Source organism: Pseudoxanthomonas sp. GW835-FHT14C01, assembly GCF_058793715.1.
Map to the genome: position 1 here is coordinate 108239 of NZ_JBXAGB010000003.1, position 57671 is coordinate 165909.

The window sequence follows — 57671 nt, forward strand, 5'->3', positions numbered from 1 at the left end:
GGGGCCGGTTGGCGTACGCGTCCAAGGCACGCAGGCCCCCGTGGGTGAACGAGTGGTACGCATTCCACTCGGCCTGATCCAGCCCGCCGAAAAATCCAATGCCGTCGAAGGGGGGCGCCGCGTCGACGGCTCGACCCACCTCCGCTACCTGGCGGATGGGAAACTGGTCGTTGGCAATGAACGCCGCCACCTGTTCGTCGGAGGCGCAGGTGGCAAACCACCAGCCCCGCTGCAGGGTTTCCAGCATGGGGCGGGCCAGGGCGTAGGCGCTGGCGGCGAAGTCCGGCCCATGGCGCTCCAGGTGGGACGCAATCGAGCAGGCATGGTGAAACGACAAGCCCATCTCCTGGTAGCCCAGCAGGTGCTTGTCGGCCGCCGTTTCGGGCGGGGGCGGGACCTGCATGGCCAGCTGCCCCAGCTGGGCTTGAAGCAGGAGGACTTCGCGGGCGCGTTCTGTAATGGCCATGGCAGGCGTTATAGCACCGCCCCCACACATGTCGTGGAACGACTCCGTGGAACCTGTCGCGTTCCACGCCCTCACAACAGGCTTGATATAGGCTCTTCCCATGAATGCTGACATCGATCAAACCGTCGAACGCCTGCAAGCCCTGGTGGAATTTGTCGACCGGTATCCGCTGCCACCCGAGGTGCGCGAGCGCATGACGTACCGGGAGTTCCATGCGTTGGTATCGGCCAAGCGCGAAGAGTTGGGGCTGGACTTCGAGGCGTGGGATGACGACTTCCGGGACCAGGAAGACATCCGCTACTGGATGGAGCAGTTCGGCATGTCCATGGACGAGCGCGAGCTGGTCACCGAAGAACATCACATGGACTTGCCGCTCAACTTCTACTGGATGGACGAGTACGACGCGATGTTGAAGGCCGAAGACGCGTTCTGGGAAAAGCAGAACGTCGGGCCTGTGGACTCAGCGCCACTGTTTGCCATCGTGCGCGAGTTCGCGCCCAAGCCCACGCATTGAGGACGAATGCATGTGCTATTCCGCTGAAGCCTGGGAACTTTTCAACGGCTATACCCGCGAGTTCGGCGCCGACATCGACATCGAAGAGTTCTGGAAGTTGTACCTGGGCCGCGACGAGAAGTACCGGATCCGGAAAAAGTTGTCGGACGGCACGAAGATCCCCAAGGGCATGGATCTGAATTTCCTGCGACCTCGATCCGAGTTGGAACGTGAAATCCAGAACCTCATTGCCGAGTGGAACGGGCGCAAGCTCGCAGAAAGCGAAGACGAGCTGGAAAAGCAGCGCACCCGCCTGGCGGTTGCCGAAGAAAAGCTGGCCAAGAAGGAAACCAAGACCGCGCTCAATGAGCAGCGGATCGCCACCAACAAGATCAAGCAAATGGAGCGCTGGATTGCCGACGCCAAGCGCACCAGCCATCAGCCCGAGAAGGACGACCGGATCTTCCCGTTCTGGTATGCCCCCGTCCTGCTGATCGAGGACGGCAAACCGATCGTGCGCCCCATGCGCTACCTGTGCAGACCGCAAGGCATGGACCCGTCGACCGACTACCGTAAGGACGGTAAGGCGTCAGGGAAGTACAACGCCCGCCGAGACAACCTCACCCAGTTCTGGCGTCCGCAGTTTGGTTCAACGCATTGCCTCATGCTCGCCGAGACGTTCTACGAGCAGGTGGACGATGGGAAGGGTGGGAGCAAGGAGATCCACTTCCAGCCCCGCACGGGCGAGACCATGTACATCGCGTGCCTGTATTCGCACTGGACCGACCCCAAGGGCATAGAACCAGACCTGTGGTCGTTTGCCGCCATCACCGATGAGCCCGAGCCGGAAGTTGCCGCGCAAGGCCATGATCGCACCATCATTAATATCAAGCCCGAGCATGCGCAGGCCTGGCTGACGCCTCAGGATAGAACCGACGAAGAGTTGTTCGCGATCTTCGACGACAAGCGTCACCCGTACTACGAGTTGGTCAAGGAAGCTGCCTAACGGGGCAGTCCACAAGGAACCCGCAGGGGGCGGGCATGATCCGAACGATAACGATCCATCGTCACAAGAGTTTCCACCCGACCACCCCGTATCCCATTCGGCTGGATCCTACGAAGACCGCGACCTACGTCTATGGTCTCAATGGCGCGGGTAAATCTGCCATTGGCGAAGTGGTCGATGGCTTGGCGCGAAATGCTGCCGAGTTTGCCCATTGTTCGATCGAAACCACCGACAACGCGCGATACCGGTACGTGGTCTACAACCACCACTACGTGGAGCGCCTGATTGGTCAGCCCATCCAAGGCATTTTCACCGTGGGTGAAATGGATACCGTCCGTCAGCAGCGGATCCAGGACATCGAGGCCAGAACGGGGGATTTGGAAGGTCTCATCACGACAGCGGGAACAAGCGTCAGTACCGCAGAAGGCAGCATCACCAAAGAGTTCGCCCGCGCCAAGGACGATATCTGGAAGGCGCACGACTGGGGCAGGAAAACCACGCTTGGCCCGCTACTGGAGGGCTATGGCAAGAACAAGGAAAAATTTTTCCAGGACTTGCGCACCCACGTGCTGCCCGACGATGGGCAACTGGACACCGTCGAACGGCTGGAGAAACGCTGGGCAGACGTATCAGGCACCGAGAGCGAACGTGCGACCGTATCGTTGGATATCAGCTCACTGGAGCGCATAGAGCGCGACCCTATATGGGCAGAAGTCGTGGAGGTCTCCACCACCAGCCGTTTGGCACCACTGGTGGCCGAGCTGGGCAATGCGGACTGGGTGGCACGTGGCCAAGGCTATATGCACACCGACCAATGTCCATTCTGCCAACAAGGCTTGCCGCATGACTTCCGCGACGAGCTAGCGCGGCTTCTGGAAGGCGAGCGCAAGGCCAAGGTCGACAAGATAACTTCACTGGTCCAGGCCTACGCCGCCCAGCTTGAAGCGCTGGAGTTGCGCGCCCAAGCCATCCTGGCCGACCCGGACGCCAAGGAAGCCGGGCTGGACCTGGCGTGGTCCGAATCGCGAACGGCACTTCATGACACGTTGACCACGTTGCGCCAGAAAGAGGCCCAACCCAGTGCGGTAGTCGCCGTCCAGGCGGTCAATGTGGAAGCATTGAACGGTGCGCTGGCCAGGCTCAATGCGTTAATTGCGGATTTCAACAACCGGATCCGTGACCGCAAAGGAGAGCGTGACAGGATCAAGGCGATGTTCTTCCAGGTCATGCATGCTGACCGCATGGAGGCCTACGCGCACCACGACGCGTTGCTGGGACCTATGCGCGAGACCGAAACGGCAGCGAAAGCGGACCTGAGGACGAAGCGGGACGAGCGGGAAACGCTCAATACGGAGTTGCGGGAGTTGCGCCGGCTGCAGAAGGGCGTGGACGCGTCGATTGACGCGATCAACGATCGGCTGCGCAGTATCGGGATCACCGCTTTCAGTATCGAACGCAAAACGGGCGAGGATCGTGTGTACTGCCTCAGCCGGCCGGGGGTGGCGGACTGCGAGCCCAGGTCATTGAGCGAGGGTGAGAAGACGCTGATCGCGTTCCTGTACTTCATGGAGTCGCTGAAAGGCTCACATAACGAAGACGAGAATGTAGATCCCCGCAGGACCATCGCCGTCATCGACGACCCCATCTCCAGCTTGTCGCAGAACTACGTCTACGACATTGCCACCATGATCCATCGCGAACTGGCAAAACCCGAGACCCGTCCGCAGCTGGTCAAGCAGGTGATTGTGCTGACCCACAACCTGTTCTTCTTCCACGAACTTATCCGCCAGCACACCAAGAACCTTGCAGCCGCGCACAATAGGTGTGGTCTGTTGCGCGTGGTCAAGAACGTCTATTCGGAAGTCGAAGTCCTGGATCCGTCCAAGCTCTTGAATGATTACGACGTGTGGTGGCACATCCTAAAAGACGCCAGAGACGGGAACGTTCCCACCCAGGTGGTGCCCAACGCCATGCGTAATATTCTGGAACAGTTCTTCACCTTTACGACGGGGTCCTCCGATTTCCCGGAGGCGGTCCAGCAGCTGGCTGACACCGACACGTCAAGCAAGTACGCGGCGCTGGATCGCTTCGTTGACAGAGGGTCGCACCGAGACGCTATCAATGGCCCGCCCATCGACTGGACCGAATACGACGTGCCCTATCTGCTGGGCAAGTTCCGTGCAATGTTCCATGCGATCGGCCAGGAACAGCATTACCTCATGAAGATGGGCGAAGAGATCCCGGAGGCCGCAAATGCCTGACCACCACCTCATCCAATTTTCCACCTGCGAGGTGACAGCAGCAGGGCAATACCGCGCCGTCATGAATATCGAGACGCCGCATGCTCAAGCTGGCGTGGAGGGGGCGATGTGAGTGACGACGATGGAATTTATGTTGCCAACAAGGTGCCCGGCCGAATTTACGGCTCGTCCGCTTTCCCGGTAAAGCGTCTAGTCAAAGACGGCGAGAACTTCACGGAAGTCATCCGCAAGCTTCGGTATCTCGATCGAGTTTTCCCCGACATCGAGGGAGACGCGCTGGGCCTGGTCAAGCACGAGGTAGTGCTTCGGACAACGCCAACAGGCAAAAGGCAGATCAAGCTGTTGTTAGTGGAGGACCCGAGGCGGATCCAGTCGATCCACATCCAGTCGTTCGATATGAGCGATGGAAAGGATAGTCCGAGTCGAAATTCACACTTCGTTTTGACCGGGAAGGAAATCGACGACCTGGTTGAACTTGCCATGCTCGCGGTCAACGCCGAGTTCCGTGCGGAGGATAAGTTCAGGATCGGGATCGACCAACTCAATCGCTTCACGCTATCCAAGGACGCAGCCAAGCAGCTGATCGGCAAGAATGCTAAACGCCAACCAGTTGGGCAGTGATCGCCAAACAAACTGGGCACTCCCGCCAAACAAACTGGGCAGCGGCGCCAAATGAACTGGGCACCCCCACCAGCCTGTTGGGCACCTTAAAGCTACTTGGCAGAAGCTGCCTTGCGCTTACGCATCGAGTCGCCTTTAAGCTCCAGCTTGTGACTGCTGTGGATCAAGCGATCAAGGATGGCATCGGCTAGCGCCGGATCGTTGATGAAGGCGTGCCAGTCCTTGACAGGCATCTGGCCCAGCATGATCGTGGAGCCGGTGCCGACGCGGTCATCCAGGATTTCAAGCAGATCGCTGCGGCCTCGGGCGTTAAGACCTGTCAGGCCAAAATCGTCCAGGATCAACAGTTTCATCTTGACCAATTGCCCTCGTAGCTTGGCCAGCGAGCCATCCTTGTGGGCGACGTCCATTTCTTCCAGCAGGCGACCGGTGCGCTTGTAGAGCACGCTGTGCCCCTGACGGGCGGCCTGCGTACCCAAGGCGCACGCTAGCCACGTCTTGCCGGTGCCGGTAGGACCTGTAATCAGCGAGTTCTGCTGACGTTCGATCCAGCCACAAGTGAGCAGGTCTGCGACCAGACCGCGATCAAGACCACGGGAGTGGCGATAGTCGATCGCTTCCGGACTGGCGCTGTATTTGAGCTTGGCGCTCTTGAGCAAGCGCTGAAGCCGCTGCGTATCGCGATGACTTTGTTCTGCGTCGACAAGATGGGCCAAGCGCTGCTCAAAGCCCAGGCTGCTGTAGGAAGCCTGCGATTGCTGATGCGAGAGGGCTTCGAGCATGCCGTGAAGGCGAAGCTCGCGCATGCGTTCCTGGGTGGATTGAAGGGTCATGCTATTTCTCCTTAGGTGTTCTGGTAGTAGTCCGCACCACGCACGTTCTCGTGGGCGATGGGGTCATCGTTTGCCGCGTCACCACCCTGGATCGGGGTGGCTTCGATACCGCGCTGGAGCATGGATTTCACGGAACTGATGCTGCGGGCATGCATGGCCAGAGCGCGGGCACAGGCCGCCTGCAGGCGTTCCGTGCCGTAGTCTCTGGCCAGCGTGCGAAGTCCACGTCCGGCCTGCAGGGACTGGGCGGCATTGGCGTGGTGCTTGAGGTGCTGCTCGAAGAAGGCGGCGATCGCGCCACCTTGCTGCTGCGTCCAGGTCTTCACCGTGTCGTAGCTGTCCAGGCCGTGCGCGCGGTGGGCCGGGGGCATGTGCTCAGGCAGCGTGCTGAGCCCGCCTGGCGCGTCGTTGCGCGGATGGATCGCAACGCGCTTGCCGTGCAGAAAGACCGACACATGATCTGCCGAGGCTCGCAGGTTGACCTTCTTGCCTACGATCCCGTGGTGGACCGAGTAGTAGTGCTCGTTCCACACCACGTGGTAGTCCTGCCCAACGGTGATGCCTACCTTCCACTCAGCAAACTCGTATGGCGTCTCCGGCAACGGTTTCAGGGCCGGTGCATCCAGTTCCGCGAAGAGGGTGTTGCGGCTCTTGTTGCCGACACCCCGCATCGGCTTGTCATTAAGCCGCTCCAGCAACGGCGCCATGGCTTGGTTCAGCTCTTCGATGCTGTAGAACACCCGATTGCGCAGCCTGGCCAGAATCCAGCGCTGGGCGAGCTTGACCCCGATCTCCACAGCCGCTTTGTGCTTGGGCTTGCGTGGCCCGGCCGGCATGATGTCGGTGTCGTAGTGCGCCGCGAACTCGGCATAGGTGGCATTGATCAGTGCCCCGTCTTCGCGCGTGCGCCGGATGACGGCGGCCTTGAGATTGTCGGGTACCTGGTAGCGGGTGACGCCACCGAAGAAGGCCATGGCCCGGATGTTGCACTCGATCCAGTCCGGGATCTTCTGGCTCTCTACCGCATAAGCGAAGGTCTTGCGGCTGGCACCCAGGACGGCCACGAAAAGCTCCACCTGCCGTCTGGCCCCGTTCTTGGGATCCGTGATCCAGGGACGCATGCCCGAGAAGTCCAGGAACAGCTCCTGCCCGGGATGGTGGATTTGGCGCATGACCAGCCCGCGTGTGCGGGCGTAGCGCTGATAACGTCGGCGGAACTCCGTCTCCGACATACCGGCCTCACCGACCTCCAGCGCATACTCCTCGTGGAGCAGGGTCAGCGTGACGCCGGGGCGCTCGTACTCGGCATGCACGTGCGACCAGTCGGGTTCGGCAAAAGGCTTTTTGGCGGCGTGCCGGCCCGGGTTGAGCCGACGATCCAGTTCCAACTCATCCAGTGGCTCGACAGCATCCCAGTGCAGCCCCTGTTCGGCGGCAATCTTTCGATAGCGGCTAACGGTGCTGTACGAGATGCCCAGCGACCGGCCTATGGCGCGGTCTGATTTGTCTGTTCGCAGGATCCAGCGACAGATGTCTTTCAGTCTCTGCATGAAGGCACTCGCGGTCCTGCCCGATCCCCTCAGAGGGACTCGGGCAAACGCCACCCGTTCGGCCGGGCTCAAGGCCGGCCGGGAGGCTTGACGATGGGGAGGCGGTTACGCAGAATGCAGCGCAAGAGCTTGCTTCTCTGCATTCCAAGCCCTCGAACGTTGGCGCGTTCGGGGGCTTTTGCATTTCCGCACCACGGTAGTGGGTGGGGAAGGGCCTAGCTCATGGCAAGCCCTCCTCCGAAGCAGTCTCGTCGTAGCGGGCTGGCCATAGGGATTGAGGGGTGCAGCCAAGCTTGCGGGCGATGGCCTGTTCGATCCGGCGCGAGCGGCGCTTGCCCTGCGAGGTCGCCGTGACGGTCGTAGGCTGGATGCCCAGCTCGCGGGCGATACACGCCAACGACGAACCTGCCAATCGCAGGCGCATCTTGATGAACTCGTGTTGTTCCCTTGTGCCCGTCATCACGGTAGTCTTGGCGCATTATTGCGCCAATATAGTGCACGAATGGGATCATCTACCAGCCCCCTCGACAAGGACATGATCGCTCGCCGATTGGCGGCGGTGCGTGCCGAACTGGGCCTGAGCCAAGCCGCGCTGGCCGAACAGGTTGGCCTGTCCAAGCGGGCCTACATCCACTACGAGCGTGGCGAACGGGAGATGCCTACCGGGCTGGTCAAGGCGCTGTACGACCTTTATGGCATCGATCCGGTGTGGCTGATGTCCGGAACCGACGAAGCACCGCAGAAGGCTCGCCAGGCGGGCATCGACTTCCAGTTGGTGGACAAGGTCGTGGCGGCCCTGGATCGTGAACTGGCCAAGGTCGGACGCAAAATGCGTCCCGAGCACCGCGCTCGCGTCATGAAGGCGCTCTATCAATTGGGCGTGGAACAGGGCCGGATCAGCCCCGATATCGTGGCCGACGTGGTGGCCGTGGCGGTGGCCCGTGGACGATAGGTCGTCACGTTCGTCCGGCGCAAAGGTTGTCGCGTTTCCCGCTGGCGCGAGAGCCGATCGCGCCGAGGTGCATTCGGACCATATCGATGCCATGCAGGAAGTGCTGGTCGCGATTGACACCGCCATCAAGGAGGCGGAGTGGTCGCCCGATCATCAGGACCAACTGGCGATATGCGATGAGCAGGCGTTTCGCAGGCGCTTTGGTTTCGCGGTCAATCGACTGCAGCGCGAGCAGATCATCACGCTCAAGCACGACGCCGACCTGACGGATAAGGAGATCAAAGTCCTCAGGAGCAGCGGTAGCTTGGTCTTCCAGAATGGCAAGCTCCGTGTCATGGCGCCCACCTTGATTGCAGTCTGGGGCTACGTTCAGATCGTGATGCTTCTGCTGATGATGGGGCTTAGTGTCCAGGCGGCTGTGTTAGCCCAGAAAATGAGTTGGACGGGCGTAGCAGGCATCGTGGCGCTAAACGTAGTCCTGCTGTTCGGCATTAACGTAAGCAATGACGTCTTCATTTGGCCGCAGCGTATTCGCAAGCGGGTGCAGAGAGATCAGAACTCCGGGCTGACCTAGCCTGGAGTGACATGCGCGTCACTTGAAGCGCACCTTTACCTGGCCATAAGGACCGTAAGGCACGGGAATCGTCTCGTAGCCCGTATGTACATCCAAACTACCTTCGAGGCTGTCTGGATGCACGTAGACGATAACGCTTCGCGCCGCTGACAAATCCGTCGTCAAAACAGTGACGCCCCGCAAGCCAAATCCACCGAGATTGTCGAAAGCCGACAGCTGAGGCTCCGCCACGTTCTTGATCAAAGACTGCTTCTCATCGAGAAACTGAAGCGAGGGATGCACGACGATCATTTCGTGGAACGTCATTCCCCCTTTTCCGAGTGCCTGAAGCTCCAACGCTCGCGCCCCGGCGGGTATCTGGATGCAGAACGAAGCGGCCGTCTGCCCGCTGGGCAGCTTCGTCACTGGCGTTGTCGGGGCAAACTGAAGCGTTGTCCATGTGGTGCCGATGGTGGCAGCAGTGCATTGCGGGGCAGCAGCCAGCGAGGCTTCCGGTCCAACCGCGCTGCGGTACTGCTGCACGAGCTCTGCATGCTTAAGGTCACGGTCCACCTGCAGACTGGCGCACCCGGCCAGCGGCAACACGAGCAGGCACACGGCCAGCCGCCACATGATCTTCATTCAATGTCCCCTGTTCAGTCGTGGCGAGTTCGATCGCCGAGCAGAACGTACCTGCTCGTCCCAAGCGTAGCTTGGCCGCACCGCGACAACAATGCATCGGCACGCTTCATGTAAACGCGTTTACAACGCCTGACCCATTGCAGGAGAAACTGTCGACTCGGATACTGCCGCCGTGTGAGGTCAGGGGTGTGATCGACTTCGCAGTCTGCAATCCCGGTGGGGGCCGGTCGCAGTAGGGCTTCAACGGGGATTGTCGTTGCCACCGTGACGTACCGCGCGGGCACTGACCGCTGCGGAAACGGAGTTCCGCCATGCCCGATCAAGCTTCCTCGCGCATTTCCGTTGGCGCTGCCGCGCTGCTGCTGTTGGTCTCCAGCCTCATCCTGACGCCCTTGGGCTTCTTTGTGTTCGAGGTGGTTGCGCGGGTGACCGGCGGCAACCTGCCGCCTCAGGTCCTGGTAAGCCCGGATCCGCTGTCTGACAGCGTGTCGGCCACTGCGGGCGAGTTCCGGGTAGACGAGTCCGGCGCAGCGACTTACAGCGTGCCGATCTACGCCGTGCCAGGCACGACGGGGGTGGCGCCCCAGCTTGCTCTCACCTATTCCAGCCAAGGCGCCTACGGCGCATTGGGCAAAGGCTGGGCCCTGTCAGGGCTGTCCTCGATCACAAGGTGCCGCGCGACCCGGGAGGCGGGCGACTTCCTGGGTGGCACCACACCGGATGGCAACCCCCGGCCGATTAGCTTTGGCGAGGCTGATCGCTTCTGCTTGGACGGACAGCGGCTCATTGCCTCCAGTGCTTCGTGCCCCTCGGCCGGCGGCATGAGTGGCGCAGCGCTGGCTACTGAGCTTGAGAGCTTCACGCGCGTGTGCGCCTACACGCCTGCTGGCGGTACGACGGGCCCGGCTTTCTTCACCGTCGAGCGCAAGGATGGCTCGATCAGCTGGTACGGCGACCGGGACAGCAACAGCGGTGGAGCCACCCGTCCGGATGGATACGTGGAGACCACGTCTCCGCTCAACCCCGGCGCTGCTATCAGCTGGGCGCAGACCCGCTTCCAGGATTCGACGGGCAACTACATCGACTATCTCTACAACGAGAACCCCTCCGGCGCCGGCACGGGGGAGCACCATATCCGGGAGATCCGCTACACCGGCAAGGTAGCCCTGGCCGGACAGTCGGTCTCCAGTGCGCCCTACGCCAAGGTGCAGTTCAACTACAGCACGCTGCCCAGCGCGCAGTGGAGTCGCGGCTACTTCGCCGGCGGGATGGTCACGGCCACGCAACGGCTGGAGAGCATCACCAGCTGTGCCAGTGCCGGTACCGGCTGTCCCACCGACCAGCAGGCACGGCATTACGTGCTCACCTATGCCCCTTCGCCCTCGGGCAGTGGCCAGGACACGCTCGTCGGACTGCAGGAATGCCGGGACAACACGGCCGCTGTCTGCTCGGCGGCGACCATGTTCGGCTGGAGTACGGCCACCCACGCATTCGCCACGTACGAGGCGCCGCCCAACCTTACGTTGGCCACCGATCACTTCAAGAACTTCAAGCTTGGCGATATCAACGGTGATGGCCGGCAGGACCTGGCAGTGTTGTACCTGGCAGGGACGGGGTGCTCGGGTGGCAGTTGGGTGATCTCGATGCTGGGCACGCTCAATGCCAGCGGACAGCCGGCTTACGCCAACGCCACCTGGAACTGTGTGCCGGCCAACATCACTGACCGTGGTGAAGGCGCCTGGCATCTGTTCGACTACAACGGCGACGGGCTGGATGACCTGTTCGTCTCTAGCTTCACCGGCCAAGCCTGGCGCGTGCACCCCTCAAACGGCGTGCATTTCGATATGGCCACCAATCTGATCGCTGGCCTGTCTCCGATTGTGCCCTCGGCGACGGCCGAGTCTTCCCAAGTGCACTTGGCCGACCTCAATGGCGATGGCCTGACCGACATCGTGTATCCCACCACCGGCACCTTGCGCGCACGATTGATGGAGCGTCAGGCCGGCGGGTTTTCGTGGGGCGCCGAGCGGTCTGTGGTCGTGGATGAGTCGACATTGCCGCCGCCGGCACTGGGTTGTGACGATCCGTTCGACAACATGACGCGCAACTGCGAGCGCACCATCTCCGGCACACTGACCACCAAGACCGGCTTCATGCAGATGGTGGATTTCAACGGCGATGCGGCATCGGACCTGCTGATTCGCATCACTACACGTGCCGATGTTTTCACAGGCTTTCCAGGATGCGAGATCGGGCCACTCGAACGTCGTGTAAATGACGATGGTACGCCCGGCTTCATTTCGCGCTTCCACAATGATGAGGAGGATGCAGGCACCGCCGTCGCGTTCTCCGTACCGAATGATCCTTGCTGGGAACGGGTCACCTCCGACTCGCTATACGCGCTGACCGTGCAGGCTCAGACCGCCAGTACAGTGTCATTGGCAGGTTTTGATGTCGTCTCGGTCGGCAATCCGCACGCCGTGGTGTTTGCCGATTTCAACGGCGATGGGCTCAGCGATCGCGCGGTACGCAGCACATCCAACTCGGAGTGGACATATGCACTGAACAACGGCCTGTACTTTGTCGGAGGCGGTGCGCTGACGTTGACCGACTACCGCGACCAGGCGCGCTTTCTGGATGTGACCGGCGATGGTCGAGCCGATCTGCTCTACCTGGTCAACTACGGCACTCACAAGGGCTACGCAGTCCGACGTGCCTTGCCCGAAGGCGGGTTCGCGAGCGGCGCGACGCTGCCCGGTGGCAATGCTCGCCTGTGCCAAGGCAGTGGCTGTGACCAGAACAAGCACGTTCCCATTTTCGGGGACGTGGATGGCGACGGAAATATGGATTTCCAAGCGCTGAACTTCTCCGGTAGCACGGTCGGCACGGCGTTCTCTCGTAGCGCCCAAGCATTCCAGCCGCGAGACCTGATCACCAGCATCACCAATGGCCTGGGCGCCACCACGCAACTGCAGTACGCACCCCTCACCAACATCGCGATCTACCGCCGCAGTACCGGCTCGCGCAACGGGCTCAATTGGGGTCGAGGCTCACCCGTCGTGGATCTGCTGGCGCCGACCTATGTGGTGGCCAAGGCCAGCAGCAGTGCGCCACATGCAGGCAATCCGGGCGCCATGGCCAGCCTGTACTACCGCTATGCCAATGCTCGCGTACAGGCCGGCGGCCGTGGCTTCCTGGGCTTTGGCAGCATCGAGACGATCGATCCCAACCAGACCGGTGGGCATGTGGTGACAATGAGCACCTACGCCCAGAACTTCCCCTTCACCGGCATGCCGATGCAGACCGTCAAGAAGGCGGTGACCAGTCCGTATGCCGTGCCCGCTTGTTTGACCGCCACACCCGGCAATGGCTGCTTTGGTGGGCCTGGCGCGACGCACCCCGACCTTGGCGGGCAGTGGTTCTCCAACAGCGTGCAGAGCTGGGAAATGGCGCCCACCTCGCTGGCCACTCAGACCCCGATTCACGTCCGCACGCAGGGCAGCGAAGAGTCGCTGCGCGATCCCTTTACCGGTGAGGTCACCAGCAAGGTTGCCACCGCCTTCAGCTATGGCAGTCATGGCAACGTAACCCAGACGGTCGTAGATACCTACACTGGCGCGTCGAGCCTCACGGCCACGCAGATCACCCAGAACCTGTACAGCGATGACGTCGGCGCATGGCGACTCGGACGCCTGACGGCCAGCACCATCACCCATCGCCGGCCCGGCTATCCGGATGTGGTGCGTACAGCCGGCTTCGGCTACGCGATGGGTGGTGCCAAGACGGGTTTGTTGACGCTGGAGCAGACCCAGCCCGGCGGGGCTGCGAACCTGGCCTCTGCCAAAGGCTATGCGCTCGACGAGTTCGGCAATCGCCTGCAATCGGTCACCTGTGCCGCGCCCGCGACGGATTGCTCGTTGTCGGGTTTCGTGTTCCAGCCTTCCAGCTTGGATGCCATCCGCCGTTACTCCCGCGTGGAATACGACGCCCAAGGCCGCTTCCCGGTGGCTACCTACGAGCCCTTCTCGGACGTAATGGGGAGCCAAGAGCGTCGGACCACCTACGTTGTGTCTCGCAACATCTTCGGCGAAGCCACCGACGTGCTGGATATCAATGGGGTGCGATCGCTGGCCATCAAGGGAGCATTGGGCCGAGATTACTTCAGCTGGACCCAGACCATGCCGGGGGCGTCGCCTGGCAATGGCGGCATCACCGGCACCACGACGTACCGCTGGTGTAGCGGCACGGGTGCCGTGCCATGCCCGGTCGGGGCGGTCTTCAGGCAGCAGATCGCCGCCACTGCAGCCGCCCGTCAATGGACCTGGTTCGACGTGCTGGGCCGCCCGATCATGAAGGCCAGCGAGACCTTCAATGTCGGCGTGATCGACCAGGACGTGTCGGCTACCTGCACGGAGTACGACGGTGCCGGACGTGTGGCGAAAACGTCCGTGCCGTTCTTCCTGTCCGGTACCGCCGGCACCACCGGTCCGGCCGATGTGGGCAATGTCTGCAGTGCGCCTTCCCGATCGTGGGCGACCACTGCTTACGACCTGCTGGGACGCCCGACGCTTATCCAGTCACCGGATGGATCCCAGCAGAGTACCCAGTACGCGGGACGGACCACCACGGCGTGGGATCAGCGCAGCAACCCGACCGTGCAGGTGGTCAACGGCAAGGGCGAAGTGCTGTCCATGCAGGATGCCAGCGGTTTCACTACGCAGTTCACTTATCAGGCCGATGGCAACGTGGCGAGCGTGGCCCGCAACGCAGGCGCCGGCACGATCACCAATACCTTCGCCTACGATGTGTTGGGCCGCAAAGTTCAGCAGGTCGATCCTGACACGGGCACCACCACGCTGGAGTACAACGCGCTGGGCGAAGTGATTGCCCAGACCGACAATGGCGGCTATCGCACCGAGCGCGAGATCGATGCGCGGGGACGTGCCTGGAGGATCACCGCCAAATTGCCCGGCGGTGCAATCGAAAGCCAGACCACGACCCAATACGACAATCAGGCCAATGCAAGTGGTCAGCCCGTGATGGAAACGACCACGGGCCAGTACGCCGCGTGGGCGGGTCAGGCGGGTACAGCGACCCAGTACGACCGACAGTTCCATTATGACCCCATGGGGCGGCCCGCCGGCATGAGCGTCATTCTCGAGGAGGGCATGTTCGGCACTGAGGTGCAGTACGACACGCTGGGCCGCCCGTGGAAGGCGCGGGATGCCAGTGGTGCGTGGAGCAAAACCGAGTTCGGGGCACGCGGTGCCCGGGCTACGTGCACCAGTGATGCGCTCGATCCGGATCCTTCCTGCAGTAGTGCAGTCGATACCTACAACCGCACGCTGGCCACCGATGCTTGGGGCAACGTCAGCCGCGAGATCCGTGCAGGCCAAGCGAACATGGAGGTCCGCAGGCAGTATCACGCCCTTACCGGCCGCTTGACCCAGATCTGTGCCGGCAACACCGCCTGCAATCTGGTGCAGGAAGGCTATGTGTGGGATGCGGCCGGCAACCTGGCCTCGCACCAGAAGGAAGGTCGCTACCTGGAGCAGTTCACCTACGACAGCCTGAACCGGGTGACCGAGGGACGGCTGACCATGGCCAACGGCATCACCGTCAACCAGGTGTTGCTGGCCAATGCTTACGACCAACTCGGCAACATCTGCAGCAAGGATGGATTGGGCTATGGCTATCCCGGCGCCGACGGGTGCGTTGGCGTACTGCCGATGGTGCAGGCAGCGGCCATCCCTGCGCTGGCCAGTCAATCAACAGCGACGCCCTCCCTGTTCCCGCATGCATCGGCACGCGCTGTCGCACCGGCACTCAATCGCGGTCAAATGCTTGCGCCGGAAGCCCACTACCGCCGCTACAGCGCGGATGCTGATCGGCCAAGTTGGGACGACGAAGCCGACAGTTGGTCACTTGGCTTCAAGCAGCCGCAGGGCGGCGGCTGGCAGCACAGAACCAAACCAGCGCGAGCGGCTCCACAGCAGATCGCGCTTCCCACGGCAGGCGCCCAGTTGGCGACGCTGACACGCACGGCGACGACCGCAGCTGCAGTCACGTCCGTGGCCAACAGTCCTCACGCGGTCAACAGGACCGGTGACGGTGCTGCCGCCACGTTCTACTACTACGACGATCGCGGCAATCAGACGCTACGCGACGCGCCGGGCAGCAGCAACGATCGGACCATCCGATACACCGCCGATGGCAAGGCCCACGAGATCCAGATGGGCAATGGTCAGACCACGCGGTTCTGGTACGGCCCGGACGGGCAGCGCTACAAGCGTCAGGACGGCACCACCACCACGCTGTACATCGGCGGGGTGGAGATCCTGATCCAGAACGGCGTGCAGACCGCGCGGCGCTACGTGGCCGGCGTGGCGCTGCAAACCGTGGTCGGGGGCATCGTCCAGGCGACCAAGTTCCTGTTCCACGATCACCTGGGCAGTCTGATCCGCATCGCCAATAGCGATGGCAGCGTGGCCGAGGCGCTGGACTACGCCACCTTCGGTGCGCGACGCGCCTTCGGAAACCCGGCCGGAAGCGGTTCCGCCTCATCCAACACCCCGCGCGGCTTTACCGGGCACGAGTACGTGGATGGCACGGACGTCATCCACATGAACGGCCGCATCTACGATGCCAAGCTAGGACGTTTCCTGCAGGCCGATCCGTTGATCCAGGCGCCGACCAACGGCCAGAGCTGGAATGCGTACACCTACGTGTTCAACAACCCGCTTGTCTATACGGATCCGACCGGCAATTTCAGCTTGCGGCAAGCGCTAGGACTGATCATCGCCATCGTGGGCACGATCTTCATGCCGTACCTAGCGCCGGTGTTCACGAAGCTGGGCGCAGCCATGCTAGTCGGCTTTGTCAGCGGCTATGTCAGTACCGGCACGCTCCAGGGAGGTCTGTTTGGCGCGTTCTCGGCTGCGGTCTTCTATGGGATAGGGACCAAGTTCCAGCAGATACAGGCAGCCAATGGAGCTGACTTCAAGGGCGTGTTCGGTACCGGACTGACGGGCGACCAGTTCGCCAACAAGGTGCTCAGTCACGGCGTGGCTGGGGGCGTGATGTCCCGCCTGCAGGGCGGAAAATTCGGGCATGGATTCCTGAGTGCGGGCGTGGCAGAGTTGAGCGCGCCGATGATCGCAGGCATCGGAAACGGTGCCCAAAGCGCCGCACCCGCTCGAGTCGCGGTGGCGGCGCTTGTTGGCGGCACCGTGTCGGAGGTGACGGGCGGAAAGTTCGGCAATGGGGCACTACAGGCGGCCTTCAGTGCAGCGTTCAATGATGCTTTGCATGGGTACACGGAGGACGCAGAGATTGGGAGATTGGTCCACGATCGAATCTATGAGAACGAACTGGCGACCAATCCTTTACCCGTGACCAGAGGTAAAGTGGGGAACATGGGCTATCTTGATGGTTACACGGATCTAGCAATTGATCAGTACATCATCGAGATCAAGCCAGAGAGCTACATGTTGAGCGGGTACAAGTACGCAATGGCACTCGATCAGGTGCAGGGTTATGTTTCGGCTGCAGGCGCAAACAGATGGTTCAAAGGCGGCGAACACATCATGACTGGCGCAAGGTCTTTTGAAATTAGAACGAGCTCTTTGTTTATGAACAGAACCTACGAGATCACCATCCTGGCCGACCCCCACAACTTGAACTCTGGCCTTGTCTTCTACTCGAAGCGACTCATCAGCCAAAGGGTAAGAAGCCTGTGGCGATTGCCAGCCAATTCTAACGAGATGGCTCCGGGCGTTCTTCCAGGGCAGCCGCAGAGGATTCCAGTTTGCGTGCGACCGGGTTTCTGCCGATGAATGGTCCTGTGACTTTTCAAAAACTTGACTTTGCACGTGCTGGCCTGCAGATAAAGACCATTGAGGATGAGCTTGTTGCGCTAGGATTTTGTGCTTTCAGGATCCTCCAGGAACGGAGGCTTTTGTTTGCTACGGACGACGATGCCCAGCTGCTATCAAGGTATGACGAGGAGCGCGCTGCGGAGATACTGTCTGCAGTAAGAGACTCAGGAAGTTCGATGGGCGCCGGAGATGGCTATGCCTCTCCGTACTTGAATGGTTTGAGGGTCGCAGCAGGTCAAGGAAAGGGCGTACTTCCTACGGAACGCCTCCTCCACGTGTTTAAAGCGAACGGAACTTTTGCACAAGAGCGAGCAAGCTTGATCGCTGAGCGTGCACGAGCGGCTTTCAAGTCTGAAGCTCTTGGTCGATTTTCGGGCCAATTTTTCTCTAGCCAAGCTGACGTTGTGGAGTATTTGTCAGGCTACGTCGCAGCTAACACTGGAAGCTTCGTTAAGAGCAGAAAATTAGTGGACGGAAAATTTATCGCTTCGTTCGCGCTTACAGAGTCAACTTGTATGGCTTTAGGGCTCAGCGCGAAGCCGTCTGTCCGAGAAGGACATGCAATCTTGTTGTGGGTGCCCTGGGTGCTAGAACTTCCTGCGGCGAAGGTCCTTGGAAAGCGATTTCATGAGCTTGAGTCGGTAGGGAAACCTGTCGACGTAAGATCCGCCATTGATGGCTTCAGGATCTACGATGTTTCCGAATCTTCTGCAGAGCTAACTCACGCCTTTAGCGCCTATGTGACAGCAACCCGCATTGTGGTTGAACACGCAACGCAGGGCTGAGTCCCTCGGCCTCGCAAACTCGCTATGTGCCATGCCAAACGAAGCACTGGCTGCCCAATCGCTTGGCGGAGGTGCCCAGTTCATTTGGTGACACTGCCCATTTCATTTGGCGGCCGTGCCCAACTGGCTGGCTGTATGTAGCAAGAACGAACAACTGCTGGAAGACATCCTCGCCAGCGAGGTCACTGAACGTGATCTGGTTACCGTTGCCTACCGGCGCCAGCAACTCGAACTGTTTGAGCGACTTCTGACAGACGATGTGTTCTTCGACGAGGAAGCTTCTCACGTACGAGGGCCCGAGGATGTCTGGCAGCAATTCTTTGAAGCAAACCACTGGATATTTGGTGGTTCGTTGTTCTTCAACGCGGCCGCCGCGATCGATGACGGAAAGCTTGAGCGCGCCGTTGCTGGGGCAAGCGTGGCGGGGCCAGGAAAACGCGCGGACGGACTGCTAAGTACACGAGGGCGGGTGGGGGCGTTGTGCTTCGCGGAAATCAAGACCCATCGAACGAGGCTGCTACAAAAAAGCCAGTATCGGAGCGGGACTTGGGGGCCTAGCAGCGACCTGACAGACGCGATTGCCCAGTCGCAAAGGACAGTTCACTTGGCGGAAGCCAACATCCGCGATGTGCTGCGGGTGGTTGACGACGAAGGCGAGCCCCTAGGCAAAGACGCATACCTCATTCGTCCACGATCCGTTCTGGTGTGCGGTGACCTTCAGGAGTTCGTAACCGAGCACGGAGTGAACCGCGAAAAGTTCGCTTGCTTTGAGCTGTTCAGGCGACATATTCACGGCCCGGAGGTGGTCACGTTCGATGAATTGCTTGAACGTGCGCGCCTATTGGTTGAACAGAGTAGGTAGATGAATAGAGCAATTTCTGGTCCGTTGTCAGATGGAAGCTTCAATGCCTGATCCACGACATTCCGAGTTGGCCGACTACCTGGCCAAGACCGATCACGCGACCAACCACGCCGACTTCTGGACAGGTTGGGACGCCATTGCCTGCGACCTGGTCGATGAAGTCTGGTCAGACAACGCCGACCCAGACATGCGCGAAGCGTTCACTGATCTACTAGCCAGCGCCGATGACGCAAGCTGGGCTGTCCCCGACAGACAGACGCAACCGTGAGAAACAACAATTTCAACCCTCCTGAGAAAAAACTGGCTATTTGCAAAATGTGGTTGGAACAGAGCCAGAGGTCAGCCCAGCTCTCCTGAGTCGGACAGCTCCACCAAGGTTGGAATGTGCGGCCCGTACTCGACCTGATTCTGGACGCCGCTGGTTGGAACCTCTGCCGCCGGAGGCTGCCTTAGTAGGCTGCCGACCTTGCGGGCATGCTTCGCGTACAGCGTCTTGGCTCGGATGATTTCATAGCTGTACCCGCGACCCATCCGATTGGCCACCTTGACCAAGCCGTTCAGACCTTCGGTATACGCGTTGGTCAACCGAACTGGTGCATCCCAGTACGCGAAGATGTCTTCGTAGTTGTTGTGGACGGTCCGCGCCAATGCGTGGAACTTTGGAAAGCGCCCCTCGGGCAGCGAGTTCTCCCATGCTTCGAATGCACGCATTGCATTCGCCTTGTCGGGCTCGTCGTAGATTCCGTAGAAGGCTTCCTTGAAGTCGTAGGCCTCCGCCAGCAGCGGTATGCCGGATCGGACGAGCTTCAGCGCCTCCTCCTCCTGCGGCGACAAGGAGCTCGGTCGTTTCAGTGTCAGCCAGCGAATCGACTTCTTGACCTTCAACCGCTCGTTTCGCTCGAGTGCGGACTGATGCTTCTTGCGTTCGTCTTCCAGGGCGTCCGACGCCATGCGCACCACATGGAACTTGTCGATCACGAGTCGGGCATTCGGGAGGTAGGGGCCATACGACTCCTTGAACGGGCGCCACATATCGGTGCAAACCCATTCCACACGGTCTCGATCCGGGAGATCCCTGAAGAAGGGCTTCATGTGCGCCTTCGTTCGCTCCTCCAGCATGTCGAACACGCTGTTGGTGGCGAGATTGGTGATGATGCAGCGATAGCCGCCCGCGAGGTTGAGCTCGTCGATCCCCATGATCACCGGGGTCTCGTAGCGGACGGTCGCTTCAAGCTCCTCAATCAGATCTTGGGCGATGTTCTTGATCGTATTGACCGCAAGACCCGTCTGTTCAGCCAATCCTCGGAACGTCATGCCGAGACAGCGCTCCCGGATGGCTCCGACCAGTCGCTGGGTCGCCCGTCGTCGTTCATCGAGGAAGGGCAAATCCAAGGTCATGGTCTTACCACAGGACTCGCAGCGGTAACGCGGCCGATTAATCACCAGCCGCACCGGCTGCATTTGCTGAGGGGTATCGGCGAACTCGATTCGGCGATGCCCATGCCGGTAGAGCGGCTTGCTGCACTCCGGGCACGCTGGCGGAGTGGCCTCGATGACCTCGGCGGTGATGGTGATGACCCCCTGCGAACTCTGAAGGTCCACCGGCTTCACGCCCGGCAGGTTCAGAAGATCAAGCATTCAGGTCGTCCAGATCGATGGACCGACGATCCCTGATCAGCTCATAGATGATGTCGGTCAGCGCTGCCATCGCCTGACGGTCAGCCTTGAGGACCTGAGTGGCCAGTTTCTGGTGTGAGGTCAACGCACGCACCACGCCCTGCTGGACCGCGCCCGGCAGGTTGCCCTTGAGAGCCTGTTCGCGGGAATTGTTTTCTACCTGTGCCATCACCACGTCGCTTTCCTTCGCGATGGCGGCGATGTGATTGACGAAGATCGCCTGGTCGCGGAGTGGTGTGGCATCACCAAACAAACGGTTTAGCCGGTCGATGATCTCCTTCAGGTAGTTCGGCTCATCGGCCCTTCCGCCGCCGCCGGCACCGATGGGCTTGAGCGTCGGCTTCTTGGGCTCCTCACCCGCGCCCTCCGCACGCGTCTTGATGTCGAATCCCGACAGCACCAACCCCTTCAGATCGACCCGGTCAGCTGGTACGCCGTCCAATCGCTTGCCCAGCAGCTTGGCGAACGCGGCGAAGTTCTCCAGTTCGGGGTCGCCGAAATCGATCAGCTGTGCGATGTAGGCGTAGGCGCGGCAGAAGCGCGCCAGACCACTCTTGAAGCCCATCAGGGCGGCCAACTGCTCGGCCGCATCCTTGCGCTGATGGTCCGCCGACTTCATGCCGGCCTCATCCTTGTTCGCACGGGCCTTGCCGTACGCGAACTCCCAGGTGGCGATGGCATCGCGGAGCATCTTCAGCTTCTGGTTATAGAGCCGCGACGGTCGCTCGGTGGCGGCGTACAGCGCCTTGTGCTGAGGCTCCTGAGCCTGCGTGATGTCCCGCAGGCTCTTGAAGCGGGCCTGCTTGAACGCCTCCAAGTCCTCAGATTCATACAGGCCGTGGGCATCCAGCTGCTTCTTGATGTCGTAGACAACGTTCAGATCCTGCGCTTCTTCGATCAGCGCGCCGTCGTCGTACTTCGAGAACGCCAGCTTGACGTTTTCCGGGCTGTTCACGAAGTCGATGATGAAGGTCTCGTCCTTGCCCGGCGCGGTGCGGTTCAAGCGCGAGAAGGTCTGCACGATCTCCACATCGTTCGCGATCTTCTTGTCGATATACATCGCCACCAGCTTCGGCTGGTCGAAGCCGGTCTGGAACTTATCCGCCACCAGCATCACCCTGTATTCGGGGCGCTCGAAGGCGATACGCAGGTCCTGACCGGAGGCTCCGGGATTCATGCTCAGCTCGGAGAACTCCTCCTTCTCGTCCACCACGAACACGTCGCCGTTCAGGCGCTCGTCGTCGCTGTGCATGACTTGCTTCCCAGTCAACTTGCCGGAGAAGGCCACCAGCGAGCGGATCCCCGCATGCTCGGTGTGCTTGGCGATGTAAGCATCGAACCCCTTCTTGTAGCGCACCGCGGCGGCACGCGAGCTGGTCACCACCATCGCCTTGGCCTTGCCGTCCAGTAGCGCAGCCACGTTCTTGCTGAAGTGCTCAACGATGAACTGCACCTTCTGCGTAACATTGGTGGGGTGAAGGCTCATCCACTGCGCCAAAGCCCGCTTCGCGGCCTTGCCGCTGACGCGCTGGGTATCATCGAGCTGTTTGGCGAGATTGAAGGCCGTCTGGTACGGCGTGTAACCCTTGAGCACGTCAAGGATGAATCCCTCCTCGATGGCCTGCCGCATCGGGTACTTATGGAATGCCGCCGGCAGATTCGTTTTGCTGGGCTTACCGCCATCCTGGGTGCGCCCGAACAGCATGAATGTCGAATGCTTGGGCGTAGCGGTGAAAGCGAAGTGACTCAGGTTCTTCGGGCGCGCACGTGACTTCTGGAGCTGCTCCAGCAGTTCCTCGACGCTCATGCCCGCCATATCGCCCTTGCTACCCAGCGACAGGGCCGCCTGCAGCTTGGTGGCGTTCGTGCCGGTCTGCGAGGCATGGGCCTCGTCCATGATGACGGCGAAGCTTCGATCCTTCAGGCCCTTCTCGGTAACGATGGCCTCCATGGCGTAAGGGAAAGTCTGGATGGTCACCACGATGATCGGAGTGCCATTGAGCAGCGCCTCGGCCAGCTGCTTGCTCTTCGACTTGCTGGACTTCTGCCGGTCGATAGCCGCAATCACGCCGAACTGGTGATCGATCTGCTTCACCGCATCCTGCAACTGGCTGTCCAGCACCGTGCGGTCGGTGACGATGATCACGCTGTGGAAGATCGGCTCGCCGTTGTCACGGCGCAGGCGGATCAGGTCGTGCGCGGTCCAGGCGATAGTGCTGGTCTTGCCGGATCCGGCGCTGTGCTCGCAGAGGTACTGCATGCCCGGGCCATTGGCCTTGGCATCAGCGATCATGGCGTTGACCGCATCCCACTGGTGGTAACGCGGGAAGATCAGGGTTTCCTTCTTCGACCAATTGCCCTTCAGGTCGACCACATCCTTCTTCTCGACGTAGACGAAGCTGTGGAAGATGCGTAGCCAGGTATCGCGCTGACACACCTTCTCCCAGAAGTAGGCCACCGGATACTCGCCGTCCTTACGTGCCGGATTGCCGGCATGGCCTTCGTTGCCCTGGTTGAATGGAAGGAAGAAGGTATTCTCGCCGTCCAGCTTGGTTGCCATCTGGATATCGGAATCCGACAGCGCGAAATGCACCACCGCACCGCGCTTGAAGGTCAGTAGCGGCTCCCGGCGCTTGGTCTTGGGGTCTTGCGGCAGGCGGTCGGTCTTGTACTGCTCCACCGCCGCGGCGGCCGACTGGGTGAAGTCGGTTTTCACCTCCACCGTGGCGACCGGCACGCCGTTGATGAAGAACACGAGGTCAATCGCCAGCTCGCGGGCCGGGTGGTACTTGAGCTGCGGCACCACGCGCAGAATGTTGGCCCGGTAGCGTTTGGTCACCTCGGCGTTGCGCGCATCCTCGGGCGCAGCTTCCGAGAGATCGATGTGCCCACAGCCGGCGATGGCGAAGCCCCGGCGCAGCGCCTGCACCGTGCCATCGGCCTCCAGTGTCTTGGCCAGCCGGTCCATCAGCGCGCCGCGCGGGTCGGCCGGGTGGTCTTTGCAAAGCTTGGCCCACTTCTCCGGCTGCGTGGCGTCAAGCCAGGCCACGAGGTCATCTGGGTAAAGGGCGCGCTCGGTGTCGTAGTGGCGGGTGTCGCCCACTAGCCAGCCGCGCTTTTCGAGCTGAGCGACGATGTAGGCCTCGAAGTGCGTTTCGCGGTGTGCGGTATCGCCGTTCATGCGGCCTCCCGAATGTCGATCTGGCCGGTGACGGCGGCGGTAATGAGGGCAGAGCGGCGTTCTTTGAGGAGGGCGATGCTGCAATCCACTTTCGCCATCAGCTCGTCGAGGCGCGTGGCGGAACGGTGAACCGCAGCGACGATCTCTCGCTGCTCTTCGATCGGTGGTACAGGAATCTGCCGAGCGCTCGCCAGCGTTAAGTTCAACCGATCACGGGTAGCCCCTGTCGCCAGAAACCCACACTCCGCGCGTGACGTTGCCGACAAGGTGAGGGCAACGTACTCGGGCAAGACTCGCGGACCAACGCGGAATCGGTAGCAGTCCGCCTTCACTATCGCGTTGCCGATATCGTCTGGAACGACACAGGCACGTCCAAGCAAGTTGTTTTCATCGCCCAATCCGGCGATCAGAACATCGCCCGGAATGGCGTCATGACCACCACCCAACTCACTTTGCCAGTAGTCAAATGCGATGTAGGCAGCATCTCCGGCCTTGAACCGCGCCCATCCAATGTTCTGCAGCCGAACTACTCTGACGCCAGAGTCAGTGTAGTGCTCTGACTTCAATCCGCTGCCGAAAGGCCCATCACAGCGTGAGACCGATAGCTTCCCGAGCTGCGCCAACTCCCAATGCTCCGGCACCTCCCCAATCCACGCCACGCCGGAATCCTTCATCCTGACGTTCTGGTCAAGGCCCTTGGTAACGGCATGGGTGATGAGCGCCTGGCGCTTTTCCTTCAGCAGCTCGATGAAGCGGGTCTTCTTCGCGATCAGCGCGTCGATGCGGGCGGTTTCGCGGTCGAGGGCGGCGGCGATGGCGGACTGCTCGGCTGGGGGTGGAAGCGGCATGGGTACGGAGCCAACGTGATCCCAATCCGCACGCGGCATCTTTGCGCCGTCACATCCAGCCTCAATTTGCTGCGTTACTTCTGTTGTGAGCAGCCACCGATGCAACCATGGTGCGGATGAGCGTCCTGGCCGCAGAACGAGAAACTCGGTGGAACACAGCCCGTCGTCACCAGTTACGATTGCCTTCCGCAAGTACGGTCGCAGCTTTCCGTACAGCACATCACCGGCACGGAACACACCAACCATCGAGTCTTCAGACTGCCGCGATGCAGTTCCCGTCGGCGCATACCTTCCTGATTCGGCCTCGACGTCCTCGAGACCGACGTAGTCCCAACCTTCAGGCGAATCGGTGCGACGTTCATTTCGCAGGCCGGCACCACGTTTAATGGGCAGTGTTTCCCAATGCGCAGGCACCTGCCCAATCCACTCGACCCCCGAATCCTTGTACGTCGGGTAAGGCTTGTATTGGCTCATTAGCGCCTCAGCTCAGTTGCGCGATGCGCCAGATGGCGGTCGCCTGTGAGGCCATCCAGTTCTGGTGCGCGGCAATGCGCTCAGGCGTCCACTCGGCGTTCTCTTCCCCGATTTTCCGGGTGATCGCGAATCCACTGGCCCGGTAGGCATCTCTTTTCTGGGCGTACTCGGCGTTGCCCGCATCCCGGTTCGCGCCGGCCTGCATCAAGGTCATGTTGCCCAACCGATACACCAGCGCCTCTGCATCGTCGTTGCCGATGCCACCCCAGTTGTCCGGCGCGTTCTGCGACAGAACATGCTCGATGTTGAACGCATCACTGGCGAAATCATGGGCATGACCAGACAGGTGCTTCTCGATAGCGCAGAGGATCAGGCGTACGACTCGGTTGTTTCGGGAGTCCGTGGTGCGGATGGTCTTCTCGGAGAACGCCGTCCGGAACGCCGCATCGTCAGGGTAGATGCTCCGCAGCAAGGGAAGCGACGCGCCGAGCCGATCCAGTTCGCGCTTCGCGACACGCTCAGCAACTTCGTTGTACTTGCGTTCCTGCTCGGCCGTACTTTGCGAACCGATCACGTTGAAGCGCATCGAGATCACCATTGTCGCCCGCAGCAGGCCAGTAAAGTCGGGGGCGTCAAAAATTCGCTTTCCTGCCAGCAGCAGGGGATAGGGCTGACGAACCCGGAAGGTCTTGAGTACGCCGGCCAGCTGTTTGTCCTCTGGCGACCAGTCCGAAACTTCGGGCGACGACAAAGCGAGATAGGTATCAAGATCCTCTTCCATGTCGCGCAGAAGCTGGAACACCGCTTCCGGCGTTCCCACCTGCGCACGAATGGTCTTGAACAGGTCGGCCTGCCGCGCAAAGCTGCGGCGGCTATTCCAGTGGACGCGAAGGAAATCGGGGAAATTCTCCGACTGTAGCCGCCCGACGATGGATTCCCAGCGATCTTCGAGGGCGCGAAGCTCGTGATCAGCCTCGCCGCCCCGATCGAGCACCGAGAACAGGTAGTTCTTCAACAGATCGGTAGCCGAGAGGCGGACACCACGCGCATTCAGGGTTTCAAACACCTTGTACGCGTTGAGCTCGTCCGTGACGGTAATGACCGTGAAGAAAAGACGGTCGCTGATGTCCTCCACGAGCTTGGCAAGGCGCATCCCCTCCTCGCCGGTGCTCGCCCGCAGGAACTCCGCCACCCGCCGATCAAACCATTCGAAAGCCTTGCGAAGCGCGTGCTCGGACGCGCGGAATCCACGCTGGGGAAGATGCCCCAACGGTGCGAGATAGGTCTGGAAGTAGTGGTTGTTGTTGCGGTTGAGCGTCAGCTTTGGCCGGGCGACAAGCGTGACGGGATCCAAGTAGCCGACATAGGTCTGGCGGATCTGGTCGCGTCGGCGGGTGTTCGCCTCGGGCTCATTGCCAGCATCGATCAAACGCTGGAGGTTCTTGAGGATAGCGAGGACGATCAGACTGATGGTCGTCAGTCGCTGCTGGCCGTCAATCACGTCGAACGACTTGTCGTCAGCAGACTGCAGCACGAGGTAGCCCATGTAGTGGGCGGTCTCGCCGTCAGCCCTGAGCGTTCCCTGGATGTCAGCCCAGAGATCCTCCCACTCCTCTTGCGTCCAGCTGTAGTCGCGCTGAAATCGCGGGATGCGGTAGGTCAACCCGTTGCCGATGAGCTTCCGGAACGTGTTGTTCTCGGTCTTGAAGTTGGTTGCGGCCATGGTTCGCTCCAATCCTCACTCGGTCACTTCGCCCAACAGGGCTGCAATCTCAGCTTCGACCTGCTTCAGTTCGGAGTCGATGTCGGCCAGTTTGCGCGGCGGCTGGTATTTGTAGAAGTAGCGGTTGAAGTTGATCTCGTAGCCGACCCGGCCAATCTCGCCGTCCTTGTCGTCGCGGAACGTTTCATCCAGCCAGGCGTCCGGCACATGCGGCAGCACCTCACGGGCTAGGTAGTCGCGGACGTCCTCGGTCAGCGGCACGTTCTCGTAGTCGGTCAGCTCGCTGTCGGCCACGGGATTGCCGTCGGCGTCGGTCACCTCGTCACCCTCCGGGTCGCGAACACCCAGTGCGTTGACCAAGGCCTTGAGGAAGGGCTTGCCCACCTTGCCAAGCGTGGCATCCTCTCGGACGGCCTGCGCAATGAAGGTTTCCGCCCAAGCCACCGGCTGCTCCTCGTCCAGATGCGCGGACAAGGCCATCTGCCAGCCGGACTGCTGCTCAGGCGTCAGCTTGGCCCAAGCTTTTTCGTTCCACAGCTTAGCCAGGTTGTCGCGCGTGATGTGGAGGCGCATGCGCAGCGGGCGCAGGACACGAATGCGGCGGTAACCGAAGGTCCGGTACTCGAGCATGCGGCTGAACTCGCCGCTCTCTGCGGCAGCGTAGAGGTCGGCGATCTGGCGCTGTTGGTCGTCGCTGATCTTGCGGCGCTTGTTGCCTTCGTTCTTGATCGAAGTCCACAGGCCGGTGGCATTGATCAGCTGAACCCGGTTCCGGCGGTGCGCGGGTTTCTTGTTGGACAGAATCCAGAGGTATGTGCCGATGCCAGTGCGGAAGAAGATCTCCGTGGGCAGGGCGATGATCGCCTCGACCCGGTCGTTCTCCAGCAGCCAGCGCCGGATCTCCGACTCGCCAGAACCGGCGCCGCCATTGAACAGCGGCGAGCCTGACAGAATGATCGCGGCACGTCCGCCGCCCTTCTCAGGCAGCTCGAGCTTGCTGGCCAGGTGCAGCAGGAACAGCATCGAACCGTCGTTGATGCGCGGCAGACCCGGGCCGAAGCGGCCGGCGTAGCCCAGCTCCTTGTGCTCGTCTTCGACGGCTTTCTGGTCCTTCTCCCATTTCTTGCCGAACGGCGGATTGGCCAAGCAATAGTGGAAACGCTCACCGGCGAACGCGTCCCGCGACAGGGTGCTGTACGGCCCTTTGATGTTCCGGGACAAATCCCGGCCAGGATCGGACGCCAAGGTTCGAAGCAGCATGCCAGCCAGACAGACCGCGTGGGTTTCGGGCTCCAGTTCTTGCCCGTGGGGCACGAGGACCGGCGGCACCTTGAAGCGGCTGCCGTAGTCGGCCACGTGGCTCATGGCGTCCGAGAGGAAGCCGCCCGTGCCGCAGGAGGGGTCATACAGCGTGCGAATCAGGCCCGGATTGGCCTCGAACAGCTCATCGTCCGGATCCAGCAGTAGCGTGGTTGCCAAATGCACCACGTCGCGAGGCGTCATGAAGTCTTCGGCACCCTCGTTAACCTCCGCGCCGAAGCGCCGGATCAGGTGCTCGTAGAGGTTGCTCATCTCCCGGTCGGGAACCTGATCGGGGTGCAGGTCAATGCCAGCGAAGTTGTTGCAGATCTTGTAGAGCAAACCCGCCTTGTCTAGGCGGATGATGGTGTTTGTGAAGTCGAACTGCTCGAAGATGACGCGAGCGTTGTCCGAGAACCGCGCTACGTAGTCCTGAAGGTTCTGCCGCGTTTTGGTGCTACCCAGCGTCGCGAGGGCGTAACTCGACGTGTTGTAGAAGGGGTAGCCGGCGACCTGTCGCAGGATCAGGTCGAGATCGATCCCGCTGTCCTTGTGCTCCGCATGTGCCGCTGCGACGGCCTCGCGGGACTTCTCCAAAACACACTCAAGGCGGCGCAGCAGCGTGAACGGCAGGATGATCTTGCCAAAGTCCGTGTGCTTGAAGTCGCCCCAAAGGTCTTCGGCGTTCTTCCAGCACTCCGCCGCCAGTGACAAGCCAGATCCATTGCCCTCAGCCATGCTCTTCTCCAACCGCTTTTTGCACGATAGAGAATAGCACCACGGAGCTGGGCGTCAACCAGATATTGCACAGAACAAGACGGCGGCAGGGTCGGGCTCCTGGCTCGGCCATCAACCACTTTTTGCTCTTAACCAAAAAACTCCCGCCCTTGGTCAAAGTGAAGCTGGCCGCTGTGGCCTTGGCCACAGTGCTGTCCGATCGCATGACCGACAAGGAAGCTGGTCGCTTCCTGCGCGAAGCCACGGGCACGCAATGGTCACTGTTGACCTGCATGCAGTATCTGTCCGGCAAGGAAGCGCTGTCAGTGATTGCCGCATTGCCCGAGGACTGGTCCGACGACGGCATAGGCAAGCAGGCCTTGGAGCAGGCCACGAAGGTGGCGGCGTTCGCCATGGCCAATGCGCACCCGAAAGGCACACCGCTGTGCGCCAGCGACCTGGCAAAACAGTACCGGGGCAACGAAGCGATCGAAAAATGACGGTACTGCAAGACTATGAGAAGGCGCTGTACGAGCGCATGGTGGCAGACGCCATGGCCAAGTTCGGTTATGGACGCGCAAAGGCCGAGAAGCTAATCAAGGGTGTGATCCCGAGGATCCGACAACAGAAACAGATCCAGAAGCAGCGGCAGGGGAAGGCGGCTTGCAAGAAGAGGGTCAATGGGAGCCAGAAACAAAAAGGACCCATGAAGCGCGAGGACATTGCCAAGCTGCCTCCAGTCGTTCCACCTCGTCCTGCGCCACGCACAGCCAAGGAACGCATGGAGCGGGCCCTGGGCCCAGATGACGGAGCCAGCCGTAGGGGTGGCAACCCGGTGGTCCAGGGCGGCAGTCCAGGGCTAGGAAAGCGCCGTTGAAAGCCTGTAACACATGAAAAATGAGGTAAGCAAACTCCCATGAAATTCGTAATTGATCATTACTCCCTTGTCGAACTCACGCAGCTCATCAAGTCAGCAGAGCGTCGCTTGAAGGAACTCACGAGGCGCCGACCCATCGCGGAGGTGCGCCGTGAACTGACTTACTACGTGGCCACGGAAGGGTATTCGGTCGATGAATTGATGGGCATTTCGACACAGGAGCCTGCACCCAAGAAGCGACGGAAGCGAAAGCTTCCCAAGGTGGAACCTAAATACCGCGATCCGGACAACGCACGAAACACCTGGTCGGGGCGGGGAAGCCAACCGCTGTGGCTCGCCGAGAAGGTCAAACGCGGGCGTCACCCGACCGACTTTCTCATTCCCGGCCTCGCGCGTCCGACGGCGAAGAAAGTAAGCCCAGTTGGCAAGCGCACGGTCTACAAGGCCTGACCCAACTTCTCCTGTGCCAAGCCCGCATGGTGTGCCAGGTGTGCAGGGTTGGAGTGGCGTTCTGCCCGCTCCGGCAAGCGCAACGGCCGTCCGTCCCGCCGTCTGTTGGGCTATCCCCTTGACGCGGCTCGATCTTAGGGTGGCTTAGCCCGGCTAACAACCCGATGTGTAGCCGGATCCAGCAGGGTGCGGGGCGTGCGCATCGGCGAATGTCGGCGTCGGGTCGAGAGCGCGCTTCACTTCGCGCTGTTCGCTTGGCACAACAGGGACCGCGCCCACGCCCTCATCTCCTCATGAGAAATCGTCCGGCCAGCATCCACATCCGCAAGTCCAGCCAATGTCCGATGATGCTTCTCTTCATCCGTTAGCACTGGCAAGCATGCCAATAAGTCGTTATCGGGCAAGTCCATACCTAAGTCCGGCTTAAGGTACGGATCACTATATCGCATGGCAAAAAGATGAGAGGTGGCCTCAAGATTGCAGACTGGCATGGGATAACGACCGCTATCGGCCTTGGATTCAACCGATCGACGCAACAGTTTGTCGATATCGCTCTGCCGGTGTTTCGTAGCCAAGCGTCTTGCGTGGCCGTTCGTTGAGCTGGCGCGCCACGGCATCCAGCTTGGCCTGCGAGATGTCCGCCAGGTTGATGCCCTTCGGGAAGTACTGCCGCAGTAGTCCGTTGGTGTTCTCGTTGGTACCGCGTTGCCAAGGATGGTGCGGGTCGCAGAAGTAGACCTGGATGTCAGTGGCCAGGGTGAAGCGACGGTGTCCTGCCATTTCCTTGCCCCGGTCCCAGGTCAGCGATCGGTAGAGCTGCTTCGGCAGGCGGCGTGCGTTCTTGATCAACGCGTTGACCACGGTCTCGGTGTCCTTGCCTGCCACCTTCACCAGCATCAGATAGCGGGTCTGCCGCTCCACCAGCGTGGCGATCTGACTGTTCCGGTCACCGAACAGCAGGTCGCCTTCCCAGTGTCCCGGCACGGCCCGATCTTCGGCGCTGGCCGGCCGCTCGCTGATCGAGACGGTGTTGGTGATCCGGCCATGGTTCTCTGTCTTCTGGGTGTGGTGTCGTGAACGACGCATCGCCCGCGTGCGCCTCAGGTGCGCGAGCAGCTCCTGTTTCAAGGCTCCGCGGGACTGGATGTAGAGCGTGCGATAGATCGTCTCGTGGGACACCTGACGGCTCGCATCATCGGGATAGGTGCGTTTGAGCCAGCCGGCCACCTGCTCAGGCGACCACTGCCGCTGGATCTTCTCTGCCACGCGAGCGGCCAAGGCTCGATGCAGCGCCAGCTTACAGGGCTTGGGGCGCCGCGCCCGGTCCCAGGCGGCATGGTCGGCCTGGCTGGCGCGGTAGCCTTCAGGGCCGTCGTTGCGACCGATCTCGCGACTGATCGTGGATGGCGCCCGCCCCAGCGACGCGGCGATCGTGCGGATCGATCGTCCCGCCGCCAGGCCGCGGGAAATCTCCTCGCGCTCGGCCAGGCTCAGCACCCTTGGAGATCTTCGCCTCATCGGCGGACGAATGCCGCCGTGCTCGGCCAGGATGTTCCGAACTGAGCTGTGGTGCCGGTCAAACAGGGACGCAATCTGGTGCAGGGACTCGCCCTGCTGCCAACGGTCCCACATCAGCGCCTTCTGGGTGTCGGTGTAGTAGATCCTCTTCCTGCGCTTCATCCGCAACACTCCCGCTGCCTATGCAGCTATCCGTGTGTTGCATCGATCATATGAATCCGCGGCCAAAAGCGGGCGTCTGCCGATGCATGATGCGATCCACCGTCACAGAGCGCTTACCGTCATCGAGGCGGTAGCTAGGAACTGCTCTGAGACGGCGTCAAAAAAAAGCCGTGCGGCAGTACTCATGAGTATTCTAGTGGCTCAGATTTGAAGACGCTGGCCCATCAAATCCTCTCAGGATGCGCCAAGTTATGATTGATCCCAGCGCAAGCATTCCCGCTACTACCAACACCACCAGTACATAAGCACGATCAAAGGCTAGATTGGCTGCATGAAGAAGTTGATCTCCATCCACCGCGGTGCGCGCGAGATCAATCGCATTCATCAGGCTTTGCCGTGCTTCCTCAGGCGCCCCGGCAGGTAGCTGCAGGAAGGCTGCATAGAGGTTGGGAAGCAGACTGCCCAGTAGGGCCACCGCAGTGAGGCTGCCGAACTCGTAGGAGACCTCCTCCACGGAAGATGCCATGCCAGCACGATGCACCGGGGCCGTTCCAATAATGGCGGAGGATGCCACGCTCATCACGGCGCCCAGGCCGGCGCCGGTGACCAAGCAGCCAGCAACCACCCAACCCACGCCTGCCGGCAACAGCAGTGCGATGCTTGCTGAGCCCAACGCGGCGACGATTAGCCCGCCCCCGATCAAGATGCGCAGACCAATACGGTGCAGGTAGGCGCCGCCGATCATTGCAGTGGGAAGGCAGCCCACGGCTACCGCTGCCACCAACATGCCAGCTTCCAATGGCGTGTAGTTGGCCACCAGTTGGAAACGTTGTGTGGTGACCAGCTGTAGGCCGCCAATGGTGAATGTTGCAAATCCTGCAGCCAATACACCAGACATGAAAGCGGGATGACGGAACAGACCGAAGTCGAGCAAAGGGTATGGCAGTGCTGCCTGTCTGCGGACAAACAAAACCGCGCAAATCAATGCGGCGACAGCAGCACCAATGACCAATTCCAAATGATTGGTGCCGGTTGCGACCTCCTTGATGCAGACGACAAGACCCGAGAGCACCACCAGAGCCAGAACCGAGGACCACAGGTCCCAGGGACGGGATGCGTCAGTGCGATTGCTCGGGGCGTAGAGCGCAGAACCGATCAGGGCCAGAACCACAACGGGCACGTTGATAAGGAACACCGAGCCCCACCAGAACTTGGCCAGCAGCAGACCACCGACAATCGGTCCCAGCGCAGCACCGACGACCGATAGACTGCCCCAGATCGCAATGGCGAGGTTTCGTTCGCGCTCTTCGGTAAAGGTGACCCGGATAAGGGCAAGCGTAGCGGGCATCATCGCCGCCGCACCCACCGCCAAGCATGCGCGCGCGCCGATCAGGATGGGGGCGCTAGGCGAATAGGCGGCCAAGATTGAGGACAAGCCAAACAAGACCAGGCCGATATTGAACATGCGGCTATGGCCGATGCGATCACCCAGCGTACCGGCACCCAACAGCAAGCCAGCCATTACCAGCGGGTAAGCATTGATGATCCACAGCCCCTGCTTTCCGGTGGCGCCCAACTCATGGGTCAGCGTAGGCAAGGCGGTGTAGAGAATCGAGTTGTCCAGCGTGATGAGCAGCAGGCCGGCACTCACCGTTAGCAGGACCATCCAGCGCTTGGGATCAGGATGCATGAGCGTTACTCCTCAGAGAGGTCAATTGCGACGATGGCGTTAGTTCCGAACGCTTCCAGCGTGGGGTGCAAAGATCTTTATTGAACGTGGCCACTGGATCAATAAGGTCCAGTAACTTCCCCCGACATTTAGGTTCGGCCAAGGGCAGAAATGAGAATTCTCGCCGGGAACGCGTCATGACTACGCATCCCCGGCGACGGGCTGTCATCACGACAGTCAGTGCCTGCTCCAGGCCAGGTGTAAGCCTGCAGTACCGGGGGGACCGGAACGGCAGGCGACCGTGGTCGCTCCAAGACGTTGTGCGAGGGGTCGATGCAGCCTCGACCCCAACCTGGGGCAAGCGGTACCGTGGGCTCACTGGGATGACGTCCACGGAAGCCTCAGCTGTAGGGGACAGCGGAGGAGTCAAACGGAGTCGCAGGGTGATCGGAGCACCATTGGAGAGAGTGGTGACGATCACCCGCGACCCCAAACAGTCTGCGGGCGTCGGGGTAGAGCGCATCGCAGTAGATGTAGAGATTGAGCGCAGCACTACCGCTCTCCTACCCACCCGCCGCCCATCGCCTTGAACAGGGCTGGGCGTGAGTTATGCCGCTGGATGTGGGCCTCAAGCAACGCCAGTTGAGCGGACAGCCTCTGACGCTCAGCGTCCAGATAACGAAGGTGACTGTCGGCACCGGCGCGATAGCGCGCGCGGGACAACTCCGCAGCTCGACTGTTGGCGACTACGGAGCGCTGTTGCGCAGAAGCCTCCTGCTCGTAGGTGCTCGCATCTACTAGGGCATCGGATACCTCGCGGAAGCCGGTCTGGATCGCTCCTTCATAAGCCGCCACCGCACTGTCCCGCCGGACCTCAGACAGGTCCAAGCCCGCTTTCAATCGACCTCCCGCGAACAGCGGGATCGTGATGCGCGGAACAAAAGACCAACTACGAGTACCTGCAGAGAACAGATCGTCCACCTCGGCGCTGACACTGCCACCGGTCCCCGTCAACGTGATGTTGGGCAGGAATGCGGCACGCGCCGCGCCGACGTCTGCGTTACGGGCGCGCAACCTCTGTTCGGCGCTCAACACCTCAGGCCGCCTAGTGATCAGATCGGACGGCAGTCCGGGGCTAATAGCGGCGAACAGTTCGCGTTGATCGAGCGTTGGCGTCTGTCCAGCATGCTCTACCAAGGGTGTGTCACCGTGTCCGAGCAGCAAGGTCAGCGCATGCTTGGCGCGGGCGCGAGCACGCAGTGCCTGCTCCTTCTGTGCCTGTACATCTGCCAATGCGGCCCGCGCTTCTTGCACATCCAGATCGCCGACCGCACCAAGCTGGTGTGACATCTCGGTCAGTCCCAGTGACTTCTCTCTGCCTTCAAGCGTGCTTTGGACAAGGGCCACACGCTCCTGCGCGCCCTGCCACTCCACGTACGCGTTGCAAACCTGTGAGATTAGAGCAAGGCGTACTGCGCGAGCATCCTCGGCGGTTGCGTGATACTCGAAGCCGGCCGCATTGGCCAGGCTACGCAGTCGTCCAAACAGGTCCAGCTCAAAAGCCCCCAAAGTCACCCCGGATTGTGCCGATTCCTGGATAAGGCTTTGTCCACTCGGGCTTACGGCGGCAGGAATGCGTTCGCGCGTGTGTGAACCACCGGCCTCCACGTTGGGCAGCTGGGCACCGCGGGCAAGGCGAAGTTGGGCACGTGCTGCGTCAATGGCCAGTACCGATTGCCGCAGGTCACGATTGTTCTCCAGTGCGACCTGGACTAGCTCACGCAGCTGCGGCTCGAGGACAAAATCCTGCCACTGCACGTCGTCGGACCAGGTCACTTCTGAACGGTTAGTGGGTTGATCAGAAGCGTGCGCACCCCATTGTTCGTCGACGGGGAGGTTCGGACGGGTGTAGCGCGGCGCCAAGCTGCAACCGGTGGCTACCAAGCTGATCAACGTAATTGCCAGAATGAATCCCGCAGGATGACGGCTCACAGGCTGACCTCCGGGGCGGTTGCTTCTGCCTTGGATTTGCGGCGCAAATGCGTCATCACCCAGGTGAAGAAGATCGGGGTAAAGATCACACCCAAGGTGCTGGCCGCGATCATGCCGCCGATAACACCCGTACCCAGCGCGTTCTGACTGGCTGCACCAGCGCCGGAAGCCAGTACAAGAGGCACTACGCCCAGGATGAAGGCCAAGGACGTCATGATGATGGGGCGGAAACGCAAACGCGCCGCCTCCAAAGCAGAGTCGATCACGCCCTTGCCCGAGGCGTGTAGATCTTTGGCGAACTCGACGATCAGGATCGCGTTCTTGGCTGCCAAACCGATGATGGTGATCAGGCCCACCTTGAAATACACGTCGTTGGACATTCCCGCTACCAGTACCGCAGCCACGGCACCAATTGCACCGATCGGTACGATCAGCATCACCGAGAACGGAATGGCCCAGCTCTCATACAGCGCGACCAGCAGCAGGAACACCACCAACAGTGCCAGACCGAGCAGCATCGGCGCCTGCGTACCCGCCTCCTTTTCCTGATAGGACAAACCGGTCCACGAATGGCCAATGCCTTTGGGCAGCTCGCCCGCCAGACGCTCCATTTCAGCCAACGCCTCGCCCGAACTAACGCCTGGCGCCGCTTCACCACTGACACGAACGCTCTGATAGCCGTTGTAACGCGAGATCTGGACCGGGCCTTGCTCCCACAGCGTGGTCGTGAAGGCCGATAGTGGCACCTGTTGGCCAGTACGACCGGTCACATACAAGCTATCCAGGCTGTCGGGCGTGGCGCGATAGCGCGCATCGCTTTGCACCACGACCTTCTGGCTACGTCCGTCGTTGATGAACTCGTTGATCATGGCCGAGCCGTAAGCACTGGACAGCACGTCGGCTACCGCGTCAAAGCTCACGCCCAAGGCCTGGGCCTTGTCCCGATCAATATCCAAGCGCATACGCGGCGCATCGGCCAGGCCTTCGATCGTGGCGTACATCAACTTGGGCGACTGGTTTGCTTTGCCCAGGAGTTCACCTACAGCGCCCATCAAGGCATCGCGACCCACGTTGCCGCGGTCCTGGATGCGCATCGAGAAGCCTCCGGAGTTGCCCAGGCCATCTACCGGCGGCGGCGGCACAGCCATGATCGTGGCGTCCTTGATCTCAGAGAAACGCGCGTTTGCTGCAGCGATCTCGGTGATGGCCGATTCTTCCTTGCTACGCTCATCCCACGGCTTGAGAACTGGGAACATGAGGCCAGCATTGGCGCCCAGGCCAGAGAAGCTATAGCCATAGATGATCGTGACGTCTTCCATTGCATTGCGGCTGGCCAAGTATTCCGAAGCCTCCTGCGTGGCCGCCTTGGTTCGCTCAAAGCTCGCGCCCGGCGGCAATTGCACGTCCACGACCATGTAGCCTTCGTCTTCAAGTGGCACGAATGCCTCAGGAATCTGCACCCAGGCGTAGCTGAGCGCACCTAGCAGCACGGCGTAGACGAGCATGCCCCGGCCGGCACGGCGCACCAGTCGTTGGTTCAGAGAACCGAAGCGATCGGTGAAGTGGTTGAACTTTCGATTGAACCAGCCGAAGAACCCGCGCTTTTCGTGATGACCGTGCTGAACCGGCTTAAGCAGAGTGGCACATAGCGCCGGCGTCATCGTCAACGCCAGGAAACCAGAGAAAAGGATCGAGATGGCCAGTACTGCCGAGAACTGGCGATAGATGATGCCCACCGATCCAGACATGAAGGCCAGCGGCAAGAAGACGGCCGATAGAACCAGCGTGATGCCCACGATGGCCCCACCCACCTGTTGCATTGCTTTGATGGTGGCATCACGGGGCGAAAGCCCCTCTTCGGCCATCAACCTCTCTACATTTTCGACCACCACTATCGCGTCATCGACCAGGATGCCAATGGCCAGGACCATGGCGAACATGCTCATCATGTTCACCGAGAAGCCAAGCAGGTGCATGGCCCCGAAGGTGCCCAGCAAGCAGACCGGCACCACGATGGCGGGTATTAGCGTGTAGCGAAGATTCTGTAGGAACAGGAACATCACAAGGAACACGAGCACCATCGCTTCGATCAGCGTGGTGATGACCTTCGAGATAGCCACGCCAACGAAGGTGGAGCTGTCGTACGGCACGGTGTAGGTGATTTCATCGGGGAAGGAAACGGCCAGTTCCGCCAGACGCTCACGCACTGCTTTGACCGTTTCCACAGCGTTTCCGCCGGGCGCCAGCTGCACGGCTGCCGTGCCAGAGGGCTTGCCATTGGCCTGGGTATCAAAGCGATAGTCCTCGAGGCCAAGCTCCATCCGGGCCACATCCGCCAAGCGCACGGTCGATCCATCGGGCTTGGCCTTCAGCACGATCTGACCGAATTGTTCCGGCGTTTGGAGGGAGCCATTGACGATCAGCGTGGTGGCCAGCTCTTGACCTGCATCGACCGGACGTTCACCGATGCTGCCTGCAGCTACCTGCAGGTTCTGCGCGGCTATGGCTGCGTTGACATCAGCAATGGACAATCCCACCCCGTTGAGGGCCTGCGGATCGACCCAAACGCGCATAGCGGCGTCAGCACCAAAGAACTGGACGCGGCCAACACCGGGTACTCGCCGAATCTCGTTGTTGACCACGCGAGCGGCGTAGTCGTTTAGGCGGACAACATCGGTGGAGTCCACGCCGTCCTTGTAGGTCAGCGTGTAGATCATCAAGAAGCCTGCGGTGGTTTGCTCTACCTGAAGGCCGAGTCTGGTCACCAACGGCGGCAGTCGCGCCTCAGCACGCTTGATACGATTTTGAACGTCGACCTGTGCCAGATCCGGATCAGTGCCGGGCTGGAAGGTGACCGTGATTTCCGACAGTCCGTTGGAGCTGTTGGAATCGAAGTACAGCAAGTTCTTCGCACCGTTGAGCTCCTGCTCGATGATGCTTGTCACCGTCTCATTGACCACAGTAGCCGAGGCACCGGGGTAGTTGGCCATGATCGAGATCTGCGGCGGGGCTACCTGCGGATACTTCTCCACGGGCATTCCGGGCAACACCAGTAGTCCGACCAAAGAGATCAGAATGGCAACGACCCAAGCAAAGTTCGGACGGTAGATGAAAAATCGAGACATGACGATTCCTGCCGAGGGCTCATTGAGCCCTTCCGCTTAGAGGTAGAGGTGTAAGCCGCTGACTAGCTCTTGCTTGCTTCCGGCGACGGCAGCGGTGTGCCAGGTGCGACCTTGGTTGCTCCGTTGGCGACGTAGCGCTCGCCGGCCTTCAGGCCATCGAGGATTTCCCATTGAGCGCCTTCCATCTGACCCGTACGGACCTCGCGGGCCTGCGCCGTGCCGTCTTTACCCACAACCATGACGATTGCTTTGCCTTCAGGCGTCCGCTGGATGGCACGCTGTGGTACGAACACATGCGGTTTGGTTGCGGCCAGCTTGGACGTGACCCGAACAAACATGCCCGGCAGCAGTAGGCGATCCCCATTCGGGAACTCAGCGCGTAGCGCCACCATGCCGGTATCGGGGTCGACACTGATATCTGAGAACAGCAGCTTGCCTTGGCGTACGACGCCAACCTCAGGGACTTCAATGGTGATCTCGATCGGCTGGTCGCCATTCATGGCATTGGCCTCCTGGCGCAGGCGCAGCACTTCCGGAAGCGCACGGTTGAAGTCTGCATACACCGTGTCCAACTGCTGGATAAGCGCCATCGCAGTGGCCTCGCCCTGTCCCACCAGCGCTCCCTCGGTGACCAGCGCACGGCCGATACGGCCGGCAATGGGAGCCCGAACTGTGGCGTGGTTGACGTCCAGCTGTGCCGTTTGAACGGCTGCTTTGGCCGAGGCAAGCATCGCCTGCGACGACTTCAACCGCGCCGTCGCCGCATCGTGGTCCTGACGACTGATTGCATCGACCTTCACCAGTTCATCAGCACGAACGCTTTGGGCACGTGAGTCAGCCAGTTCGGCTTCTGCACGGGCCATTTCGCCTTTGGCGCGCGCTAGCGCGGCGAGAAATGGCGCGGGATCTATCTGAAACAGGACCTGGCCCGCTGCGACCTCGCTGCCTTCCTGAAACTTTCGCTCCAGCACGATGCCTGCCACGCGGGCACGCACTTCTGCGACCCGAACCGATGAGATGCGGCCAGGCAGTTGGCTGGACTTGTCGAATGCCCGAGCTTGCGCAGTCGCGATCTCAACAGCAGGTGCGGCAGGTGGAGGAGGAGCGTCCTGGCTGCATCCTGCGACCAGAAGGGCAATCAAGGCCGCGGCAGCGGCCCATCGGAAGGGAGAAGAAGGCATGGTTGGTCTCGTGGCGCAGGGCTTGGCGAACGGTGCCAGCACACAATACCAACTTATCTCATTTGAATCAAGTTTGCTTCATTTAGTTCGTAATTGACTTTTCGTGCTAATGTGTACACACATCCTCAAAGCAGCCCGCCCGTCCTTGAATCATCCCGACCCCACGCTAATTCGTGCTCTGGCTGCGAGCCTGGTTCAACGCCCTGGCGCCAGCCTGACGGAACTCGCCAAAGGCGCGGGTATTAGTCGCGCAACGCTGTACCGGTTGGCCCCCACGCGCTCGGCGATCCTTGCAATGCTGATGAGCCACGCGTTCACGCAGGTAGATGGCGCCCTGAGTCTGGCCGAAGGCCGCAAGGACGACCCCAAGGCTGGATTGGAGGCCGCCACCGCAGCCATGCTCGATGCCCGGGATTTGATCGTGCTGCTGTTCTATCAGTTTGGCGAAGAGGGAAAGAACAAGAACGATCTTCACTACTCACCGCCGGAATGGGCCCCCCTGGATGCACGTCTGGATGCCTTCTTCCTCAGTGGTCAGAAGGCTGGTGCATTCACCATCGAGATGCCAGCGCCGTGGCTGTCGGACTTCTACTGGACTTGCTTGTACGGAGCAGCTTGGTCTATCGCCCGAGGTCGCATGGCACCAGCCAGTGCCCTTTCGACAGTTATGCGCAGCTTTTTGCGCGGCATCACCTAGAAAAGGTCCGCTTTGGGTCTTGGATTCAACCGATCGACGCAACAGTTTGTCGATATCGCTCTGCCGGTGTTTCGTAGCCAAGCGTCTTGCGTGGCCGTTCGTTGAGCTGGCGCGCCACGGCATCCAGCTTGGCCTGCGAGATGTCCGCCAGGTTGATGCCCTTCGGGAAGTACTGCCGCAGTAGTCCGTTGGTGTTCTCGTTGGTACCGCGTTGCCAAGGATGGTGCGGGTCGCAGAAGTAGACCTGGATGTCAGTGGCCAGGGTGAAGCGACGGTGTCCTGCCATTTCCTTGCCCCGGTCCCAGGTCAGCGATCGGTAGAGCTGCTTCGGCAGGCGGCGTGCGTTCTTGATCAACGCGTTGACCACGGTCTCGGTGTCCTTGCCTGCCACCTTCACCAGCATCAGATAGCGGGTCTGCCGCTCCACCAGCGTGGCGATCTGACTGTTCCGGTCACCGAACAGCAGGTCGCCTTCCCAGTGTCCCGGCACGGCCCGATCTTCGGCGCTGGCCGGCCGCTCGCTGATCGAGACGGTGTTGGTGATCCGGCCATGGTTCTCTGTCTTCTGGGTGTGGTGTCGTGAACGACGCATCGCCCGCGTGCGCCTCAGGTGCGCGAGCAGCTCCTGTTTCAAGGCTCCGCGGGACTGGATGTAGAGCGTGCGATAGATCGTCTCGTGGGACACCTGACGGCTCGCATCATCGGGATAGGTGCGTTTGAGCCAGCCGGCCACCTGCTCAGGCGACCACTGCCGCTGGATCTTCTCTGCCACGCGAGCGGCCAAGGCTCGATGCAGCGCCAGCTTACAGGGCTTGGGGCGCCGCGCCCGGTCCCAGGCGGCATGGTCGGCCTGGCTGGCGCGGTAGCCTTCAGGGCCGTCGTTGCGACCGATCTCGCGACTGATCGTGGATGGCGCCCGCCCCAGCGACGCGGCGATCGTGCGGATCGATCGTCCCGCCGCCAGGCCGCGGGAAATCTCCTCGCGCTCGGCCAGGCTCAGCACCCTTGGAGATCTTCGCCTCATCGGCGGACGAATGCCGCCGTGCTCGGCCAGGATGTTCCGAACTGAGCTGTGGTGCCGGTCAAACAGGGACGCAATCTGGTGCAGGGACTCGCCCTGCTGCCAACGGTCCCACATCAGCGCCTTCTGGGTGTCGGTGTAGTAGATCCTCTTCCTGCGCTTCATCCGCAACACTCCCGCTGCCTATGCAGCTATCCGTGTGTTGCATCGATCATATGAATCCGCGGTCGGCAGCAGACATGCTCCATCCGTTGTATAACTGTGGTTGAAGCGCAAGAGTGGGCAAAGCCGACTAGCCGAATACGGGCACTGCGCCTAGCTCATTCAAGAATTCTGGGCGTCCACACGCGCCGTCGTACACCGCGACATCAATGACGGCATTTAATCGTGGATGAAGGCTCTGCAGAACCTGGACCATGTGCCGGGCCGCCCGTTCAAGGTGCCCAGATTCAGTGCCAATGTAGACAAGCAATACGAGCTCCTCCGACTTCCTCTCTCGTTTCTCCATCAGAAAGATCTGCTTAATGAACGAGGCCGATGCAGCACCCTCACGGACCGCTTTCACCACGTGGATAGGAGGGTTCTGCGCCGGTCTTACGTCCCACGTGCCGTCGGCTGGCTCCAACTTCTCGAAAGGCTCTAAGGATCCCTTCTCCAGAAGCGCAGTGATCTCTTCGGGATAGAGCACTGGCCCACCATCGTTAGGATTGATCATTATCGTGGCACCACGCGTTGCTCCGAACAGCTCGATGCAGGGCACTTGAACTGACCTCACGGCCGCGGAGCCCGCCCGATTACAGCGTCGAGCCGAGGTGAAGACGGGTATCGCATCGAACCCGTCCGGATGCCGGAACTGGATCAGTCGAACCTTTTTGTCGTCATCGGACACCGGAACATGCACAAACACCATGGCCATAAGAAGGTGCGTGTAGAACGCGGCCTCGTTGAAATGACTGGTGTGAGCCATTTCGAACAGATGCTCCAACTGTGACTGACTCATTGTGTCCACTATCTAGCCTCCTATGTGAGGTCCGAGCGGGTAGCCTCGAACCCAGTCGGGATCGAACTCTGTAACCAAGTAGGTCCTTAACAGTGGAGACTTGGCAACCTGTATCAGATGCGCCTCATTGACCGCTATCGCCTCAACGTCAGACACCGAGGGAAAGTGACGCAAGAGTCTGTACGCCTCAGTGCGTATTGCCACAGGCAATGCTGGGTTGGCCGAGAGCTCTCTGAGAAACGCCCCGGCTTGAATGAGGTTGCGAGTTCGCTCTGCAGGCGTCGTCACCGTTTCACCTCCTCTGGGACAGGTCGCTGCTAACCTTGGCGGATCTCGGGCCTACGACTCGGGGCGTGCTGCACGTCGGCTCCTGGATCACGGTGATGTCCGTACTTCGGTCGAAGCGGCCTCTCGCTTTAGTCGCGGCACATCGGACCAGTAAGACGTACCGTACGGTAGCAACATGCTCAGAAAGACATCCAGCAGGACCGGCCGCTTCCAGCTCGGATCCGGCACAAAGCGGTATTCATCGCGCGCAAGTGCGCGGCTCGCCGATCGGGAGGTGAGCCAGCGAGACCTACGGCGCATCTCATCCAACATCGCATTGCGTGCCGCTACTTGGTCCATGCCTGTCCGCAGGAATGCAGCAGCCGCACCTCGAGCCCCGTACCAAGCCAGATAGCGCTTGCGGGCCAAGCTGTGGCCGGCCCACTCATCAGCCATCGCATGCATGATCACAGCCGCGCCGGCTGGCTCGAGCGTGTGGCGGCGTAAGAGATGGGTAAGGTAGGTCTCGATCTCGGCCTGAGCTAAGGCCTCCCACACCTCCACCTTGGCCGCCGACGCATCGGGACGGCCTGCTAGGTCCATCAGGGTGGAGTGCAGTCCGTTCTGGAGGTCACGGGATCCGCCCCAGTCAATGGGATAGCACCAAGCTAGAGGCTCGTACAGCGAGCGCCGAATACCGGGCTCTGGACCTTGCGATACCCGTATCGCCCCCGCGTCCTCCAGGCGCCGCAATAGCGCGTGGCTTAGCGACGCCCCCGTGGTGAATGGCGCTTCGGTCGAAGTGGAGAGTTCAAGGGCATACCACGCGGCAAGGCGCACCAGTCCAAGCGACTGGGCATAGGTCCTCAGGTCGCGGTCGGCGGGCGGCAGAGTCGGTTGGGTGCAGGCACATACCATCGCACCTCTCGCGAGTAAGCCGGGGATGCTACCAGCGCCTCTCCATGCTGGCTACATGTTTTTCATGTAACCGGTGGGTGGGTCATAGATTTCTCAGTCGTCCAAGCCTGGTGACGACAATGGCCTTCAAGACCATCTACCGCGATGACTATCGAAAACTGGTGGAGCGGCTAAGGAACCGCCGAGAGGAGTTGGGGCTGACTCAGAGCGATGTGGCGCGTAGGTTAGGTTGGCCACAACAGCGGCTGTCTGCGGTCGAGGCCGGGGCCCGCCGGCTAGATGTGATCGAATTCTTCCAGCTGACCTCGGCCCTTGGTCTAACCGCCTCGCGCGCGGTCAAGCTCGTCCTGCCGAGCAACTAGATGTGTGAATTCCATTGTCGTGAAGGCCACACTTCTACTTTGGGAGATCAGCCCGAGGCGGCATCAGCTATGCTTGTCACCTTGGCTCGATAGGTGGCTTGAGTTGTTGCAAATTTGCCCGCATAGGCCAGCTGAGCAATCAAAAAGTAACAAAAGGAAGGTCATGGTGTCTTATTTTAATCGCCATCATGTTGATTTTAATGATAATATTTCTGTGCGCCTTGGCTTGTGGTGGCTAGAGCCGTTCTGAGCAATACGCTCTCCGCGCAATCGTTTTACATGGAATTTAAGGAGCAATACATGCCGACGTGGCTTGTGACCGGCGGAGCCGGTTTCATCGGTGGGAATTTCGTGCTGCGCGCGGTTGCGAGTGGCGTCAAGGTGATCAATCTCGACGCGCTGACGTATGCCGGCAATCTGGATACCTTGGCATCCATTCAGGACAATGCGTCGCATGTCTTCGTACAAGGGGACATAGGTGATCGCGAACTCGTGGCGCGACTTCTCTCTGAGCATCAGCCCGATGCGGTGGTGAACTTCGCCGCGGAAAGCCATGTCGACCGCTCGATTGACGGCCCCGGCGCGTTCATCCAGACCAATGTGGTCGGCACGCTCGGCCTGCTGGAGGCGACGCGCGACTACTGGAAGGCACTGGAAGGCGGGCGTCGTGAGGGGTTCCGCTTCCTTCATGTATCCACCGACGAGGTCTACGGCTCCCTGGGCGATACCGGCAAGTTCACCGAAACGACGCCTTACGCGCCCAATTCTCCATACTCGGCATCCAAGGCCGCTTCCGATCACCTCGTGCGCGCGTTCCACCATACGTACGGGTTGCCGGTACTCACGACCAACTGCTCAAACAACTATGGTCCGTATCATTTCCCGGAGAAGCTGATCCCGCTCATCATCGCGCGGGCCCTCGCGGGTGAGCCCCTCCCGGTCTATGGCGACGGGAAGAACGTGCGCGACTGGCTGTTCGTGGGCGATCACTGCAGCGCCATTTGCACGGTCCTGGAAAAGGGCCGCGTCGGCGAGACCTACAACGTCGGTGGCAACGCCGAGAAGCAGAACATCGACGTCGTCCATACCATCTGCGCCCTGCTCGACGAGCGCGTCCCGCGCGACGATGGGCAGCCGCGCAGCAGCCAGATCACGTTCGTCGCCGACCGCCCCGGACACGACCGTCGTTACGCGATCGACGCGTCCAAGCTTCGGGACGAACTGGGCTGGGAGCCGGCGTACACGTTCGAGCAGGGCATCGGCGAGACCGTCGACTGGTATCTGTCCAACCAGGAATGGGTGAAGCGTGTCCTGGACGGCAGTTATCGTCTGGAACGCATCGGTACGGCCGCGTAAGGAACAGCAAGACCATGACGACACGCAAGGGCATCATTCTCGCCGGGGGGTCCGGCACCCGCCTGTACCCGCTGACACAGGCCATCAGCAAGCAACTGCTGCCGATCTACGACAAGCCGATGATCTACTACCCGCTCAGCGTGCTGATGCTGGCGGGCATCCGCGAGGTGCTGGTGATCAACACGCCGCACGAGCAGGCCTTGTTCAAGGCACTGCTGGGCGACGGTACGCAGTGGGGAATGGATATCCAGTACGCCGTGCAACCGAGCCCGGATGGGTTGGCCCAGGCTTACCTGATCGGGCGCGATTTCGTGGCAGGCAAGCCCAGCTGTCTGGTGCTCGGCGACAATATCTTCTACGGGCATGGGTTCACCGAACAGCTTCGTCGCGCCGACGCCCGCGCCGACGGAGCCACCGTGTTCGGCTACTGGGTCAACGATCCGGAGCGCTATGGCGTCGCCGAGTTCGATCCGAACGGACGGGTCGTCGGCATCGAGGAGAAACCCGCCAAACCGCGTTCCAACTATGCGGTCACGGGACTTTACTTCTACGACGGCCACGCAAGCGACTACGCAGCCGCGCTCAAGCCCTCGCCACGCGGCGAACTCGAGATTACCGATTTGAATCGTTGCTATCTCGACGCGGGCAACCTGCACCTCGAGCAACTCGGACGCGGGCACGCGTGGCTCGACACCGGTACCCACCAGTCCCTCCTCGAGGCATCGAATTTCATCGAAACCATCGAGGCGAGGCAGGGCCTGAGGGTCTGCTGCCCCGAGGAGATCGCTTTCGGCAACGGTTGGATAGACGCCACCCAGGTGGAGAAGCTGGCGGCACCGCTCGCCAAGAACGGCTATGGCCAATATCTGTTGTCGCTCGCTGCGCGAGGGGTTGTTCGATGAAGGTCATTGAAACCAAGTTGCCCGGCTGTGTCATCATCGAGCCGGCCGTGTTCGGTGACGAGCGGGGCTTCTTTTTCGAGACATGGAATGCCGCCCGCTTCGGTGAGCACGGATTGCCGACCAGCTTCGTCCAGAGCAACGTGTCCTCGTCTTCGCGGGGCGTGCTGCGCGGCCTGCATTATCAGTGGCCGAATCCGCAGGGCAAGCTGGTCAGCGTGCTCGAAGGCGAGGTCTACGACGTGGCGGTCGACATCCGTCGCGGTTCACCGACATTCGGGCGTTGGGAAGCCGTGATATTGAGTGCCGAAAACAAGCGCCAGTTCTGGATCCCGGAAGGCTTCGCCCACGGTTTCGCCGTGGTGTCCGAACGCGCGGTCTTCAGCTATCTGTGCACGGCCGTGTACGACAAGGCGGCGGATGCGGGCGTTCGCTGGGACGACCCCGCGATCGGCATCGACTGGCCTGTCGGCGAGCCCCAGTTGTCGGCCAAGGACGAAGTGGCGCCCTTGCTGGCCGACATCGCGCCGGAGCGACTGCCGACCTTCGCACCATGACCATCCTGCTGCTCGGTGCGAATGGACAGGTGGGCCATGAACTGAGGCGCAGCCTGGCGCCGCTGGGAGAGGTCGTGGCGACCACGCGTTCCGGCGAACTGTCGGATGGCGGGCGTTGCGAGATCGCCGATTTCGACCAGCCCGAAACACTTGCCGCACTGGTGGCACGCGTCGCGCCCGCGCTGGTCGTCAACGCTGCTGCCTACACGGCCGTCGACAAGGCTGAAGACGATGAGGCTGCCGCGTTCCGCGCGAACGCGGAAGCCCCTGGCGTGCTGGCCAGAGCCTGCGCATCCCTCGGCATTCCGTTCGTCCATTACTCCACCGACTACGTGTTCGATGGGCGGGGGACGCACCCTTATCGCGAAGACGATGCCACCGCGCCATTGGGGGTATACGGGGCCAGCAAGCTGGCAGGCGAGGAGGCGGTGCGCGCGGCGGGTGAAAATAACCTTATCCTCAGGACCGCATGGGTATATGGTGCGCGGGGACACAACTTCCTGCGCACCATGGTGCGCTTGGGTGCAGAGAGGACTGAACTGCGTGTTGTTGCCGACCAGGTCGGCACACCGACGCCTGCCTACCTGATCGCCGATACCACCGCGCGCCTGCTAAACATCGGTAAACAGGCACGGGGTACCCTGCATCTGACCGCCTCCGGCGCTACTTCCTGGTACGGGTTCGCCGAGGCCATTGTCACCGGTGCTGCCGTGCGCGGACTGCTGTCGCAGGCGCCTCGTGTCACGCCGATCGCGAGCGCCGACTTCCCGACGCGCGCTTGCCGCCCCGGCTATTCACGCATGGATGTGGCAGCGCTCGAGTCCGTCCTGGGGCAGTCGATGCCCGACTGGCGGGTGGGACTGGAACACGTGCTGGACCAGATGGCCGCCCGCTGACCCAGTCACGGCTTGCGCGTGTCGCGACACGCCTGATTGCGCAGCCCCCCGGCTCTCGTTATCGTCTGCCCAGGGGATGGTTTCGACGGGAAGGAAGATGATCAGGGGAATCCTGGCTGCGTTCGCGGCCTGCCTCGCATTGGCGTCGTTCGGCGCATTTGCGCAGGTCGATGTAGACGCATTTGTCCGCAAGGACAAGTTCGATGACATCAAGCTCTCGCCAAACGGCAATTACTACGCCGCGACAGTAAGGCTGGAGGACCGTACTGGGCTGGCGGTCATGCTGCGTAGCGGCAACAAGCTGACCGCGCATTTCGTGCTGGGAAAGAATACGCACGTCTCCGGTTTCTGGTGGGTCAATCCGGAGCGGGTGCTGATCGCGATCTCGGAGAAGTACGGCGCCCTGGACGAGCCGCAACCGACCGGCGAGCTGTACGGCATCAATGCCGACGGTACCAAGGTGGAAATGCTGGTCGGCTACCGGGTCGAGAGCCGCGGCGCGGGAACCCGCATCCAGCCCAAGAAGGTCGAGGATGTCGCCGCATTCCTTGTCGACACGCTGCCGGGCGACGACAAGAACGTCATCATCGCGGTGTGGCCCTTCAGCGAAGATCCGTACACGCGCGCGGAGCGCATGGACGTCTATAGCGGACGGCGCACGCAGGTCGCGCGCGCGCCGGTGCGGCGTGCCGATTTCGTCACCGACAACACCGGTACCGTGCGCTTCGCCGCCGGCGCGGGCTCGGACAACGTGCGCAAGCTGTATTACCGCAGCGGCGACGGCGCGGAGTGGACGCTGCTCAACGACGAATCAGTAACCGGCGAGAGCGAGTATCCGATCGGCTTCTCGGAGGACAACCGCACGGCCTATCTGCTCGCGGAGCAGCGCAAGGGGCCGGACGCCGTGGTGGCCTACGACGTCGCCTCGGGGACCCGCAAGACGGTATTGCGCGATGAAAGCGTGGATCCTGCCGCCATCATCTACCGTGATGGCGCGATCGGTGTCGATGCCGATACGTCCGCAGGACGCGTGCCGGTGGGCGTGCTGCTGATGGATGGTAAGCCGCGTACCGCGTTCTTCGACCCGGCCAGCAAGGAAGCCCGCCTGCAGAAAGAGCTCGAACAGGCGTTCGCCGGCCACACGGTGGGCATCACCTCCATCACGGCCGACGGCAACACGGCGCTGGTCGAGATGTCCAGCGACCGCAATCCGGGCGATTTCTACTTGTTCCGTATCAACGAGCGCAAGGCGGACTACCTGCTGAGCCGGCGCGACTGGTTCGATCCCGAGAAGATGGCCGAGTCGAAGCCCGTGCAGTGGACTTCGCGGGACGGCCTCGCCATGCATGGCTACCTGACGCTGCCGCCCGGCGGCCAGGGCAAGAACCTGCCGATGGTCGTCCTGCCGCATGGTGGCCCGTTCGGGATCCGTGATGTGTGGGCGTTCGACGACGAGGCCCAGATGTTGGCAAGTGCGGGCTATGCCGTCCTGCAGCCCAACTTCCGTGGCTCGGGCGGCTACGGTCGTTCGTTCCACGAGGCCGGTGCGCGCGAATGGGGGCTGGCGATGCAGGACGACGTCACCGACGCGACCAAGTGGGCCATCGGCCAGGGCGTTGCCGATCCACGTCGCATCTGTATTTATGGTGCCAGCTACGGCGCTTACGCGGCGCTCACAGGCGCGGCGAAGGAACCGGCGCTGTACCGGTGTGCCGCAGGCTACGTGGGTATCTACGACCTGCCCATGATGCATACGCGGGGCGACATCCAGCAGCGCGGCTCCGGTGAGACCTACCTGAATCAGTGGATCGGGCCGCGCAATGAGCTGGCCGCGGTCTCGCCGGTCAACATGGCCGACAGGATCAAGGTGCCTGTGTTCCTCGCGGCAGGCGGTGAAGACGAGCGCGCACCGGTCCAGCACACCGAGATCATGGAGCGCCGTCTGAAAGCGGCGGGCGTCCCCGTCGAGTCGCTGTACTACAAGACCGAGGGACATGGCTTCTACGTCGAGGCCAACCAGCGGGAGTACTACACCAAGCTGCTGGATTTCTTCCATCGCCACTTGGGTGGTGCCAAGGCCAAGTAAGCAACTGGTTCGAGCAGGAAACGACGGCGCCCGATGGCGCCGTCGTGCTTTTCACGCCCGGCGCATCATCCGCTTCAGCAAGGGAGATGCCGCCAGCGCCACCGCGCCGCAGCCCAGCCCGATCCACATCATCAGCCAGAACAGGTCGGCATAACCGGCGGCGGCCTGTGCGAGATCCCAGGCCTCGCCCTCCGGTACGTCGAGCGCGGCCAGCTTGCCGAACTGCGCGGCCAGCGTTTCCGAGAACGCGGTGGCGAGCAGCCACATGCCCATCATCAGGCCCACCACGCGGGGTACCGACAGTTCGGTGACCGCGGCCAGGCTGACCGGCGCCAGGCACATCTCGCCGACTTCCAGCAGCAGATAGGCCAGCACCAGCCACCACACACTGGCCATCACGCCCGTCTCGCCGACCTGCTGCGCGGCGAGCGCGAGCGGGACGAAGGATAGGCCGCCGAACACGAGACCCATCGCGCCCTTCAGCGGCTTGGAAGGATCGCGTCCACGTTTGGCGAGCGCGGCCCACAGCCACGCGAAGACGGGCGCCAGCACCACTAGGAACAATGCGCCGAGATAGGTCAGCGATCCGGCCGTCTGCGGCAGCACGACCGAATCGCGCAGGACGAGCAGCACCATGACGGTGGCGGTCGCCAGGAAAATGGTTCGAGGAAGCGGTGAGCCCGCATGGCGCTCGCTGGCCCGCACGGCGATGACGAAGGCGACCGGCATCGCCAGCAGGCTCCAGGTCGACCATGGCGCGGTGCGGACGAACAGGCCTGCGTTCTCCAGAAGGCCGTCCGACCACACCAGCACGCCTGGCGCATGCACCAGCGACGGGAACAGGTCCTTCGTCAGCAGGCGGTCGGTGAACATCACCCACGAGCCGTAGGTCTGCTCGTACAGGGTGAAGAACACCAGGCACATGAAGATCATGGCCATCAGCGCGAGCATCTGCCGACGCTGCGGCGTGGTGCATTGCGTGGTGATGAACCAGGCGAACCAGCCGAGTACCAGCATCAGCACGACGAGCATCAGTACCAGCGCCAGCGACAGCTCGCCGCCCAGCGCGAACGCCCCGTTCGCTGCCGCCCACATCAGCCAGGCCACCGGCAGCACGCCCAGCAACGCGCCCAGGTAGATCGCCCACTCGCGCGGCACGCCGAGCCATGGCGCACGCAATACCGCCGGCGATGGCGGTTCCGCGTGGCCCTGCAGGTAGCGCTGCCCCCACAGGAACATCGCCAGCCCCAGCAGCATGCCGATGCCGGCCGCGCCGAACCCGTACCTCCAGCCCAGCGTTTCGCCCAGGTAACCGCACACCAGCGAGGCCAGCAGGGCGCCGAGGTTGATGCCGGCATAGAACAGGCTGAAACCGCCATCGCGGCGAGGATCGTCGGGCGGATAGAGGCGACCGACGATGCCGGTGATGTTCGGTTTCAGGAAGCCCACGCCCATCACGATCAGCGCCAGCGACAGGTACATGGTGCGCAGCGCCCCTTCGTCGCGCGTCACCACACCGCCGTCCGAGACGGCGGCGACACCCTCCAGTGCCATGCCCGCATGGCCGGCCACCAGCAGCAGGCCGCCGAACACGACCGCCTTGCGCATCCCCAGCCAGCGGTCGGCCAGCAGGCCGCCGATCACCGGGATGCAATAGACCAGGCCGCCGTAGGCGCCGATCAGGTCGTAGCCGGCGCCGTCGGCGAACAGGTGGTACTTGGTCAGGTAGAGCAGCAGCAGCGCCTTCATGCCGTAGAAGGAGAAGCGCTCCCACATCTCGGTGAAGAAGCAGACGTAGACGCCCTTGGGATGGCCCAGGAAGTCGTCGCGGCCGGGGGCGGCGGGGGCAGGGTGGCTCAAGGGCCGCTCCAGCTTCGGAAAACCGGGCGAGTATAGGCGCCGCAACGGTCCCTGCGGCTGGACTTGCCGGACGGCGAACGCTAGCGTGTCCGCCTTCTGCCATTCGGGAACGCGCCATGAGCTCGCCGGGGACCCCGCAACTTACTTTCCGCGCCGTCGTGCTGGCCATCGTGCTCGCCGTGGTGCTGTCCGCCGCCAACGCTTACCTGGGCCTGTTCGCCGGCCTGACCGTAGCCACCGCCATTCCGGCGGCCGTCGTCTCGATGGGCGTGCTGCGCCTGCTGGGCGGCGGCACGATCCTGGAGAACAACATCGTGCAGACCGGCGCCTCGGCCGGGTCGTCGATCGCGGCGGGTGTGATCTTCACCATCCCCGCGCTGATCATCCTGGGCTACTGGCAGGACTTCCAGTATTCGTGGGTGCTGGCCATCGCAGGTCTCGGCGGCCTGCTGGGCGTGCTGTTCTCGGTGCCGCTGCGCCGCTCGATGATCGTCGAAGAGCCGCTGCCGTTCCCCGAAGGCAAGGCTGCGGCCGAAGTGCTGAAGGCCGGCGAGAATCCCGGTCCCGGCCTGAAGATCCTCGCGTTCTCCGCCGCCATCGGCGGCGTGCTGAAGGTCGCCGCGCACAGTGGCATGCGCCTGATCCCGGACACTGCGGCCGGCGCGGGCTTCTTCGGCAAGTATCTCGGCTACCTCGGTACCAACCTGTCGCCGGCGCTGCTGGGCGTGGGCTACATCGTCGGCCTGAACATCGGCATCGTGGTGCTGTCCGGCAGCATCCTGTCATGGCATATCGCCATTCCGCTCTACCACATGTTCTTCATGGGGACGGATCCGGCACTGGCGCAAAGCATCGCGGGTGCGGGAGCGGAAGATATCGCCGGCGCCATCTGGTCCGCGAAGATCCGCTACCTCGGCGTCGGCGCCATGCTGATCGGCGGCGTGTGGACGCTGTTCTCGCTGCGCAAGTCGCTGCTGTCCGGCGTCAAGAGCGGCATCGCCGCCGCGCGTGCGGGCTCGGGTGGCGCCGATGTCGCCGAGACCGACCGCGACCTGCCGATGAAGTGGATGCTGGTGGCGCTGGTGGTGTTCGTGCTGCCGCTGCTGCTGCTGTACCAGGCCATCGTTGGCATGTGGCACGTCAGCATTCCGATGGCGATCATCATGATCGTTGCGGGTTTCCTGTTCGTCTCGGTGTCCGCGTATCTCGCGGGCCTGGTGGGTTCGTCCAACAATCCGGTATCGGGCATCACCATCGCCACCATCCTGTTCGCCTCCGTCGTGCTGCTGTTGCTGTTGGGTGAAAGCGGGCGCATGGCGGTCGGCGCCGGCGGTGCGCCGTTGGGTGCGGTGGCCGCGATCATGATCGGTGCGGTGGTGTGCTGCGCGGCGGCGGTCGGCGGCGACAACCTGCAGGACCTGAAGGCCGGCTACATCGTCGGTGCCACGCCATGGAAGCAGCAGCTGATGCTGGGCATCGGTGCGTTCTCGTGCGCGCTGATCATGGCGCCGGTGCTGAACATCCTGTCCGAGGCCTACGGCATCGGTGCGCCGACGGCCGAGCATCCGAATCCGCTTTCCGCCCCGCAGGCCACGCTGATGGCGTCGGTCGCCAAGGGCCTGTTCGGCGGTGAGCTGCCGTGGGGCATCATCGGCATCGGCGCGGTGATCGGCGCGATCATTATCGCGATCGACGAGGCGCTGAAGGCCAAGGGCAGCAGCTTCCGCGTGCCGGTGCTGGCCGCGGCCATCGGCATCTACCTGCCGCTGGAACTGATGGTGCCGATCTTCCTGGGCGGCCTGCTGGCCTATCTGGTCGAGAAGCGCCACGGCATGGTCGGCACCAAGGACGAGGAGGCGCGGGATCGCATCCATCGTCCCGGTACCCTGTTCGCCGCCGGCCTGATCACTGGCGAGGCGCTGATGGGCATCGCGGTCGGCGTGGCCATCTACGCGACCAAGGACCGCGACGTGTTGGTGCTGCCGGAAGCGTTCCAGCAGGGCGAGATCGTCGGCCTGGCGGTATTGGCGATCGTCGGCTGGCTGCTCTACCGCACCGGCGCCAAGTCGAAGGCATTGGGCGAAGCCGGATCCGGCCCAAAGTGAACTGACACACGGTGCAAAGGCGTGACCTGACGCCTTTGCGCCCCGGCGCGCTTAGCGCCTACCATCGGGGTTTCCCTGTTGCCGGAGCCCCGGATGAAGCTGAAATCCGCCCTGTTGCCCTTCTGCCTGCTGGCCGCGCTGCCGTCGCTGGCCGCCGCCCGTGGCCTCGATGTCCGTGACTTGCAGAAGCTGGACCGCGTGTCCTCGCCGACGCTGTCGCCGGATGGCAGCACTGTCGTGTTCGCCAAGCGCATCGTCGATGCCGACGTGGTGAAAGCCAGCAGCAGCCTGTGGATCCGCAATCTGCTGACCCGCGACATGGCGCCGCCGAAGCGTCTGACCCCGGAAGGCTGGAGCGTCAACTCGCCGTCGTTCTCGCCGGACGGCAAGACCGTCTACTTCCTCAGTGCCAAGTCCGGCACCCAGCAGTTGTATGCGCAGCCGGTCGCGGGCGGCACGCCGCGCCAGCTGACCGACTTCGCGCTGGAGGTGGCCAGCTACAAGCTTTCGCCCGATGGCGCCCGTGTGCTGTTCAGCACCGACACCTTCGCCGACTGCAAGGCCGACTTCGCCTGTACGAAGAAGAGGCTCGACGACACCGCCGCGAAGAAGAGCACCGGCGTGGTCTATGACGGCCTGTTCGTGCGCCACTGGGACACCTGGGCCGATGGTCGCCGCAGCCGCCTGTTCGTCGCCGCGCTGCCGGAAGGCAAGGCCAAGCCGGTCGCCACCGCGACGTCGCTGACCGACCGCCTGGATGGCGATGCGCCGTCCAAGCCGTTCGGCGGCGCCGACGAATACACCTGGTCGCCGGACGGCGCGTCGGTCGTTGCGGCGATCCGCGTGGCCGGTAAAGGGGAAGCGTGGTCGACCAACTTCGACCTGTACAGGATCGCCGCCGACGGCAGCAGCGCGCCGGTCAACCTGACGGCGGCCAATCCCGCCTGGGACACCGGTCCGGTGTTCAGTGCCGACGGCAAGACGCTGTTCTACCGCGCGATGAAGCGCCCGGGTTTCGAAGCCGACCGCTATGGCCTGATGGCGATGGATCTGGACAACGGAAAAGTCCGCGAGATCGCGCCGGACTGGGATCGCAGCGCTGACAGCATCGTGCTCTCGGACGACGGCGAACGGATCTACACCACGGCACAGGACATGGGCGAACACCCCTTGTTCTCGGTGGACATCCAGAGCGGCCAGACCCGCAAGATCGTTGGCGACGGTAGCGTCTCGGCGTTCGACATGGCTGGCAAGACGCTGGTGTTGTCGCGCAACACGTTGCAATCCGGTGACGTCATCTACGCCACCAGCGACGACGTCGGCGCCACCTTGCGCGCCATCACGCCGACGGCCGGCGAGGTGCTGAAGGACGTATCGTTCGGCGACTTCGAACAGTTCACCTTCAAGGGCTGGAACAACGAGACCGTGCACGGCTACGTCGTCAAGCCGCACGACTACGTGGAAGGCCAGACGTATCCGGTCGCCTTCCTGATCCACGGCGGTCCGCAGGGCAGCTTCGGCAATGGCTGGAGCTACCGTTGGAATCCGCAGACCTACGCGGGCCAAGGCTATGCGGTGGTGATGATCGACTTCCACGGCTCCACCGGTTACGGCCAGGCCTTCACCGACGCGATCAGCCAGCACTGGGGCGACCGCCCGCTGGAAGACCTGCAGAAGGGCTGGGCGGCGGTGCAGAAGCAGTACGCCTTCCTCGACGGCAGCAAGGCGTGCGCGCTCGGCGCCAGCTATGGCGGCTACATGATCAACTGGATCGCCGGCAACTGGAACGAGCCGTGGAAGTGCCTCGTCAACCACGACGGCGTGTTCGATACGCGTTCGATGGGCCACGTGACCGAAGAGCTGTGGTTCACCGAGTGGGAGAATGGCGGTACACCGTTCGACGCACCGAAGAACTACGAGAAGTTCAATCCGGTCAACCATGTCGCCAAGTGGCGCGTGCCGATGCTGGTGGTGCAAGGCGAAAAGGACTACCGCGTGCCGGTGGACCAGGGCCTGTCCACGTTCACCGCGCTGCAGCGCAAGGGCATCGAGTCGAAGCTGCTGTACTTCCCCGACGAGAACCACTGGGTGCTGAAGCCGCAGAACAGCATCCTGTGGCACGACACCGTCAACGCCTGGCTGAAGCAGCACATCGGCCGCTGAGGCCTGCACTGAAGGGTCGGTCACGCCGGCCCTTCTTCTTTGATTGAAGGAGTACGCCGCCGATGGCGATTGAAGCCACCGAACCCTCCGCCGCGCTGATCCAGAACGACATCGTCCTGTTCGGCCTCATTGCCGGCACGCTCGGCCTGATCTTCTGGCTGTCCAGTGGTCCTACGCCGTTCTGGAAGAAATTCTTCGCGTGGGTGCCGGCCTTGCTGCTGTGCTACTTCATCCCCGCGTTCTACAACACCGTTGGCCTGATCGACGGTGGCAACAACAGCCTCTACAACCCCGTCGCCAGCCGTGTGCTGCTGCCCGCGGCGCTGGTGCTGCTCACGCTGTCGGTCGATCTGAAAGGCATCCTGAAACTCGGCCCCAAGCTGTTGTTCGTATTCTGCGCCGGTACCGTCGGCGTCGTGCTGGGCGCCATCGTGTCGTTCCAGCTGATGCAGTGGATACACCCCCCGGCGGTAGCCGGCGACACCTGGAAGGGCATGGCCGCCTTGTCCGGCAGCTGGATTGGCGGTGGCGCGAACATGGTCGCCATCCGCGAGGTGTACGCCGTCGACGCGACGCTGTTCGGCCAGTTCGCTGTGGTTGATGTGGCCGTCGCCAGCCTGTGGATGGCGACGCTGCTGTTCCTGTCCGGTCGCTCCGCGCGGCTGGACGCGCGCAGCGGCGCCGACACGCGCGCCCTCGATGAGATGAAGGAACGGATCGCGGCCTACGAGGCCGCCAACGCGCGCATCCCCAGCCTCAGCGACATGATGGTGATCGTCGGCCTGGCATTCGGCGCCGTAGGACTTGCGCACGCCGTGGCCTCGCCGCTGGCGGCGTGGTGCGCGGCCAACGTGGCCAACGCCTCGCGCTACAGCCTGGATTCGTCCTTTGTCTGGGTGGTGGTGCTGTCCACGGTGATCGGCCTGGGCCTGAGTTTCACCCGCGTACGCCGGCTGGAAAGCGCCGGCGCTTCGCGGGTCGGCACGATGTTCCTGTACTTCCTGATCGCCTGTATCGGCATGCAGATGGACTTCCTGCAATTGGCGGCTCGCCCCGAGTTGCTGGCCATCGGCGTCATCTGGATGCTGGTCCACATCCTGGTCATCTGGGTGGCGGCGAAGCTGGTGAAAGCGCCGTTGTTCTACTTCGCGGTCGGTTCGCAGGGCAACATCGGCGCCGCCGCGTCGGCACCGGTCGTGGCCGCAGCGTTCCATCCGAGCCTGGCGCCGGTGGGTGTGCTGCTGGGGACGGTCGGCTACGCCACGGGCACCGTGATCGCCTATGGCCTGGGCCAGGTACTGCGGTCGATGGCCGGGCAGTAGCTCGGCGGCCTCCGGTCCGGCGGTGCGCCGCGCATCGCCTGACCTCCTTTCCCGCGGCGAACCTGTGGGAATGCTTTCGTGGCCGACTCCGTTGCCCCTTCCACCGCACTGATCCAGAACGACATCGTCCTGTTTGGCCTCATCGCCGCCACATTGGGCGTCGTGTTCTGGACATCGTCGCGCGAGACCGGTGCCTGGAAAAAGTTCTATACCTACGTGCCGGCCTTGCTGCTGTGCTACTTCATTCCGGGCATCTACAACAGCATTGGCCTGATCGACGGCAACGCCAGCAAGCTGTACAACCCGGTCGCCAGCCGCGTGCTGTTGCCGGCCGCACTGGTGTTGCTGACGCTGACCATCGACCTGAA

At 62.0% G+C, this 57671-nt stretch carries 44 protein-coding genes (2 of these 44 running past the window's edge); 24 read left to right on the top strand and 20 right to left on the bottom strand.

Annotated elements, in window-relative coordinates; all coding sequences use genetic code 11:
* Positions 1-466: the 5' portion of a DUF6988 family protein gene (locus AC1Q5B_RS13885; RefSeq protein ID WP_492632199.1), read on the bottom strand. It extends 173 nt beyond the left edge of the window; only the first 466 of its 639 coding nucleotides appear in the window; its start codon is at positions 464-466; the stop codon falls past the left edge of the window.
* A 100-nt stretch (positions 467-566) separates the two neighbouring features.
* Here AC1Q5B_RS13885 and AC1Q5B_RS13890 point away from each other — a divergent pair, with 100 nt between their 5' ends.
* The 4 genes from AC1Q5B_RS13890 (at position 567) to AC1Q5B_RS13905 (ending at position 4847) form a co-directional block, all read left to right on the top strand.
* Positions 567-980: a hypothetical protein gene (locus AC1Q5B_RS13890; protein ID WP_492632200.1), complete on the top strand. Its 414-nt coding sequence runs from the start codon at positions 567-569 to the stop codon at positions 978-980.
* A gap of 10 nt (positions 981-990) precedes the next feature.
* Positions 991-1965 carry an SOS response-associated peptidase family protein gene (locus AC1Q5B_RS13895; protein WP_492632201.1) on the top strand — a complete coding sequence of 325 codons (975 nt, stop codon included), beginning with the start codon at positions 991-993 and terminating at the stop codon, positions 1963-1965.
* A gap of 35 nt (positions 1966-2000) precedes the next feature.
* Positions 2001-4226 (top strand): AAA family ATPase, encoded by a 2226-nt coding sequence (locus AC1Q5B_RS13900; protein WP_492632202.1) that lies wholly within the window; start codon positions 2001-2003, stop codon positions 4224-4226.
* A gap of 108 nt (positions 4227-4334) precedes the next feature.
* On the top strand, positions 4335-4847 hold the full coding sequence (locus tag AC1Q5B_RS13905; RefSeq protein ID WP_492632203.1) for a hypothetical protein: 513 nt from the start codon (positions 4335-4337) through the stop codon (positions 4845-4847).
* A gap of 92 nt (positions 4848-4939) precedes the next feature.
* On the opposite strand, the gene istB is transcribed toward AC1Q5B_RS13905, so the two are convergent.
* From istB to AC1Q5B_RS13920, 3 genes are all read right to left on the bottom strand, one after another.
* On the bottom strand, positions 4940-5680 hold the full coding sequence (gene istB / locus AC1Q5B_RS13910; protein WP_492632204.1) for an IS21-like element helper ATPase IstB: 741 nt from the start codon (positions 5678-5680) through the stop codon (positions 4940-4942).
* Positions 5681-5691: 11 nt separating this feature from the next.
* Positions 5692-7230, bottom strand: a complete 1539-nt coding sequence (gene istA, locus AC1Q5B_RS13915) for an IS21 family transposase (RefSeq protein ID WP_492632205.1) — start codon at positions 7228-7230, stop codon at positions 5692-5694.
* A 220-nt stretch (positions 7231-7450) separates the two neighbouring features.
* Positions 7451-7690, bottom strand: a complete 240-nt coding sequence (locus tag AC1Q5B_RS13920; RefSeq protein ID WP_492632035.1) for a helix-turn-helix domain-containing protein — start codon at positions 7688-7690, stop codon at positions 7451-7453.
* A gap of 75 nt (positions 7691-7765) precedes the next feature.
* On the opposite strand from AC1Q5B_RS13920, the gene AC1Q5B_RS13925 reads away from it, so the two are divergent.
* Both AC1Q5B_RS13925 and AC1Q5B_RS13930 read left to right on the top strand, forming a co-directional pair.
* On the top strand, positions 7766-8182 hold the full coding sequence (locus AC1Q5B_RS13925) for a helix-turn-helix domain-containing protein (RefSeq protein ID WP_492632206.1): 417 nt from the start codon (positions 7766-7768) through the stop codon (positions 8180-8182).
* Complete coding sequence (locus AC1Q5B_RS13930) at positions 8172-8756, top strand: hypothetical protein (RefSeq protein ID WP_492632207.1); 585 nt, start codon at positions 8172-8174, stop codon at positions 8754-8756. Before AC1Q5B_RS13925 ends, AC1Q5B_RS13930 begins: the two co-directional genes overlap by 11 nt.
* A gap of 18 nt (positions 8757-8774) precedes the next feature.
* Here the strand turns inward: AC1Q5B_RS13930 and AC1Q5B_RS13935 are convergent, their stop codons facing one another.
* Positions 8775-9377: a hypothetical protein gene (locus AC1Q5B_RS13935; protein WP_492632208.1), complete on the bottom strand. Its 603-nt coding sequence runs from the start codon at positions 9375-9377 to the stop codon at positions 8775-8777.
* A gap of 311 nt (positions 9378-9688) precedes the next feature.
* On the opposite strand from AC1Q5B_RS13935, the gene AC1Q5B_RS13940 reads away from it, so the two are divergent.
* The 4 genes from AC1Q5B_RS13940 to AC1Q5B_RS13955 all read left to right on the top strand — a co-directional run bounded on the left by AC1Q5B_RS13940 (position 9689) and on the right by AC1Q5B_RS13955 (position 19169).
* Positions 9689-17212, top strand: coding sequence for a toxin TcdB middle/N-terminal domain-containing protein (locus AC1Q5B_RS13940; RefSeq protein ID WP_492632209.1), 7524 nt, complete (start codon positions 9689-9691; stop codon positions 17210-17212).
* The gene (locus tag AC1Q5B_RS13945; RefSeq protein WP_492632210.1) at positions 17185-18039 is read left to right on the top strand and encodes a hypothetical protein; all 855 of its coding nucleotides are present in this window, start codon (positions 17185-17187) and stop codon (positions 18037-18039) included. The genes AC1Q5B_RS13940 and AC1Q5B_RS13945 overlap by 28 nt, the downstream gene beginning before the upstream one ends.
* Positions 18040-18154: 115 nt before the next feature.
* Positions 18155-18901: a Shedu immune nuclease family protein gene (locus AC1Q5B_RS13950; protein WP_492632211.1), complete on the top strand. Its 747-nt coding sequence runs from the start codon at positions 18155-18157 to the stop codon at positions 18899-18901.
* A 67-nt stretch (positions 18902-18968) separates the two neighbouring features.
* Positions 18969-19169 (top strand): hypothetical protein, encoded by a 201-nt coding sequence (locus tag AC1Q5B_RS13955; RefSeq protein ID WP_492632212.1) that lies wholly within the window; start codon positions 18969-18971, stop codon positions 19167-19169.
* A gap of 71 nt (positions 19170-19240) precedes the next feature.
* On the opposite strand, the gene AC1Q5B_RS13960 is transcribed toward AC1Q5B_RS13955, so the two are convergent.
* Genes AC1Q5B_RS13960 through AC1Q5B_RS13980 form a run of 5 tightly spaced genes read right to left on the bottom strand, consistent with a single transcriptional unit; the run spans position 19241 to position 28841 of the window.
* Entirely contained in the window at positions 19241-20539 is a 1299-nt protein-coding gene (locus AC1Q5B_RS13960) for an ISL3 family transposase (RefSeq protein WP_299347565.1), read from the bottom strand.
* Positions 20532-23759, bottom strand: a complete 3228-nt coding sequence (locus AC1Q5B_RS13965) for a type I restriction endonuclease subunit R (protein ID WP_299347567.1) — start codon at positions 23757-23759, stop codon at positions 20532-20534. The genes AC1Q5B_RS13960 and AC1Q5B_RS13965 overlap by 8 nt, the downstream gene beginning before the upstream one ends.
* Complete coding sequence (locus AC1Q5B_RS13970) at positions 23756-25081, bottom strand: restriction endonuclease subunit S (protein ID WP_492632213.1); 1326 nt, start codon at positions 25079-25081, stop codon at positions 23756-23758. Before AC1Q5B_RS13970 ends, AC1Q5B_RS13965 begins: the two co-directional genes overlap by 4 nt.
* A gap of 7 nt (positions 25082-25088) precedes the next feature.
* Positions 25089-26804: a DUF262 domain-containing protein gene (locus AC1Q5B_RS13975; protein ID WP_492632214.1), complete on the bottom strand. Its 1716-nt coding sequence runs from the start codon at positions 26802-26804 to the stop codon at positions 25089-25091.
* Positions 26805-26819: 15 nt separating this feature from the next.
* Positions 26820-28841, bottom strand: a complete 2022-nt coding sequence (locus tag AC1Q5B_RS13980) for a type I restriction-modification system subunit M (protein ID WP_299347572.1) — start codon at positions 28839-28841, stop codon at positions 26820-26822.
* A 149-nt stretch (positions 28842-28990) separates the two neighbouring features.
* On the opposite strand from AC1Q5B_RS13980, the gene AC1Q5B_RS13985 reads away from it, so the two are divergent.
* Genes AC1Q5B_RS13985 through AC1Q5B_RS13995 form a run of 3 tightly spaced genes read left to right on the top strand, consistent with a single transcriptional unit; the run spans position 28991 to position 30147 of the window.
* Positions 28991-29320 carry a hypothetical protein gene (locus AC1Q5B_RS13985; protein ID WP_492632215.1) on the top strand — a complete coding sequence of 110 codons (330 nt, stop codon included), beginning with the start codon at positions 28991-28993 and terminating at the stop codon, positions 29318-29320.
* Entirely contained in the window at positions 29317-29697 is a 381-nt protein-coding gene (locus AC1Q5B_RS13990) for a hypothetical protein (protein ID WP_492632216.1), read from the top strand. Before AC1Q5B_RS13985 ends, AC1Q5B_RS13990 begins: the two co-directional genes overlap by 4 nt.
* A gap of 39 nt (positions 29698-29736) precedes the next feature.
* Entirely contained in the window at positions 29737-30147 is a 411-nt protein-coding gene (locus AC1Q5B_RS13995) for an H-NS histone family protein (protein WP_492632217.1), read from the top strand.
* A 519-nt stretch (positions 30148-30666) separates the two neighbouring features.
* Here AC1Q5B_RS13995 and AC1Q5B_RS14000 read toward each other — a convergent pair.
* From AC1Q5B_RS14000 to AC1Q5B_RS14020, 5 genes are all read right to left on the bottom strand, one after another.
* Positions 30667-31827, bottom strand: coding sequence for an IS30 family transposase (locus tag AC1Q5B_RS14000; RefSeq protein ID WP_492632218.1), 1161 nt, complete (start codon positions 31825-31827; stop codon positions 30667-30669).
* Positions 31828-32020: 193 nt separating this feature from the next.
* Positions 32021-33517: an MFS transporter gene (locus AC1Q5B_RS14005; RefSeq protein WP_492632219.1), complete on the bottom strand. Its 1497-nt coding sequence runs from the start codon at positions 33515-33517 to the stop codon at positions 32021-32023.
* A 531-nt stretch (positions 33518-34048) separates the two neighbouring features.
* Positions 34049-35488 carry an efflux transporter outer membrane subunit gene (locus tag AC1Q5B_RS14010; RefSeq protein WP_492632220.1) on the bottom strand — a complete coding sequence of 480 codons (1440 nt, stop codon included), beginning with the start codon at positions 35486-35488 and terminating at the stop codon, positions 34049-34051.
* The gene (locus AC1Q5B_RS14015; protein ID WP_492632221.1) at positions 35485-38613 is read right to left on the bottom strand and encodes a multidrug efflux RND transporter permease subunit; all 3129 of its coding nucleotides are present in this window, start codon (positions 38611-38613) and stop codon (positions 35485-35487) included. Before AC1Q5B_RS14015 ends, AC1Q5B_RS14010 begins: the two co-directional genes overlap by 4 nt.
* 62 nt (positions 38614-38675) lie before the next feature.
* Positions 38676-39794 carry an efflux RND transporter periplasmic adaptor subunit gene (locus AC1Q5B_RS14020; protein WP_492632222.1) on the bottom strand — a complete coding sequence of 373 codons (1119 nt, stop codon included), beginning with the start codon at positions 39792-39794 and terminating at the stop codon, positions 38676-38678.
* Positions 39795-39939: 145 nt separating this feature from the next.
* Here AC1Q5B_RS14020 and AC1Q5B_RS14025 point away from each other — a divergent pair, with 145 nt between their 5' ends.
* On the top strand, positions 39940-40491 hold the full coding sequence (locus AC1Q5B_RS14025) for a TetR/AcrR family transcriptional regulator (RefSeq protein WP_492632223.1): 552 nt from the start codon (positions 39940-39942) through the stop codon (positions 40489-40491).
* Between the two features lie 25 nt (positions 40492-40516).
* On the opposite strand, the gene AC1Q5B_RS14030 is transcribed toward AC1Q5B_RS14025, so the two are convergent.
* From AC1Q5B_RS14030 to AC1Q5B_RS14045, 4 genes are all read right to left on the bottom strand, one after another.
* A complete protein-coding gene (locus AC1Q5B_RS14030) occupies positions 40517-41677 on the bottom strand; it encodes an IS30 family transposase (protein ID WP_492632218.1) in 1161 nt (386 codons plus the stop codon).
* Between the two features lie 127 nt (positions 41678-41804).
* Positions 41805-42479 carry an SseB family protein gene (locus AC1Q5B_RS14035; RefSeq protein WP_492632224.1) on the bottom strand — a complete coding sequence of 225 codons (675 nt, stop codon included), beginning with the start codon at positions 42477-42479 and terminating at the stop codon, positions 41805-41807.
* 45 nt (positions 42480-42524) lie between these two features.
* Positions 42525-42800, bottom strand: a complete 276-nt coding sequence (locus AC1Q5B_RS14040; RefSeq protein WP_492632225.1) for a BPSL0761 family protein — start codon at positions 42798-42800, stop codon at positions 42525-42527.
* Positions 42801-42887: 87 nt separating this feature from the next.
* Entirely contained in the window at positions 42888-43697 is an 810-nt protein-coding gene (locus AC1Q5B_RS14045) for a hypothetical protein (protein ID WP_492632226.1), read from the bottom strand.
* A gap of 119 nt (positions 43698-43816) precedes the next feature.
* Between AC1Q5B_RS14045 and AC1Q5B_RS14050 the strand changes: the two genes are divergently transcribed.
* From AC1Q5B_RS14050 to AC1Q5B_RS14075, 6 genes are all read left to right on the top strand, one after another.
* Positions 43817-44059, top strand: a complete 243-nt coding sequence (locus AC1Q5B_RS14050) for a helix-turn-helix domain-containing protein (protein WP_492632227.1) — start codon at positions 43817-43819, stop codon at positions 44057-44059.
* Between the two features lie 300 nt (positions 44060-44359).
* Complete coding sequence (gene rfbB / locus AC1Q5B_RS14055; protein ID WP_492632228.1) at positions 44360-45415, top strand: dTDP-glucose 4,6-dehydratase; 1056 nt, start codon at positions 44360-44362, stop codon at positions 45413-45415.
* 14 nt (positions 45416-45429) lie between these two features.
* Positions 45430-46317 (top strand): glucose-1-phosphate thymidylyltransferase RfbA, encoded by an 888-nt coding sequence (gene rfbA, locus AC1Q5B_RS14060; protein WP_492632229.1) that lies wholly within the window; start codon positions 45430-45432, stop codon positions 46315-46317.
* A complete protein-coding gene (gene rfbC, locus AC1Q5B_RS14065; RefSeq protein ID WP_492632230.1) occupies positions 46314-46871 on the top strand; it encodes a dTDP-4-dehydrorhamnose 3,5-epimerase in 558 nt (185 codons plus the stop codon). Before rfbA ends, rfbC begins: the two co-directional genes overlap by 4 nt.
* Positions 46868-47767, top strand: a complete 900-nt coding sequence (rfbD, locus tag AC1Q5B_RS14070; RefSeq protein WP_492632231.1) for a dTDP-4-dehydrorhamnose reductase — start codon at positions 46868-46870, stop codon at positions 47765-47767. The genes rfbC and rfbD overlap by 4 nt, the downstream gene beginning before the upstream one ends.
* 97 nt (positions 47768-47864) lie before the next feature.
* Complete coding sequence (locus tag AC1Q5B_RS14075) at positions 47865-49853, top strand: alpha/beta hydrolase family protein (protein ID WP_492632232.1); 1989 nt, start codon at positions 47865-47867, stop codon at positions 49851-49853.
* 51 nt (positions 49854-49904) lie between these two features.
* Here AC1Q5B_RS14075 and AC1Q5B_RS14080 read toward each other — a convergent pair whose 3' ends face one another.
* Complete coding sequence (locus AC1Q5B_RS14080) at positions 49905-51713, bottom strand: peptide MFS transporter (protein WP_492632233.1); 1809 nt, start codon at positions 51711-51713, stop codon at positions 49905-49907.
* 116 nt (positions 51714-51829) lie between these two features.
* Here AC1Q5B_RS14080 and AC1Q5B_RS14085 point away from each other — a divergent pair, with 116 nt between their 5' ends.
* From AC1Q5B_RS14085 to AC1Q5B_RS14100, 4 genes are all read left to right on the top strand, one after another.
* The gene (locus AC1Q5B_RS14085) at positions 51830-53818 is read left to right on the top strand and encodes an OPT family oligopeptide transporter (protein ID WP_492632234.1); all 1989 of its coding nucleotides are present in this window, start codon (positions 51830-51832) and stop codon (positions 53816-53818) included.
* 93 nt (positions 53819-53911) lie between these two features.
* Positions 53912-55981, top strand: a complete 2070-nt coding sequence (locus AC1Q5B_RS14090) for a dipeptidyl-peptidase 5 (RefSeq protein ID WP_492632235.1) — start codon at positions 53912-53914, stop codon at positions 55979-55981.
* A 62-nt stretch (positions 55982-56043) separates the two neighbouring features.
* Positions 56044-57303: a DUF819 family protein gene (locus AC1Q5B_RS14095; protein WP_492632236.1), complete on the top strand. Its 1260-nt coding sequence runs from the start codon at positions 56044-56046 to the stop codon at positions 57301-57303.
* A gap of 78 nt (positions 57304-57381) precedes the next feature.
* A protein-coding gene (locus AC1Q5B_RS14100) for a DUF819 family protein (protein WP_492632237.1) crosses the window boundary here: on the top strand, positions 57382-57671 show its start. The gene runs 970 nt beyond the window's last position; the window shows 290 of its 1260 coding nt (coding positions 1-290); the start codon lies at positions 57382-57384; the stop codon falls past the right edge of the window.

What these genes read in the sequence shown, in the direction of transcription:
- AC1Q5B_RS14015 (WP_492632221.1), bottom strand. Translation starts at nt 38,613, where the DNA reads ATGTCTCGATTTTTCATCTACCGTCCGAACTTTGCTTGGGTCGTTGCC.
- rfbC (WP_492632230.1), top strand. Translation starts at nt 46,314, where the DNA reads ATGAAGGTCATTGAAACCAAGTTGCCCGGCTGTGTCATCATCGAGCCG.
- AC1Q5B_RS13960 (WP_299347565.1), bottom strand. Translation starts at nt 20,539, where the DNA reads ATGCTTGATCTTCTGAACCTGCCGGGCGTGAAGCCGGTGGACCTTCAG.
- AC1Q5B_RS13920 (WP_492632035.1), bottom strand. Translation starts at nt 7,690, where the DNA reads ATGACGGGCACAAGGGAACAACACGAGTTCATCAAGATGCGCCTGCGA.
- istA (WP_492632205.1), bottom strand. Translation starts at nt 7,230, where the DNA reads ATGCAGAGACTGAAAGACATCTGTCGCTGGATCCTGCGAACAGACAAA.
- AC1Q5B_RS13925 (WP_492632206.1), top strand. Translation starts at nt 7,766, where the DNA reads ATGATCGCTCGCCGATTGGCGGCGGTGCGTGCCGAACTGGGCCTGAGC.
- AC1Q5B_RS14020 (WP_492632222.1), bottom strand. Translation starts at nt 39,794, where the DNA reads ATGCCTTCTTCTCCCTTCCGATGGGCCGCTGCCGCGGCCTTGATTGCC.
- AC1Q5B_RS14045 (WP_492632226.1), bottom strand. Translation starts at nt 43,697, where the DNA reads ATGGTATGTGCCTGCACCCAACCGACTCTGCCGCCCGCCGACCGCGAC.
- AC1Q5B_RS14050 (WP_492632227.1), top strand. Translation starts at nt 43,817, where the DNA reads ATGGCCTTCAAGACCATCTACCGCGATGACTATCGAAAACTGGTGGAG.
- AC1Q5B_RS14090 (WP_492632235.1), top strand. Translation starts at nt 53,912, where the DNA reads ATGAAGCTGAAATCCGCCCTGTTGCCCTTCTGCCTGCTGGCCGCGCTG.
- AC1Q5B_RS14095 (WP_492632236.1), top strand. Translation starts at nt 56,044, where the DNA reads ATGGCGATTGAAGCCACCGAACCCTCCGCCGCGCTGATCCAGAACGAC.
- AC1Q5B_RS14075 (WP_492632232.1), top strand. Translation starts at nt 47,865, where the DNA reads ATGATCAGGGGAATCCTGGCTGCGTTCGCGGCCTGCCTCGCATTGGCG.
- AC1Q5B_RS13990 (WP_492632216.1), top strand. Translation starts at nt 29,317, where the DNA reads ATGACGGTACTGCAAGACTATGAGAAGGCGCTGTACGAGCGCATGGTG.
- istB (WP_492632204.1), bottom strand. Translation starts at nt 5,680, where the DNA reads ATGACCCTTCAATCCACCCAGGAACGCATGCGCGAGCTTCGCCTTCAC.
- AC1Q5B_RS13900 (WP_492632202.1), top strand. Translation starts at nt 2,001, where the DNA reads ATGATCCGAACGATAACGATCCATCGTCACAAGAGTTTCCACCCGACC.
- AC1Q5B_RS13940 (WP_492632209.1), top strand. Translation starts at nt 9,689, where the DNA reads ATGCCCGATCAAGCTTCCTCGCGCATTTCCGTTGGCGCTGCCGCGCTG.
- AC1Q5B_RS14085 (WP_492632234.1), top strand. Translation starts at nt 51,830, where the DNA reads ATGAGCTCGCCGGGGACCCCGCAACTTACTTTCCGCGCCGTCGTGCTG.
- AC1Q5B_RS13895 (WP_492632201.1), top strand. Translation starts at nt 991, where the DNA reads ATGTGCTATTCCGCTGAAGCCTGGGAACTTTTCAACGGCTATACCCGC.
- AC1Q5B_RS14035 (WP_492632224.1), bottom strand. Translation starts at nt 42,479, where the DNA reads ATGGCTCACACCAGTCATTTCAACGAGGCCGCGTTCTACACGCACCTT.
- AC1Q5B_RS13965 (WP_299347567.1), bottom strand. Translation starts at nt 23,759, where the DNA reads ATGAACGGCGATACCGCACACCGCGAAACGCACTTCGAGGCCTACATC.
- AC1Q5B_RS14030 (WP_492632218.1), bottom strand. Translation starts at nt 41,677, where the DNA reads ATGAAGCGCAGGAAGAGGATCTACTACACCGACACCCAGAAGGCGCTG.
- AC1Q5B_RS13970 (WP_492632213.1), bottom strand. Translation starts at nt 25,081, where the DNA reads ATGAGCCAATACAAGCCTTACCCGACGTACAAGGATTCGGGGGTCGAG.
- AC1Q5B_RS13980 (WP_299347572.1), bottom strand. Translation starts at nt 28,841, where the DNA reads ATGGCTGAGGGCAATGGATCTGGCTTGTCACTGGCGGCGGAGTGCTGG.
- AC1Q5B_RS13975 (WP_492632214.1), bottom strand. Translation starts at nt 26,804, where the DNA reads ATGGCCGCAACCAACTTCAAGACCGAGAACAACACGTTCCGGAAGCTC.
- rfbB (WP_492632228.1), top strand. Translation starts at nt 44,360, where the DNA reads ATGCCGACGTGGCTTGTGACCGGCGGAGCCGGTTTCATCGGTGGGAAT.
- AC1Q5B_RS14000 (WP_492632218.1), bottom strand. Translation starts at nt 31,827, where the DNA reads ATGAAGCGCAGGAAGAGGATCTACTACACCGACACCCAGAAGGCGCTG.
- AC1Q5B_RS13935 (WP_492632208.1), bottom strand. Translation starts at nt 9,377, where the DNA reads ATGAAGATCATGTGGCGGCTGGCCGTGTGCCTGCTCGTGTTGCCGCTG.
- AC1Q5B_RS13995 (WP_492632217.1), top strand. Translation starts at nt 29,737, where the DNA reads ATGAAATTCGTAATTGATCATTACTCCCTTGTCGAACTCACGCAGCTC.
- rfbD (WP_492632231.1), top strand. Translation starts at nt 46,868, where the DNA reads ATGACCATCCTGCTGCTCGGTGCGAATGGACAGGTGGGCCATGAACTG.
- AC1Q5B_RS13890 (WP_492632200.1), top strand. Translation starts at nt 567, where the DNA reads ATGAATGCTGACATCGATCAAACCGTCGAACGCCTGCAAGCCCTGGTG.
- rfbA (WP_492632229.1), top strand. Translation starts at nt 45,430, where the DNA reads ATGACGACACGCAAGGGCATCATTCTCGCCGGGGGGTCCGGCACCCGC.
- AC1Q5B_RS14005 (WP_492632219.1), bottom strand. Translation starts at nt 33,517, where the DNA reads ATGCATCCTGATCCCAAGCGCTGGATGGTCCTGCTAACGGTGAGTGCC.